The 56,119-nt window shown below is 70.8% G+C and carries 54 protein-coding genes and 1 pseudogene (2 of these 55 running past the window's edge); 24 read left to right on the top strand and 31 right to left on the bottom strand.

Annotated features, from left to right (window positions below):
• From ectB to thpD, 3 genes are all read left to right on the top strand, one after another.
• On the top strand, positions 1-661 hold the 3' portion of the coding sequence (ectB, locus tag SLV14N_RS30350; protein WP_208685253.1) for a diaminobutyrate--2-oxoglutarate transaminase. 608 nt of this gene lie to the left of the window's left edge; only the last 661 of its 1,269 coding nucleotides appear in the window; the start codon falls outside the window, past its left edge; it ends in the stop codon at positions 659-661.
• Between the two features lie 46 nt (positions 662-707).
• A complete protein-coding gene (locus SLV14N_RS30345; RefSeq protein ID WP_018091828.1) occupies positions 708-1,124 on the top strand; it encodes an ectoine synthase in 417 nt (138 codons plus the stop codon).
• Between the two features lie 95 nt (positions 1,125-1,219).
• A complete protein-coding gene (gene thpD / locus SLV14N_RS30340; RefSeq protein WP_018091829.1) occupies positions 1,220-2,119 on the top strand; it encodes an ectoine hydroxylase in 900 nt (299 codons plus the stop codon).
• Between the two features lie 140 nt (positions 2,120-2,259).
• Here thpD and SLV14N_RS30335 read toward each other — a convergent pair whose 3' ends face one another.
• From SLV14N_RS30335 to SLV14N_RS30325, 3 genes are all read right to left on the bottom strand, one after another.
• Positions 2,260-3,321 carry an aminotransferase class V-fold PLP-dependent enzyme gene (locus SLV14N_RS30335; protein WP_263271825.1) on the bottom strand — a complete coding sequence of 354 codons (1,062 nt, stop codon included), beginning with the start codon at positions 3,319-3,321 and terminating at the stop codon, positions 2,260-2,262.
• Between the two features lie 113 nt (positions 3,322-3,434).
• Positions 3,435-4,148, bottom strand: coding sequence for a DsbA family oxidoreductase (locus SLV14N_RS30330; protein WP_208685249.1), 714 nt, complete (start codon positions 4,146-4,148; stop codon positions 3,435-3,437).
• Between the two features lie 222 nt (positions 4,149-4,370).
• Positions 4,371-5,603 (bottom strand): helix-turn-helix transcriptional regulator, encoded by a 1,233-nt coding sequence (locus SLV14N_RS30325; protein WP_263271823.1) that lies wholly within the window; start codon positions 5,601-5,603, stop codon positions 4,371-4,373.
• Positions 5,604-6,570: 967 nt separating this feature from the next.
• Here SLV14N_RS30325 and SLV14N_RS30320 point away from each other — a divergent pair.
• Positions 6,571-7,401, top strand: coding sequence for an aminoglycoside phosphotransferase family protein (locus SLV14N_RS30320; protein ID WP_263271821.1), 831 nt, complete (start codon positions 6,571-6,573; stop codon positions 7,399-7,401).
• 91 nt (positions 7,402-7,492) lie between these two features.
• A complete protein-coding gene (locus SLV14N_RS30315) occupies positions 7,493-8,182 on the top strand; it encodes a bifunctional 2-polyprenyl-6-hydroxyphenol methylase/3-demethylubiquinol 3-O-methyltransferase UbiG (RefSeq protein WP_208685243.1) in 690 nt (229 codons plus the stop codon).
• Here the strand turns inward: SLV14N_RS30315 and SLV14N_RS30310 are convergent.
• Both SLV14N_RS30310 and SLV14N_RS30305 read right to left on the bottom strand, forming a co-directional pair.
• Entirely contained in the window at positions 8,124-8,672 is a 549-nt protein-coding gene (locus SLV14N_RS30310; RefSeq protein ID WP_208685240.1) for a GNAT family N-acetyltransferase, read from the bottom strand. The two genes, SLV14N_RS30315 and SLV14N_RS30310, sit on opposite strands and share 59 nt — an antisense overlap.
• A gap of 5 nt (positions 8,673-8,677) precedes the next feature.
• Positions 8,678-10,228: an aldehyde dehydrogenase (NADP(+)) gene (locus SLV14N_RS30305; RefSeq protein WP_208685238.1), complete on the bottom strand. Its 1,551-nt coding sequence runs from the start codon at positions 10,226-10,228 to the stop codon at positions 8,678-8,680.
• Between the two features lie 138 nt (positions 10,229-10,366).
• Here SLV14N_RS30305 and SLV14N_RS30300 point away from each other — a divergent pair, with 138 nt between their 5' ends.
• The 4 genes from SLV14N_RS30300 to SLV14N_RS30285 all read left to right on the top strand — a co-directional run bounded on the left by SLV14N_RS30300 (position 10,367) and on the right by SLV14N_RS30285 (position 13,439).
• Positions 10,367-11,137, top strand: a complete 771-nt coding sequence (locus tag SLV14N_RS30300; RefSeq protein WP_208685236.1) for an IclR family transcriptional regulator — start codon at positions 10,367-10,369, stop codon at positions 11,135-11,137.
• A gap of 103 nt (positions 11,138-11,240) precedes the next feature.
• Complete coding sequence (locus SLV14N_RS30295) at positions 11,241-11,438, top strand: hypothetical protein (RefSeq protein WP_208685234.1); 198 nt, start codon at positions 11,241-11,243, stop codon at positions 11,436-11,438.
• Positions 11,438-12,682, top strand: coding sequence for a sensor histidine kinase (locus tag SLV14N_RS30290; protein ID WP_208685232.1), 1,245 nt, complete (start codon positions 11,438-11,440; stop codon positions 12,680-12,682). The genes SLV14N_RS30295 and SLV14N_RS30290 overlap by 1 nt, the downstream gene beginning before the upstream one ends.
• A 43-nt stretch (positions 12,683-12,725) precedes the next feature.
• Positions 12,726-13,439 (top strand): response regulator transcription factor, encoded by a 714-nt coding sequence (locus SLV14N_RS30285; protein WP_208685229.1) that lies wholly within the window; start codon positions 12,726-12,728, stop codon positions 13,437-13,439.
• A 59-nt stretch (positions 13,440-13,498) separates the two neighbouring features.
• On the opposite strand, the gene SLV14N_RS30280 is transcribed toward SLV14N_RS30285, so the two are convergent.
• Complete coding sequence (locus tag SLV14N_RS30280) at positions 13,499-14,503, bottom strand: 5-dehydro-4-deoxyglucarate dehydratase (RefSeq protein ID WP_208685227.1); 1,005 nt, start codon at positions 14,501-14,503, stop codon at positions 13,499-13,501.
• 236 nt (positions 14,504-14,739) lie between these two features.
• Here SLV14N_RS30280 and SLV14N_RS30275 point away from each other — a divergent pair, with 236 nt between their 5' ends.
• The 4 genes from SLV14N_RS30275 (at position 14,740) to SLV14N_RS30260 (ending at position 18,455) form a co-directional block, all read left to right on the top strand.
• Positions 14,740-15,549: an NAD(P)-dependent oxidoreductase gene (locus tag SLV14N_RS30275; protein WP_208685225.1), complete on the top strand. Its 810-nt coding sequence runs from the start codon at positions 14,740-14,742 to the stop codon at positions 15,547-15,549.
• A gap of 117 nt (positions 15,550-15,666) precedes the next feature.
• Positions 15,667-15,939, top strand: a complete 273-nt coding sequence (locus SLV14N_RS30270; protein ID WP_208685223.1) for a GlsB/YeaQ/YmgE family stress response membrane protein — start codon at positions 15,667-15,669, stop codon at positions 15,937-15,939.
• A 67-nt stretch (positions 15,940-16,006) separates the two neighbouring features.
• A complete protein-coding gene (locus SLV14N_RS30265; RefSeq protein ID WP_208685221.1) occupies positions 16,007-17,251 on the top strand; it encodes a TerD family protein in 1,245 nt (414 codons plus the stop codon).
• Positions 17,252-17,576: 325 nt separating this feature from the next.
• The gene (locus SLV14N_RS30260; RefSeq protein WP_208685219.1) at positions 17,577-18,455 is read left to right on the top strand and encodes a class I SAM-dependent methyltransferase; all 879 of its coding nucleotides are present in this window, start codon (positions 17,577-17,579) and stop codon (positions 18,453-18,455) included.
• A gap of 33 nt (positions 18,456-18,488) precedes the next feature.
• Here the strand turns inward: SLV14N_RS30260 and SLV14N_RS30255 are convergent, their stop codons facing one another.
• Together SLV14N_RS30255 and SLV14N_RS30250 are read right to left on the bottom strand one after the other, a co-directional pair.
• Positions 18,489-19,940, bottom strand: a complete 1,452-nt coding sequence (locus SLV14N_RS30255) for a PhoX family protein (RefSeq protein WP_263271820.1) — start codon at positions 19,938-19,940, stop codon at positions 18,489-18,491.
• Positions 19,941-20,139: 199 nt separating this feature from the next.
• Positions 20,140-21,654: a hypothetical protein gene (locus SLV14N_RS30250; protein WP_263271819.1), complete on the bottom strand. Its 1,515-nt coding sequence runs from the start codon at positions 21,652-21,654 to the stop codon at positions 20,140-20,142.
• A 256-nt stretch (positions 21,655-21,910) separates the two neighbouring features.
• Between SLV14N_RS30250 and SLV14N_RS30245 the strand changes: the two genes are divergently transcribed.
• From SLV14N_RS30245 to dapA, 3 genes are all read left to right on the top strand, one after another.
• Positions 21,911-23,749, top strand: a complete 1,839-nt coding sequence (locus SLV14N_RS30245) for an endonuclease/exonuclease/phosphatase family protein (protein ID WP_263271818.1) — start codon at positions 21,911-21,913, stop codon at positions 23,747-23,749.
• 125 nt (positions 23,750-23,874) lie between these two features.
• Positions 23,875-24,024, top strand: a complete 150-nt coding sequence (locus tag SLV14N_RS30240) for a hypothetical protein (RefSeq protein ID WP_018091848.1) — start codon at positions 23,875-23,877, stop codon at positions 24,022-24,024.
• Positions 24,025-24,170: 146 nt separating this feature from the next.
• Positions 24,171-25,127, top strand: coding sequence for a 4-hydroxy-tetrahydrodipicolinate synthase (gene dapA, locus SLV14N_RS30235; protein ID WP_263271817.1), 957 nt, complete (start codon positions 24,171-24,173; stop codon positions 25,125-25,127).
• Here the strand turns inward: dapA and SLV14N_RS30230 are convergent.
• From SLV14N_RS30230 to SLV14N_RS30175, 12 genes are all read right to left on the bottom strand, one after another.
• The gene (locus SLV14N_RS30230; RefSeq protein ID WP_263271816.1) at positions 25,039-25,974 is read right to left on the bottom strand and encodes an EI24 domain-containing protein; all 936 of its coding nucleotides are present in this window, start codon (positions 25,972-25,974) and stop codon (positions 25,039-25,041) included. The genes dapA and SLV14N_RS30230 overlap by 89 nt on opposite strands.
• A 99-nt stretch (positions 25,975-26,073) precedes the next feature.
• Positions 26,074-27,072, bottom strand: coding sequence for a 2,3,4,5-tetrahydropyridine-2,6-dicarboxylate N-succinyltransferase (gene dapD / locus SLV14N_RS30225; protein ID WP_263271815.1), 999 nt, complete (start codon positions 27,070-27,072; stop codon positions 26,074-26,076).
• A gap of 118 nt (positions 27,073-27,190) precedes the next feature.
• On the bottom strand, positions 27,191-27,730 hold the full coding sequence (locus tag SLV14N_RS30220) for a TetR/AcrR family transcriptional regulator (RefSeq protein ID WP_263271814.1): 540 nt from the start codon (positions 27,728-27,730) through the stop codon (positions 27,191-27,193).
• Complete coding sequence (locus SLV14N_RS30215) at positions 27,730-28,050, bottom strand: multidrug efflux SMR transporter (protein WP_208685206.1); 321 nt, start codon at positions 28,048-28,050, stop codon at positions 27,730-27,732. The genes SLV14N_RS30220 and SLV14N_RS30215 overlap by 1 nt, the downstream gene beginning before the upstream one ends.
• Positions 28,051-28,208: 158 nt before the next feature.
• Positions 28,209-28,544: a metal-sulfur cluster assembly factor gene (locus SLV14N_RS30210; protein WP_208685204.1), complete on the bottom strand. Its 336-nt coding sequence runs from the start codon at positions 28,542-28,544 to the stop codon at positions 28,209-28,211.
• On the bottom strand, positions 28,541-28,999 hold the full coding sequence (gene sufU / locus SLV14N_RS30205) for a Fe-S cluster assembly sulfur transfer protein SufU (RefSeq protein WP_127150283.1): 459 nt from the start codon (positions 28,997-28,999) through the stop codon (positions 28,541-28,543). Before sufU ends, SLV14N_RS30210 begins: the two co-directional genes overlap by 4 nt.
• A 37-nt stretch (positions 29,000-29,036) precedes the next feature.
• The gene (locus SLV14N_RS30200) at positions 29,037-30,293 is read right to left on the bottom strand and encodes a cysteine desulfurase (protein ID WP_263271813.1); all 1,257 of its coding nucleotides are present in this window, start codon (positions 30,291-30,293) and stop codon (positions 29,037-29,039) included.
• On the bottom strand, positions 30,290-31,054 hold the full coding sequence (gene sufC / locus SLV14N_RS30195; RefSeq protein ID WP_127150285.1) for a Fe-S cluster assembly ATPase SufC: 765 nt from the start codon (positions 31,052-31,054) through the stop codon (positions 30,290-30,292). The genes SLV14N_RS30200 and sufC overlap by 4 nt, the downstream gene beginning before the upstream one ends.
• A 7-nt stretch (positions 31,055-31,061) precedes the next feature.
• Positions 31,062-31,379, bottom strand: a complete 318-nt coding sequence (locus SLV14N_RS30190) for a non-heme iron oxygenase ferredoxin subunit (RefSeq protein ID WP_018091858.1) — start codon at positions 31,377-31,379, stop codon at positions 31,062-31,064.
• Entirely contained in the window at positions 31,376-32,560 is a 1,185-nt protein-coding gene (gene sufD, locus SLV14N_RS30185) for a Fe-S cluster assembly protein SufD (protein WP_018091859.1), read from the bottom strand. Before sufD ends, SLV14N_RS30190 begins: the two co-directional genes overlap by 4 nt.
• A 71-nt stretch (positions 32,561-32,631) precedes the next feature.
• Positions 32,632-34,053, bottom strand: coding sequence for a Fe-S cluster assembly protein SufB (gene sufB, locus SLV14N_RS30180; protein ID WP_018091860.1), 1,422 nt, complete (start codon positions 34,051-34,053; stop codon positions 32,632-32,634).
• Complete coding sequence (locus SLV14N_RS30175; RefSeq protein WP_208685202.1) at positions 34,050-34,907, bottom strand: metalloregulator ArsR/SmtB family transcription factor; 858 nt, start codon at positions 34,905-34,907, stop codon at positions 34,050-34,052. Before SLV14N_RS30175 ends, sufB begins: the two co-directional genes overlap by 4 nt.
• 277 nt (positions 34,908-35,184) lie before the next feature.
• Here SLV14N_RS30175 and SLV14N_RS30170 point away from each other — a divergent pair, with 277 nt between their 5' ends.
• The 3 genes from SLV14N_RS30170 to SLV14N_RS30160 all read left to right on the top strand — a co-directional run bounded on the left by SLV14N_RS30170 (position 35,185) and on the right by SLV14N_RS30160 (position 38,041).
• Positions 35,185-36,147: an ABC transporter ATP-binding protein gene (locus SLV14N_RS30170; protein ID WP_263271811.1), complete on the top strand. Its 963-nt coding sequence runs from the start codon at positions 35,185-35,187 to the stop codon at positions 36,145-36,147.
• Positions 36,144-36,950, top strand: a complete 807-nt coding sequence (locus tag SLV14N_RS30165) for an ABC transporter permease (RefSeq protein ID WP_263271810.1) — start codon at positions 36,144-36,146, stop codon at positions 36,948-36,950. The genes SLV14N_RS30170 and SLV14N_RS30165 overlap by 4 nt, the downstream gene beginning before the upstream one ends.
• 86 nt (positions 36,951-37,036) lie before the next feature.
• Positions 37,037-38,041 (top strand): heme A synthase, encoded by a 1,005-nt coding sequence (locus SLV14N_RS30160; protein ID WP_208685198.1) that lies wholly within the window; start codon positions 37,037-37,039, stop codon positions 38,039-38,041.
• On the opposite strand, the gene SLV14N_RS30155 is transcribed toward SLV14N_RS30160, so the two are convergent.
• From SLV14N_RS30155 to SLV14N_RS30145, 3 genes are all read right to left on the bottom strand, one after another.
• On the bottom strand, positions 38,014-39,060 hold the full coding sequence (locus SLV14N_RS30155; protein WP_263271809.1) for an amidohydrolase: 1,047 nt from the start codon (positions 39,058-39,060) through the stop codon (positions 38,014-38,016). The two genes, SLV14N_RS30160 and SLV14N_RS30155, sit on opposite strands and share 28 nt — an antisense overlap.
• A 136-nt stretch (positions 39,061-39,196) precedes the next feature.
• Positions 39,197-39,577 (bottom strand): hypothetical protein, encoded by a 381-nt coding sequence (locus SLV14N_RS30150; protein WP_208685194.1) that lies wholly within the window; start codon positions 39,575-39,577, stop codon positions 39,197-39,199.
• A gap of 46 nt (positions 39,578-39,623) precedes the next feature.
• Positions 39,624-40,577: a heme o synthase gene (locus tag SLV14N_RS30145; RefSeq protein WP_208685192.1), complete on the bottom strand. Its 954-nt coding sequence runs from the start codon at positions 40,575-40,577 to the stop codon at positions 39,624-39,626.
• Between the two features lie 452 nt (positions 40,578-41,029).
• Here SLV14N_RS30145 and tkt point away from each other — a divergent pair, with 452 nt between their 5' ends.
• The 5 genes from tkt to pgl are packed head-to-tail and all read left to right on the top strand — an operon-like array spanning position 41,030 to position 47,625.
• A complete protein-coding gene (gene tkt / locus SLV14N_RS30140) occupies positions 41,030-43,132 on the top strand; it encodes a transketolase (RefSeq protein WP_208685190.1) in 2,103 nt (700 codons plus the stop codon).
• 34 nt (positions 43,133-43,166) lie between these two features.
• The gene (gene tal / locus SLV14N_RS30135; protein WP_263271807.1) at positions 43,167-44,285 is read left to right on the top strand and encodes a transaldolase; all 1,119 of its coding nucleotides are present in this window, start codon (positions 43,167-43,169) and stop codon (positions 44,283-44,285) included.
• Between the two features lie 6 nt (positions 44,286-44,291).
• A complete protein-coding gene (gene zwf, locus SLV14N_RS30130) occupies positions 44,292-45,824 on the top strand; it encodes a glucose-6-phosphate dehydrogenase (RefSeq protein WP_208685186.1) in 1,533 nt (510 codons plus the stop codon).
• A complete protein-coding gene (gene opcA / locus SLV14N_RS30125) occupies positions 45,821-46,846 on the top strand; it encodes a glucose-6-phosphate dehydrogenase assembly protein OpcA (protein WP_208685184.1) in 1,026 nt (341 codons plus the stop codon). Before zwf ends, opcA begins: the two co-directional genes overlap by 4 nt.
• Positions 46,843-47,625, top strand: coding sequence for a 6-phosphogluconolactonase (gene pgl / locus SLV14N_RS30120; protein WP_263271806.1), 783 nt, complete (start codon positions 46,843-46,845; stop codon positions 47,623-47,625). Before opcA ends, pgl begins: the two co-directional genes overlap by 4 nt.
• 91 nt (positions 47,626-47,716) lie before the next feature.
• Here the strand turns inward: pgl and pgi are convergent, their stop codons facing one another.
• The 8 genes and pseudogenes from pgi to whiA form a co-directional block, all read right to left on the bottom strand.
• Positions 47,717-49,372: a glucose-6-phosphate isomerase gene (gene pgi / locus SLV14N_RS30115; RefSeq protein ID WP_263273326.1), complete on the bottom strand. Its 1,656-nt coding sequence runs from the start codon at positions 49,370-49,372 to the stop codon at positions 47,717-47,719.
• 57 nt (positions 49,373-49,429) lie between these two features.
• A pseudogene (locus SLV14N_RS30110) lies at positions 49,430-50,720 on the bottom strand (MFS transporter).
• 252 nt (positions 50,721-50,972) lie between these two features.
• Complete coding sequence (locus SLV14N_RS30105) at positions 50,973-51,308, bottom strand: RNA polymerase-binding protein RbpA (RefSeq protein WP_006606296.1); 336 nt, start codon at positions 51,306-51,308, stop codon at positions 50,973-50,975.
• 156 nt (positions 51,309-51,464) lie between these two features.
• Positions 51,465-51,701 (bottom strand): preprotein translocase subunit SecG, encoded by a 237-nt coding sequence (gene secG, locus SLV14N_RS30100; RefSeq protein ID WP_086719581.1) that lies wholly within the window; start codon positions 51,699-51,701, stop codon positions 51,465-51,467.
• 141 nt (positions 51,702-51,842) lie between these two features.
• Positions 51,843-52,619, bottom strand: coding sequence for a triose-phosphate isomerase (tpiA, locus tag SLV14N_RS30095; protein ID WP_018091877.1), 777 nt, complete (start codon positions 52,617-52,619; stop codon positions 51,843-51,845).
• A 5-nt stretch (positions 52,620-52,624) separates the two neighbouring features.
• A complete protein-coding gene (gene pgk / locus SLV14N_RS30090; RefSeq protein WP_263271802.1) occupies positions 52,625-53,827 on the bottom strand; it encodes a phosphoglycerate kinase in 1,203 nt (400 codons plus the stop codon).
• Between the two features lie 114 nt (positions 53,828-53,941).
• Positions 53,942-54,946: a type I glyceraldehyde-3-phosphate dehydrogenase gene (gene gap / locus SLV14N_RS30085; RefSeq protein WP_018091879.1), complete on the bottom strand. Its 1,005-nt coding sequence runs from the start codon at positions 54,944-54,946 to the stop codon at positions 53,942-53,944.
• Between the two features lie 312 nt (positions 54,947-55,258).
• Positions 55,259-56,119, bottom strand: partial view of a DNA-binding protein WhiA gene (whiA, locus tag SLV14N_RS30080; protein WP_018091880.1) — the 3' portion only. 129 nt of this gene lie beyond the right edge of the window; the window shows 861 of its 990 coding nt (coding positions 130-990); its start codon lies off the right edge, out of view; its stop codon occupies positions 55,259-55,261.

Raw genomic sequence — 56,119 nt, 5'->3', positions numbered from 1 at the left:
CGCCGCCGTGATCGTCGAGACGGTCCAGGGCGAGGGCGGCATCAACGTCGCCCGTCCCGAGTGGCTGCGTGCCCTCGCCGACCTGTGTGAGCGCTGGGACATGCTGCTCATCGTCGACGACATCCAGATGGGTTGCGGCCGTACGGGTGCCTTCTTCTCCTTCGAGGAGGCGGGCATCGTGCCGGACATCGTCACCGTCTCGAAGTCCATCAGCGGCTACGGCCTGCCGCTCGCGCTCACCCTGTTCAAGCCTGAGCTGGACATCTGGGAGCCGGGCGAGCACAACGGCACCTTCCGCGGCAACAACCCGGCGTTCGTCACCGCCGCCGCGACGCTGGACACCTACTGGGCCGACGGCCAGATGGAGAAGCAGACTCTCGCCCGCGGTGAGATCGTCGAAGCACACCTCAAGGCCATCACCGAGGAGCACCCGGACGCCATCGCCGAGTACCGCGGCCGCGGTCTGGTGTGGGGCATGGAGCTCAACGACAAGCCCACCGCCGACAAGATTGCCAAGCGCGCCTTCGAGCTGGGTCTGCTGATCGAGACCTCCGGCCCGGAGAGCGAGGTCGTCAAGCTGCTGCCCGCCCTGACGACCACCCCCGAGGAGCTGGACGAGGGACTTCGGATCCTCGCCCGCGCGGTCCGCGACTGCGTCTGACCACTCCAGAGCCCCTTACCGTTCCACAGAAAGGCACCGAGTCACCGTGATCGTCCGATCCTTCAAGGACATCGAAGGCACCGACCGCCACGTCAAGGCCAAGTCCGGCACCTGGGAGAGCAAGCGCATCGTGCTCGCCAAGGAGCGCGTCGGTTTCTCGCTGCACGAGACCACCCTGTACGCCGGGACCGAGACGTCGATGTGGTACGCGAACCACATCGAGGCCGTACTCTGCGTAGAGGGTGAGGCCGAGCTCACGAACGACGAGACCGGCGAGAAGTACACCATCACGCCGGGCACGATGTACCTGCTCGACGGGCACGAGAAGCACACCATGCGGATCAAGGAGGACTTCCGCTGCGTGTGTGTCTTCAACCCGCCCGTCACCGGCCGCGAGGACCACGACGAGAACGGGGTCTACCCGCTTCTCACCGAACCGGAGTCTGAGCCCGAGACGGTCTGAGGCGCCATCCGCCTGCCCCGTCCGGCAGCGCTGAGGAAGGCACACGCACGCGCACGTAAGCCAGATTCCGTACGAGAGGAGAGGAAGGCAACACCATGACCACCGCACCCGAGCGCACCGCCGACCTGTACCCGACCCGTGGGACCGCTGAGGTCATCACCCCGCGGAAGGACCCGGTGGTGTGGTCGCAGCCCGGAACGGCCGGCCCCTTCGAGCCGTCCGAGCTGAGCGACTTCGAACGCGACGGCTTTTTCGCCATCGGGGAACTGCTCACGGCGGAAGAAGTCGCGGTGTACCGCGCCGAACTGGACCGTCTCGTCCTCGACCCGACGATGCGCGCCGACCCGCGCTCCATCGTCGAGCCGAAGTCACAGGACGTACGGACCGTGTTCGAGGTGCACAAGATCAGCGAGGTGTTCGCCAAGCTGGTCTCCGACCCGCGCGTGGTCGGCCGTGCCCGTCAGATCCTCGGCTCGGACGTCTATGTCCACCAGTCGCGGATCAATGTGAAGCCGGGCTTCGGTGCCTCCGGCTTCTACTGGCATTCGGACTTCGAGACCTGGCACGCCGAGGACGGTCTGCCGAACATGCGCACCGTGTCGGTCTCGATCGCGCTGACGGAGAATTACGACACCAACGGCGGCTTGATGATCATGCCCGGCTCGCACGAGTACTTCGTGGGCTGTGAGGGTGCGACGCCGAAGGACAACTACAAGCGGTCGCTGCAGATGCAGGACGCGGGCATCCCGTCGGACGAGGTGCTCACGAAGATGGCGGACAAGCACAGCATCCGTCTCTTCACCGGTAAGGCCGGCTCGGCGACGTGGTTCGACTGCAACGCCATGCACGGCTCGGGCGACAACATCACGCCCTACCCGCGCAGCAATGTCTTCATCGTCTTCAACAGCGTGGAGAACGCTGCGGTGGAGCCGTTCGCAGCGCCGGTCCGGCGCCCGGAGTACATCGGGGCCCGCGACTTCACTCCGGTGCGTTAGGGGACACTCGCACCGGTGGCGCGGCCGCCGCACAGCTGGTCTGTGCGGCGGCCGCGCCGTGTTGTACGGCCGGTCCGGGGTGTTGGAGGGGCCGCCGGGCGCCGGCCGGCGGGGCAGGTTGCCGGCCCGTCGGACCGGCCCTACCCCAGCAGGGCCAGCAACCGGTCCACGTCGTCCGTCGAGTTGTAGAGGTGGAAGGCCGCGCGGAGCAGTCCGCCGCGCACCGCGACCCGTACGCCCGCCTCGGCCAGCCGGTGCTCCGCGTCCGCGATCCCGGGGGTGGAGACGATCGCCGAACCGGGCGCGGGCCGGGGCGTCAGACCGCGCTCGGCCAGCCCCGCGCGGTAGTACTCGGCGAGTGCGGTGTCGTGGGCGTGGATGGCGGAGACGCCCAGCTCCCCGAGGAGGCCGAGGGACTGTTCGGCGCCGACGTAGGAGAAGTGGGCGTGCGGTTCGTCGAAGCGCCGGGCGGTGGCGGCCGGCTGGATCAGCCCGTAGTTGGACTCGCCGATGTCCTCACCGGCGACCCAGCCCGCATGGAGTGCGGCCGGCCACTCCTCGCCCCGCCCGTAATCCCCGCCGAACGCCATGAACGTCGCCCCACGCGGGCACAGCAGCCACTTGAAGGCCCCGGCGACCACGAAGTCGAAGTCCGCGGCGCGCAGCGGCAGCCAGCCGGCGGCCTGGGTGATGTCGAGGTAGGTGCGCGCCCCGTGGGCCGCCGCCGCCTCGCGCACCGCCGCCATGTCGGCGATCCGGCCGTCCACCGACTGCACGGCGCTGAAGGCGACCAGCGCGGTCCCGGGGCGCACCGCATCGGCGAGCGCCTCCAGCGGCACGGTGCGCAGCTTGATGCCCGGGTGGGCGGCGAGCGGATTGACCAGGGAGCTGAAGTCGCCCTCGGGGGCGAGTACTTCGGCGCCCGCCGGCAGCGACGCGGCCACGAACGCGGACTGCACCGCGACCGAGCTGCCGACGGCCACCCGCTCGGCCGGGACGTCCATCAGCCGGGCGAAGGCGGCGCGGGAGGCCGTGGTGGCGGCGAAGTAGTCGCGGCCCATGGTGCCGTAGGAGGCGGACTCGTCGATGGCCGCGCGCAGGGCGTCGGCGGCGCGGCGCGGAAGGAGTCCGGACGAGGCGGAGTTCAGATAGGTCGTCTCGGGCGCGAATTCGGCCCCGCCGAGTGGCTCACGTCGATGCATGTCCCCACTCTGCTCGGCACCTCGCGCCGCGTCCATGGCGACTTTGCTCGGCCGGTCCGCATCGGTTCCTTGTCGGCGCAGGTCACACCGGGTGCGGCCGGGACGCCCCCGGCTCACTTCCCGGGCACGGCGCAGCCGTCGTCCCCGCACACCCCGGCCTCGTCGGCCGCTCCGGCCGGCCGGAGCGGTCCGGCGCCGTCGGCGTGCGCACGCTCCAGGGCCTCCCGGAAGACCTCCGCGGGCTGCCCGCCCGAGATGCCGTACCGGCGGTCGATGACGAAGAACGGCACGCCCGTGGCGCCCAGCTCCGCGGCCTCGCGCTCCTCGGCCCGTACCTCCTGCGCATACGCCTCCGGGTCGGCCAGCACCCGGGCAGCCTCCTCGGCGGGCAGCCCCGCGCCGACGGCGATCTCCTGGAGCACGGCGGGGTCGCCGAGCAGCCTGGCCTCGGCGAAGTTGGCGCGGTAGAAGGCATCGAGCAGCGCGTCCTGGACGCCGTGCGCCCTGCCGAGATGCAGCAGCCGGTGCAGGTCAAAGGTGTTCCCGTGGATCCGGTCGGACCGGTAGTCCAGCCCCTCCCCCGCCGCCGCGTCGGCGACCCGCGCCTCCATCGCCTCGGCCTGCGCACGGCTCACGCCGTACTTCGTGGCGAGCATGTCGAGCACCGGGACGTCGGTGGCGGCCGGCGCCTTCGGATCCAGCTCGAACGAGCGGTGCACCACCTCGACGTCCCCACGGTGCGCAAAGGCGGCCAGCCCGGCCTCGAAGCGGGCCTTGCCGATGTAGCACCAGGGGCAGGCGATGTCGGACCAGATTTCGACGCGCATGAGCTGACTTTCCTCGTCGTGGATGTGTTCCGGTGCAACCTCGGGGGGCGGGGGGCTATTCCCGCGCGGTTGCCGGAGCCGTGCGGCAGAGCACAGGCGGCCTCCGCCCCCGTAACCCGGAGATCGCGAGCCATCCGCACCGGAGGGGCAACCGGGCATGACCCCCCAGGGCACACGGCCAGGAATGAGGGCAGGAGCATCGCTACGGACGCCGAGCTTCACCTATTCAGTCTTCTCGTCCTCCCTCGGAAGTTCCTTTAATGTCTGGTAGGCATCGCGGAGGTCGGACGCTTCCGGCAGTTGTCGAGCTTCGACGGCCTTGACCACTTCGAGAGCGCGCCAATGATTGGATGGCACAACTCGGCCCGAAAGTATGGCACGTTGCGCCGCGTCACATGCCTCATCCAGGCGTTTGCCATTGAGTAAGGTCAGCGCCAGATCGATATTGGCCGAGGCAACTCTTCGGGGCCACTTATGAATGTCTTCCGAGGGAGCCAGTCTTGCGATGACTTCCCGTGCAACGCCTTCTGCCGCAGGATCCCCCACCCATGCCAGTGTGGTGGCCGCATAGGCCAGCGATTTACCCGGATCGTACTGATAGTGATGCTCGATGCCCTTGTTCTGCGTGAGGGCCGCAGACATGCCCTGCACCCGGTCTATCGCGGCGTATGTTTCTTTCGCCTCACCGAGACGCGCCCGCGCCCTGCCCTCTTGAGCCGTCGCCTGAATCGCGACCGAGCTTCCCGCCGGAGCAAGCCGCTGCGCAACTACCGACAATTCCAGTGCTCGCATGTACTCGCCGCCGGTAAGAACACGCCAGGCGTCCGTTTCATAACACCACGCCTGAATCTCTGAATGCTCGGCATGCTGCGCAAGAGTCATCGCCGTCCGGAGGCGGGATGTCGCCGCGTTCTCCTGGTTGAGGTCAATATGCAGAGTTGCCCCCAAGAGCTGGAACCACCCCCCCACGACATACAGACGACGCTGTTCGCCGAGGGTCATCCGGGAATCCATCAGATGCGACACGTAGGCCGAGTGTTTCCGCACTCGCTCCAGAAGATTCTGCGGCGGAGATACCGGATACTTCATGGCAAGTTCATCAAAGGCGTTTTCCAGGCGGAGCAGCGTTTCAGCGCCCACGTCACTCGCGGACACCCGGCGCGCCAGCTCGTACGCATCGAATTCATCGTCGCCGGAGGGCTCAGTGACAGCAAGCCGGTTGACGGACGGAGGGTGCGGGACATGGGCATCCGGGAACAGCAGCTCGTCAAGGTCCTTCGCTGTTATGTGCAGAACCCGAGCGATACTGGGCCGCTGCCAAGGCTGTGGGCCGGTCTTGCCGCTTTCCCACCGCTGGACGGTGGAACGGTCAACTCCCACGGCTTCCGCGAAATCCTCCTGGTTGTACCCGCAAGCCTTCCGGTGCTCCGCGAACCTCCGCCGCCTACTCACCATGCTTGCCCGTCCTCTCCCGTCCGGGTGCCTCCGCTCTCAGCAGCGTAGCCAGTGAAAGTGCGTCTGTACTGGTCAGAACGGTCAATGAGGGCAGGATGCGGCAGAACTGCGGCCTTCTTGCCGTGGTGCCGTCCCTTCCGCACTGCTTGCCTGGTCTTCCTGCCCAACGGAGCCGATCAGGAAGGTGGTTGAACGGTGAGCAGCAGCACCCGCAAAGCCCTGGCGCTTCACATCCCGGAGTGACGGCCCGTGCCCGCGGAACACGGTACGGGCCGTACGCCGGGAGAGCCGGAGACGGTGGAGCGAACCGTCGCCGACGACGATCCGGTACACGACCAGGCCGAGGACGACCGGTCGATCAGCCCGACCATGCGGCGCCTTCGGCCGTCGGTCGTTGAGGAGAACCGGCGGGCGTCCGGGAGGCATCCGCGGTGAGCTGTCGTACGTGCGATCACCTGCGAGGCGAACTCGCTGACGCCGAAGCGAGCGGCGACAAGTCGAAGGCCGTTGACTGCCGCGTGTTGCTGCGGCGACATCCGGACCACAACGGCACGCCCGTCGAAGCGCACGGCGGCACGTGAGCGCGGGTGGCCGCCGAGAAGCACAGCCTTGTCCCTTCGCGGGCACGGCGTACGAGAACACCCCCGTTGGATGGTGGACGGAGGGCGGCGGAGCGCTGGACGTGGCATCCGGCGTCGTCCGCTTCCCGCCCGACGCCGATCCCCCGCCGTGCGCAGTTCCCGAATGCGAGCGCTGCGCAGAAAAGAGCCGGGCGGTTCCGTCAATGCAACGAACTCCCGGAGAAAGGTGCCTGGTTATGGAACCATGGATTCTGAGCGAGTGCGATCACGAGTGGGTGCCGTGGAGCGGAAAGCCGCGCTGCCGTAAGTGCGGGGCAACGCAGTAGCCAATGGCTGCGGAGGGGGCCGCTCGATCGGCTCCCTTCTCAGTCGGCAGAGGAGAGCACATGCGCGAGCGTATCAAGTGGGAAGAGCTCCCGTCGGGGCTCCGCGATGCCGTCGAGGCGCGTACCGGCCCGGTGATCGCATCGGCATGCGTGTCCGACGGGTTGAACTGTTCGTTGGCGTTGATCGTTGACACTCGGGACAACGGCCGGATCTTCCTCAAGGGCGTGCGCACGTCTGACGCCGACAGAATGTCAGGGCTGCGCTGCGAGGACCGGATCAATGACACGGTTGCCGGAATCAGTCCCGCCATTCGTCACCGCTTCGAGGCGGGTGGCTGGTTCTGTCTGGCGTTCGTCCATGTTGACGGCCGACACGCGGATCTAGGTCCCGGATCAAAAGACCTCAACGCCGTGGCATCCGCCATGAGAAGAATGCAAGAACTCAGCGTGGAAGATGCGCGACGGCTCGGTAGTCCCGTTTTCACAGCCCCCGAATTCGCAGACCGGTTCGCCGCCTTCCTGGCCCCCGGTGAAGCGGAAGCACTCAGCGGCGCAAGCCTGCTCCACACCGACACCAATCCGCACAACATCATGATCAGCACATACGGCGGACAGGCGTACGTGGTGGACTGGGCCATGTCGGCGTTCGGTCCGCCGTGGGTGGACCCGGCCTGTATGGCCGTGCGGCTGATGGAATGCGGGCAGACACCCGCTGACGCTCGGGGGTGGCTCAGCGGATTTCCCAGCTGGCGGAAAGCCGATCCGAAAGCAGTGGAGATTTTCGTGACCGTGACGTGCCGGCAGTGGACGGCTACCGTTGGCGAGAAGGGCGCAGCGCCAAGCAACGCCCGCTTCCGTCAATTGCTCAGCTTCCGGCATGAGGCGGGCTGAGGGCGCGCGGTGCGGGCCCCGGACGGACCGTCTGTCCACTTCTCCTCACGGCGGAGGGACGGTGTGCCCATTCCGCGGGTACCGTCCCCGCATGACCTCGTCACAGGGATTTCTCGGGTTCTGGGAGACGACCGGGTCCGCCAAGACCTTCACCCATCCGCTCGACCCGGCGCTGCTGGATGCGTATGTGCCGCGGAGCGCGCGGGTGCTGGACTACGGCTGTGGTTACGGGCGGCTGACCGCCGAGCTGGCCGGGCTCGGGTATGGCGCGGTGCGTGGGGTGGATGTCTCGGCGGCGCTGATCGCGCGGGGGCAGCGGGAGCATCCGGAGCTGGAGCTGCTGCGCTGTCCCGGTTTTCCGCTGCCGTTCGGGGACGGTGCGTTCGATGCGGCGCTGCTGTTCGCGGTGCTCACCTGTGTTCCCCGGGACGCGGACCAGACGGCGATCGTCGGGGAGCTGGGGCGGCTGGTGCGGCCGGGTGGGGTGCTGTATCTGAGCGATGTGCCGTTGCAGGGTGATGGGCTCAACCGGGAGCGGTATGCGCGGTTCGCGGAGCGGTACGGGACGTACGGGGTGTTCGAGACGCCGGACGGCGGGGTGTTCCGGCACCATCCGCCGGAGCGGCTGCGGGGGCTGGTGCGGGAGGCGGGCTTCTCGGTGCTGAAGGAGCGGGCGGGGTCGGTGGCCGCGCTGGACGGGCGGATGGCCGAGCGGCTGCAGCTCATCGCCCGGCGGGAGCCGGCGGCGCCTGCGCCGTCGCCAGGTCCAGCGTCAGGGTGAGATGGGCGGCGTCCGGGGCGGGGCGGCGGTCCGGGTCGGGGCGCCATCCGAGGCGGGTGTAGAAGGCGCGGGCGCGGTGGTTGTGCCAGAGGACGTCGAGGGCGGCCCGGGAGATGCCGGCCGCGTGCCAGGCCCGTAAGCAGGCGTGGTGCAGGGCCAGGCCGACGCCGGTGCCCCAGTGGCCGGGGTCGACATGGAGCTGGTGGAGGGTGACGGCCGGTTGGTGACCGGCGCGGTGGCGGTAGGAGGCCGCGCCGACCACCGTGCCGTGCCGGGCGGCGCAGAGCGCGGAGGTGCCGTCCCGGGCCAGGTCGCGGGACCAGGCGTCGTGCCAACGGGCCTGTTCGGCGGGGACGTCGAAGGGCGCGTCCGGGAAGCGGGCGCGGTGGTAGGCGGCGCGGGCCCCGGTGTGCAGGGCGGCGATCGCGGCCAGGTCCGCGGCGGTCGCGGCGCGGACCCGGAGGGCGGCCTCGTCGGGGGCGGGGAGCACGGTCGCTACGCGCCCTCGGCGCGGCCGTCGACCCGGCGCGGCAGACCGAGCGGGTTGTCCTCGCGCAGTTCGGGCGGCAGCAGCGCCGGCGGGGTGTCCTGGTAGGCGACCGGGCGCAGCCAGCGTTCAACGGCACTGCCGCCGACGGAGGTGGAGGTGGAAGTGGTCGCCGGGTAGGGGCCGCCGTGGTGCTGGGCCGGGGCGACCGCGACCCCGGTCGGCCAGCCGTTGACGACCACCCGGCCGGCGAGCGGGGTGACCTCGGCCAGCAGCCGGGCACCGCGGCCCGCCTCATCGGTGCCGGCGCTCTCCGCCTCGCCGAGCTGCAGCGTCGCGGAGAGGTTGCCGGGCAGCCGGGAGAGTACGGCGCCGATCTCGGCCTCGTCGGTGTAGCGGGCGACGACGGTGACCGGGCCGAAGCACTCCTCCAGGAGGAGGTCGTGCGGCCCTTCGGTGGCCAGACGGCCGGCGGGGACGGCGAGGAAGCCGGCGCTGACGGTGTGCTCGCCGCCCGCGCCGGGGGTCACCGGCGCCTCGACGCCGGGGAGCGCGGCGCGGGTGCGGATCCCGTCGAGGAACGCCTCCCGCATCCGGTGGTCGAGCAGCACCCCGGCCTCGGTGTCGCTGACCGCGGCGGTCAGCGACTTCAGCAGCCGGTCGCCCTTCTCCCCGTCGGGCGCCAGGACCAGGCCCGGCTTGACGCAGAACTGGCCGACGCCGAGGGTCATCGCCCCGGCCAGCCCGGCACCGATCCGCTCGGCGCGCTCGGCGGCCGCGGCCTCGGTGATCACGACGGGGTTGAGGCTGCCCAGCTCGCCGTGGAAGGGGATCGGGTGCGGGCGGGACGCGGCCGCGTCGTACAGGGCGCGGCCGCCGCGCACCGAACCGGTGAAGCCGGCCGCGGTGATCAGCGGGTGGCGCACCAGGTCGATACCGGCCTGGAAGCCGTGCACCAGGTTGACCACGCCCTCGGGCAGGCCGACCTCCCTGGCGGCGCGGCGCAGCAGCGCGGCACACAGCTCGGAGGTGGCCGGGTGGTCCGGGTGTGCCTTGACGACGACCGGGCAGCCGGCCGCGAGGGCGCTTGCGGTGTCGCCGCCGGGTACCGAGAAGGCGAGCGGGAAGTTGCTGGCGGAGTAGACCGCGACGGCGCCCAGCGGGATCTTGTAACGGCGCAGGTCGGGCCGGGGCGGGGTGAGTGCGGGGTCGGCGTGGTCGATCAGGACGTCGAGGAACGCGCCGTCCCGCACCAGCTCCGCGAAGGCCCGCAACTGGTAGGTGGTGCGGGCGAGTTCGCCGGTGAGCCGGCCGGGGCCGAGCGCGGTCTCGGCGTCGGCGGCCTCGATGACCGCGTCACCCGCCTCGTCGAGCAGATCGGCGGCGCGGCGCAGCAGGGCGGCGCGTACGGTGCGGTCGGCCAGCGCGCCCCGGGCGGCGTGTGCCGTGCGGACCACGGTGTCCACCTCGTCGGCTGTGGCTTCCACCGCAACCTGCTCCCGCTGCTTCCCGGTTCGGGGGTCGACACTCCAGACTGGTGCTGCTGCTGTCGCTGCCACCGTGCATTCCTCCCGGGCGATGCTGCCGAGTCGTTCCGCGCCTTGCCGCACACCGGATCACGTTCGATATGCTGAACGCTGTCCCAGATGATGAACAACTGGGACTCTATGGCGGTCCGAACAGAGGGGTCAAGGGCGATGTCAGCTGCCGATACCGGTGGAGCGCAGGTCAAATCCGCCGTGCGGACGGTCGAATTGCTCGAGTACTTCGCGGGCCGTCCCGGTATGCACAGTCTGGCCTCCGTCCAGGAAGCGGTCGGCTACCCGAAGTCCAGCCTCTACATGCTGCTGCGCACCCTCGTCGACCTGGGCTGGGTCGAGACCGACGCGACCGGCACCCGCTACGGCATCGGGGTGCGCGCCCTGCTCGTCGGCACCTCGTACATCGACGGCGACGAGGTGGTGGCCGCGGCCCGCCCGACGCTGGACCGGCTCTCCGACGACACCACCGAGACCATCCACCTCGCCCGCCTCGACGGCACCAATGTCGTCTACCTCGCGACCCGTCAGTCGCAGCACTATCTGCGCCCCTTCACCCGCGTCGGCCGGCGGCTGCCCGCGCACTCCACCTCACTGGGCAAAGCGCTGCTCGCCACGTACACCGACGAGCAGGTCCGGGCGATGCTGCCGCCCACCCTCGACCGGCTGACCGAGCACACCCTCACCGACCGCGAGCAGCTGATCGAGGAGCTGCACACGGTGCGCGAACAGGGCTTTGCGGTCGACCGCGAGGAGAACACGCTGGGCCTGCGCTGCTTCGGCGTCGCCATCCCCTACCGCACCCCGGCGCGGGACGCGATCAGCTGCTCGGTGCCGGTGGCCCGGCTGACCCCAGGGCACGAACAGATGATCAAGGACGCCCTGTTCGACGCCCGCGACCGGCTGGCGCTGGCCACCCGGCGGCTGTGAGACGGCCCCGCAGGACCGGTTGAGCGCCCCTCCCCCGTACGGCGGAGGGGGATCGTCATCGGGACCGAGGCGCCGCCGGGCAGCCGCCGGAAGGCTGGTGGCCATGAGCACTCGGACCGGCCGTCCCGCACGGGCCCCGCACTCCGCCGCACCGTCGCCCACCCCGCGCACGGCGGCGCGTACGGTGCTGCCCACACCGCTGATGAGCCTCACTTACGCTGTGCAGATGATCGTCGGGACGATGGTGGCGGTGGCGGGGGCCCACTTCTTCGCCGAACGTGAGGCCGCCCGGTGCGACTGATGGGGCGGCGCTGGGTCCATCTGGTGCTGGGCGGCGCGCTGTTGATGCCCTTCTTCCTGCTGGCCTCGGTGGTCCTGCCGCTGGTCGCGGACGGCGCCGACCCGCTGCGCCAAGTGGGCTGGCAGTTGGCCGCGTTCGGCTGTGCGCTGCCGCCGGCCGCCCTGGCCGCACTGCTCTTCCCGCTGCTGCGGCCGCTGGAGGTGGCCGCCGTACGGTCGCTGTGCGGGGTGCCCGCGGAGCAACTGGCCGAGGGGCCGGCGGTCTCGTGGGCGGCCCGGCGGCGTACCGCACTGTGGTTCGTGGCGCATCTGCTGGCCGGTGGGATCGTCAGCGGGATGACGCTGTCCGCGCCGCCGGCCGCGGTGCTGCTGCTGTTGCTGCCGTTCTCCGCCCCCCTGCGGCACATCGCGCCGGGCTGGCCGGATGTCTTCCATGGCGCGCTGGGCCCGCTCGCGGGGCTGGCGCTGCTGGCCCTGGTGGCCGGCACGTCCTGGGGGGCGGGGGCGCTGCTGGGCCGCGTCGCCCCCGTGCTGCTGGGCCCCACGCCCGCCGACCGGCTGGCGGCCGCCGAGCGCCGGGCCGCCGATCTGGCCTCCCGCAACCGGCTGGCCCGCGAGCTGCACGATGCGGTCGGGCATGCGCTGAGCGCGGTCACCCTCCAGGCGGGCGCGGCCCGCCGGGTCCTGGACACGGACCCGGAGTTCGCCCGCCGGGCGCTGGCCGCCATCGAGGAGACCACCCGTGACGCGGTCGCCGAACTGGACACCGTCCTCGGCCTGTTGCGCGAGGAGGACGGCAGCGATCCGGCCGCGCCCGCACCCACCCTGGACGGCCTGGAGGCGCTGCTCGGCCGGACCCGGGCGGCGGGCGTACCGGTCGAGGCGACGGTGGAGGGGCCGTGTGCGGGGCTGGCGCCGGTGGTCTCCCGGGAGGCCTACCGGATCGTGCAGGAAGGCCTCAGCAATGCGCTGCGGCACGCCGGTCCGGTGCCGGTCCGGCTGCATCTCGGCGTCCGGGAGGGCGAGTTGCGGATACGGGTGGAGAACCCGGTGGCGGGTCCGGCCGCCGGCTCCGCGGGCCCGGCGGCCCGGCCGGGCGGGGGCCGCGGACTGCGCGGGATCGCCGAGCGCGCCCGGCTGCTGGGCGGTGCGGCGGTGGCGGAGGAACGGGACGGCGTATGGCAGCTGACGGCGCGGCTGCCGCTGACGGGGGCGGGGACGGGGACGGGGTCGGAGGAGCGGTGAACGGGGCGGCGTACGGCAGGAAGCCGGGGACGGGGTGGACGGTATGACCACGACGCAGGACGACGACGACCGGCGGGCGGGCGACGGGGACGCCCCCCGCCCCCTCCGTGTCGTGCTCGCCGACGACGAGCAGATGGTGCGGTCGGCGCTGCGCGCGATCCTGGGCGCCGAGGGCGATATGGAGGTCGTCGGCGAGGCGGCGACCGGCGCCGAGGCGGTGCCGCTGATCCGTGCGCTGCGCCCGGACATCGTGCTGATGGACGTCCGGATGCCGGAGATCGACGGGATCCGGGCGACCGAGCAGGTGCTCGCCGGGATGGACCGGCCGCCGCGCATCATCGTGGTGACGACCTTCGAGAACGACGCCTATGTCTATGACGCGCTGCGGGCCGGCGCCAGCGGGTTCCTGCTCAAGCGGTCCGGCGCCGAGGAGCTGGTGCAGGCCGTGCGGCTGGTGGCGCGCAGCGACTCGCTGCTGTTCCCGGCCGCGGTGCGGCGGCTGGCCGCCCGGCACGCCGGGGAGCGGGCCGCGGACGACGCGGTGCGGGCGCTGCGGGCCCGGCTGTCGGAGCGGGAGCGGGCGGTGCTGCGGCTGATGACGGCCGGGATGACCAATGCCGAGATCGCGGAGCGGCTGGGGGTGGGCCCGGCCACGGTCAAGACGCATGTGGCGGGGGTGCTGGCCAAGCTCGGGGTGCGGGACCGGACCCAGGCGGTGATCGCCGCGTACGAGTGCGGGTTCGTCCGGCCGGGGTGAGCGCCGGGGGGCCGGGGCGATCCGGTACGAGAGGCCCGTGAGGAACGCTCCGGTGCGCATCAGGCGCCGGTCCCTGCCGTGTCCGCGACCAGGGCCGGCCCGCGCTCGATCAGCCCGGCCAGCTCCTCCAGATGCGCGGGGGACGGTTCGCTGAGTGGCGGGCGGACCTCGCCGACGTCCGGGCCGCGCATCCGTACGCCCGCCTTGACCAGCGATACGGCGTAGCCGCGGCCCTGGTTGCGGAGTTCGGCCAGCGGCCGGTAGAAGCCGTCCAGCAGCCGGTGCACGGTGTCGTCGTCGCCGGAGTCCAGCGCCCGGTGGAAGGCGAGTGCGATCTCGGGGGCGAAGGCGAAGACGGCGGAGGAGTAGAGGCGGACGCCCAGGCCCCGGTAGGCGGGGCAGGTGAGTTCGGCGGTGGGCAGGCCGTTGAAGTAGAGGAAGTCCTCCTCGGGCGCCTCGGTGCGGACGGCGCTGATGATGCGCTGCAGCAGATCGAGGTCTCCCAGCCCGTCCTTGAGACCGATGATGCCGGGGGTCCGGGCCAGGGCGGCGACGGTGGCCGGGGTGAAGACGGCGTTGTCGCGCTGGTAGACGATGACGGGGAGCGGGGTGGCGGCGGCGAGTTCGGTGTAGTGCGTCAGCAGCCCCTGCTGGCCGGCGACGACGAGATAGGGCGGCAGGGCGAGCAGCCCGTCGGCGCCCGCTTCGTGGGCGAGGTGGGCGAACTGCGCGGCGAGCGCGGTGCCGTAGCCCGTACCGGCGATCACCGGGACCCGGCCCGCGGCCTCGTCGACCGCGGCCGCGATGCAGTCCGCGAACTCCCCGGGGGTGAGCGCATGGAATTCGCCGGTGCCGCAGCAGGCGAACACGGCGGCCGCGCCCGCGTCGATACCGTCGCGCACATGGGCGCGGAAGGCGGCCGGGTCCAGGGCGCCGTCCGGCCCGTACGCGGTCACGGGGAAGAAGAGCGGTCCGTCGAGGCGGTCGGCGAGCTGGGGGTGCCGCCTGGGGGCACCTCCCGGACGAAGTCTGGGGGAGGTTGCTGGGGGAGGGGCTGAGGTCACGGGCTCTCCCTGGCATGCCTGTGCATGTTTATGTTCAGCATCCATATTTCTGAACGGCGCCACGCTAGAGCAGCCGTACCGCACCGGTCAAGGTGCCACAACTGCCGTGCCACAAGCCGATTCACACCACCCGTCAAGCGTCTTGACCGGCCAAGATCCAGCTTTCTACGGTGTCCACGCATCTGAATGACATCCACACATGCAGCCTTGCTGCGCTGCCGGAGGAGTCGCCGCCCATGACCGCACCCCGCACCGTTCTGCTCACCGGCGCCGCCGGCGGGCTCGGCACCCTGATGCGTGAGCTGCTGCCGCCGTACGGCTACCGGCTGCGCCTCTTCGACCAGCGGCCCGTCGAGGGCGCACCGGACGCGATCACCGCCGAGCTGGCCGATACGGAGGCGCTGCGCGAGGCGGTGCACGGGGTCGACGCGATCGTCCATCTCGCCGGTATCTCCCTGGAGGCCCGGTTCGAGAAGATCCTGCGCGCCAACATCGAGGGCACCTACCGCCTGTACGAGGCGGCGCGCGCGGCCGGTGTCCGCCGTGTCGTCTTCGCCTCCTCCAACCACGCGGTCGGCTTCACCCCGCGCCCCGCGGACGGCTCCGGCGCCATCCCCGTCGACACACCCCGCCGCCCCGACACCTACTACGGCCTGTCCAAGGGCTTCGGCGAGGACCTCGCCTCGCTCTACTGGGACCTGCACGGCATCGAGACCGTCTCGGTCCGGATCGGCTCCTGCTTCCCCGAGCCGACGTCGGTTCGGATGCTGTCGATCTGGCTGAGCCCGGCCGACTGCGCACGGCTGCTGGACGCCGCGCTCACCGCGCCCGGCGTGGGCCACACCGTCGTCTACGGCTCCTCCGCCAACACCCGCCTGTGGTGGGACCTGTCGACCGCCCGCGCCCTGGGGTACACACCGCAGGACGACTCCGAGCCGTACGCGGCGGAGCTGCTCGCCGCCCAGGGCCCGCTGGACCCTGAAAACCCCGCCCACGACCGTCTCGGCGGCGCCTTCTGCACCGATCCGCCCCGGTGGCCGCACTGACCGGCGCACCCCGGTGGCGTACGGAACACCACGCGGGACCTGCCACGGAACCCGTGCCGCCCGGCCGGCGTCCTCGTCTACGTACCGAATTCTCCGCGCAGGAACGAGGAACGCATCATGGGCATCGTCAGCTGGCTCGTACTCGGGCTGATCGCGGGCGTCATCGCCAAGGTTCTGCTGCCGGGACGGGACCCGGGCGGGCTCATCGGCACAACCCTGATCGGCATCGTGGGGTCCTTCATCGGCGGCTGGCTCTCCACCAAGTTTCTGCACGAGCCGATCCCGAAGGACTTCGGCGAGCCGAGAATGTGGGTCGCCTCGATCGCCGGGGCCCTGGTCCTGCTGATCGCCTACCGGCTGCTCTTCGGCAACTCCCGCGAACGCCGGTGAAAGGGCCGGGCGGCCATCGGGCCGTAGGTAATGGAACCGCAAAGGTGAGCCGATCGTTGAGCACGGCATGACCGCTATGACTCCTGGCTCGAACCTCCCGCTCAGTGCCGTGCGGGTGGCGGTGGACGTCACCGCCCCCGTGCGGCTGGACGTATCGGGCCTGCTGCTGGCCGCCGACGGCAAGGTGCGCTCCGACGACGACTTCGTGTTCTACAACCAGCCCGCCGGGCCGGGCGTGACGCACTCCGCGGCGGCCGGCGGCGGCGACACCATCACGGTGGACACCGCCGCGGTGCCCGACGGCATCGAGAAGATCGTGGTCACCGCGAGCCTGGACCAGCCCGGCGCGACCTTCGCCGGCACCGAGCCGACCGGCACGGTCCGCAACGCCGACGACGGCAGCGTCCTCGCGTCCTTCACCCCGCCCCAGCTGGGCACCGAGACCGCGCTCGTGGTCGTCGAGATCTACCGCCGCGGCGGCGCCTGGAAGGTCCGCGCGGTCGGCCAGGGCTACGCCAACGGCCTGGCGGGGATCGCCACCGACTTCGGCGTCAGCGTGGAGGAACCGGCCGCACCCGCCGCCGCCCCGCAGGCACCCCCCGCTCCGCCGGCACCCGCGGCGCCCGCGGCCCCGGCCGGCCAGTGGGGACCGCCCGCCGGCACCCCGGCCCCGGTCGCCCCGCCGGCCGCGCCCCCGGCCCCCGCCGCCGCTCCGGCCGCACCGGCCGCCCCGGGCAAGATCAACCTCGACAAGGGCCGTGTCAGCCTCCAGAAGAACCAGACCGTCTCCCTGGTCAAGGGCGGCAGCCCGCTGCTCAGCTCGGTCCGGATGGGCCTCGGCTGGGAGCCCGCCTTCCGCAGCAAGAGCATCGACCTGGACGCCTCCGTCATCGCCTACGGCCCGGACCGCAAGAAGGTCGACAACTGCTTCTTCGGCAAGCTGATGATCCTGGGCGGCGCGATCCAGCACTCCGGCGACAACCTCACCGGTGAGGGCGCCGGCGACGACGAGGCGATCACCGTCCACCTCGGCGGGCTGCCCCCGGAGGTGACGGGCCTGGTCTTCGTCGTGAACTCCTTCTCCGGCCAGAAGTTCTCCGATGTCGCCAAGGCCTACTGCCGCCTGCTGGACGCCCAGAGCGGCGAGGAGCTGGTCCGCTTCGACCTCACCCACTCGGAGCCCCGTACGGGCGTGATGATGGCCAAGCTCATCCGCCAGTTCTCCGGCGAGTGGGAGATGACCGCACTGGGCGAGTACGTCGACGCCCGCACGGTCCGCGGCATGGTCAAACCGGCCGGCAAGGCGCTGTGAACCCGTGACGCCCGCTTTCCTGACGGCCCCGCCGCCGTCAGGGAAGCGGGCCGCTGCGGCTCACCCCGGGCCGCTCCGCGCGCCGCGCCGGATCCGCCGTGTCCCCGTGGCGCCGCCGCAGGCGGACGGTCTTCCCTGGTGCGGGAACGGTCCAGGATCGAGAATTGTGTGGTCCGTACCGTCGAGCTCAGCACCTCTCCCTCCGTCTCCGCACGCCCCCGGGATTCCCCGTCCGCACGCCCCCGGGATTCCCCCGTTCCCCCACACCCCGTCACGGCAGAGCCCGTCACGGGATGTCCCCCACGGCACGCACGAGGAGCGTTCGATGACGCAGCAGCCGCCGCCGGCCGGACCCGCGGAGCCCCCGGACGGCCCAGCGCCCCCGGACCTTCCCGACCGGGTCGCGCGGGTCTACGGCGAGCTCGACCTCAGCACCGTCCCCGCCTTCGCCGGCGGCTTCATCAATTTCGGCTACTGGACGGGCCTGCCCGGACCCGCGGACCGGGGGCTGACCCGGGCCGACCGGGTACGCAGCGAGGAGGACCTCTACCGCCTGGTGCTCGGCACCTTCGACCGGCCGCGGGGCGGCACCGCCCTGGACGTCGGCTGCGGACGTGGGCTGGGCTGTGCGCTGGCGCTGCGGGAGTTCGGCCTGGGGACGGTCATCGGGCTGGACGCCCACCCCGACCAGATCGCCCGTGCCCGGGAGGCCAACGCGGAACTGCTCGCCGCGTCCGCGGACGCCCCCGGCCGGCTGGAGTTCCTCCTGGGCGCCGCCCAGGACATCCCACTCCCCGACGGCTGTGTCGACTGCCTGTTCTCCGTCGAGGCGGCGCAGCACTTCCGCGATCTGCCCGGTTTCGCCCGGGAGGCCGCACGGGTGCTGCGCCCGGGAGGCCGGCTGGCGCTGACCACCTTCTTCGCCCGCACCCGGGCCGCCGCCCGCGCCCTGCCCGCGCTGCTGCCCCCGTACGCCGACGGCCTGGACGTCCCGCACGTGGTCGACGAGGTCGCCGGGACGCTGGCCGCCGCGGGGCTGCGGGAGGTGCGGGTCAGGTCGATCGGCGACGGGGTCTGGGAGCCCTACGACCGCTATATGGCCCAGCAGCCGGAGCTCCGCGACGACGAGTGGCCGCGCCGCTATCTGACCGCGTACGAGACCGGTCTGCTGGACTACTACGTCCTGACGGCGGCGGCCGGCTGAGCCGCCGCCGGCCGTACGGCTACCGCTGTCCGGCTAGCGCTGCCGGCGCTGCCGCTTCCACGGCCCGGTGATGGCCAGCATGATGCCGGGCTCCTGGATGTTGGCGAACAGCGTCTGCCCGTCCTGGGAGAACACCGGCCCGGTGAACTCGCTGAACTCGGGCTCGGCCGCGGTACCGATGTTGAGCTCGTTACGGGCGATCGGGTAGGTCCGGCCGTCGTCGGTGGCCCCGAAGAGGTGCTGAACGCCCTCGCCGTCCTCGGAGATGATCAGCCCGCCGTAGGGCGAGACGGTGATGTTGTCGGGGCCGTCGAGCGCGCCGTCCTTGGACGGGTCGGGGTTGACGCCCAGCAGCACCTTCAGGGTCAGGGTCCGCCGCCGCGGGTCGTAGAACCAGACCTGTCCGTCGTGCTGGACGGGGCTCTCGTCACGGGCGTAGGAGGACACCACGTAGGCGCCGCCGTCCGCCCACCACAGGCCCTCCAGCTTGCGGGCGCGGGTGATCTCACCGTCCTTGAACTGCTTGCGCACCGAGACCTTACGGGCGTCACGGTCGGCGACCTCGACCCAGTCGACGCCGTAGACGGTGCCGGCCTTGGTGGCGCGCGAGAGGTCGTCGACGAACCGGCCGCCGGAGTCGAAGCACTTGAAGGCCTCCAGCACACCCGCGTCACCGGCGAGCGAGCGCAGCTGACCGCGGCCGTGGCGGAAGCCGTGCGGCGGGGTCCAGCGGTAGAAGAGGCCGTTGGGGGTGTCGGCGTCCTCGGTCAGGTAGAGGTGGCCGCGCTTGGGGTCGACGACGACGGCCTCGTGGGCATAACGGCCCAGTGCCTTGAGGGGCTTGGGGTCGCGGCCGGCCCTGCGGTCGTGGGGGTCGACCTCGAAGACATAACCGTGGTCCTTGGTCATGCCGTGCTCGCCGGCCTTGTCCTCGGTCTCCTCGCCGGTGAGCCAGGTGCCCCACGGGGTGGTGCCGCCCGCGCAGTTGGTGGACGTACCGGCGATGCCGACCCACTCGCCGACCGGGGTGCCGTCCTTGGCGACCTCGACGACGGTGCAGCCGCCGGACGCCGCCGGGTCGTAGACCAGTCCTTCGGCCAGCGGCACCGGGTGCGGCCAGTCGGCGCGCGGGCCCTTCAGCTCGTGGTTGTTGACCAGGAGGGTGGTGCCGCGGGGGCCCTCGAAGGTGCCGGTGCCGTCGTGGTTGGACGGGGTGGACTCGCCACTGTCGAGCTTGGTGACCCCGGTCCGGGTGATGATCTTGTACGAGAACCCTGCGGGCAGCGCGAGGATGCCGTCCGGGTCCGCGATCAGCGGGCCGTAGCCGATACCGTCCCCGTCCGCCGCGCCGTCCGCGCCTCCGTCCGGTGTCTCCGCGCCGATGGCCCCGGGCGCGGTCGCCAGTACGCCGACGCTGCCGGCCAGTGCGACTCCCGCACCGGTGAGGGCGGAACGCTTGGCGAAATCTCTGCGGGTGAGCGGCATTGTCATCTCCTGGATGGCCGGTTTCTTCTCCCCTGTCCCTACGGGCACACGCTCTCGTGTGCCATCGAACTCCAGTTGAACGCGGCGCGACATCCAGGAAGCAGTTGGGGCCCGTCCGGCGACCGGACCATTGCGGTCCTGGTCGCCGGACCGGCCCCTGGGCGTGGGTGACACCGCCCGGCCCGGCCCCGCTGGGGCTTCAGCCCGACTGGCGCGAGCGTGCCTTGAACGCGGCCTTGCGGGCCTCCTTGGCGGCCTTCTTGTCCGGGTGCAGCCGGCCCATGGCCTCCAGGACGTCGGCGGTGGCCGGGTGGTCCACCCGCCAGGCGGTGTCGAAGAATCCGCTGTGCTGCTCGGTCAGGCCCCGCACCAGGTCACGCAGCTCGGTCGTGGCCTCCTCGTCGGCGCTGTCCAGCTGCGCCGCGATGGTGTCCACCGTCAGCCAGAAGATCATCTCCTGGGACGGCTCGGGGATGCCGGGCAGCGCGCGCTCGGCGAGCCAGACCCGGGCCAGGCCGCCGAGCTGCCGGTCGTCGAGCACCTCGCGCAGCGCGGCCTCGGCGTCCGGCGAGACCAGCGAGAGGGTCTGCTGGGCGGCGAGCCGGCGGCGCGGGGCACGCTCGTCGTCGCCGCGGGCGGCCGCGAGCAGGTCCCGGGCGGCGTCGAGGGGCGTACGGGCGGTGAGCCAGAGCTCGGACTCGGCCTGGGCGAGCGCCTCGGGGTAGTCGGGCAGCGCGTCCAGGAGGGCATCGGCGCCCTTGTCGGTGAGGTCACCGACCGCGGGGGCGTGCACGCCCGCGTCCAGCATCCGGGCGCGGACGGCGTAGACACCGAGCGGGGTGAGGCGGACCAGGCCGTAGCGGGAGACGTCCTCGTCGGTCAGCGGCTCGGCGGCGGAGGTTCCCCCCGGCCCCTGGGGGAGGACCGTCTCGCCGTCCTCGTCGAGCTCCTCGATGAGCGCCTCGTCGACGGGCTGGTAGGCGACCAGACCGATCGGCTCCAGCACCCGGAACTGGTCGTCCAGGCGCATCATCGCCTCGGAGACCTCTTCGAGGACATCGTCCGTGGGCTCGTCCATATCGTCCGGGACGATCATGGAGGCGGCCAGCGCGGGCAGCGGAACCTCCTGGTCAGGGCGCTCGTTCAGGGCCGTCAGCAGATAGAGATTGCCGAGGATGCCGTCCAGCAGCTCGGCCTCCTCCTCCGGGTTCCAGTCGAGCGCGTCCAGGTCCAGTTCGCCGCCCTCGGTGAGCTGGTCGGCGAGGTCGGCGAGGTCGGGTGCGGCCGCGTCGGCGAGCACGGTCTCCATGCCGCCGAGCCAGATGTCGAGGATGTCCTGCGGGCTGCCGGAGGTGAGCAGGCCGAGCTCCTCGCCGGGGGTGGCGATACCGGCCGCGGCGTCGTCGGGGAGGTCGGCGCCGTCCTCGCTCTCCTCGGTCTCCGTGATCTCCACGAGCCCGGTGTCCACCGCGAGCTGCCAGGCCTCGGCGGTGTAGGCGGGACCGTCCTCGTCGCCGGTCAGGCCGAGGTGCTCGGTGGCGGCGGCCAGCGGCTCCTCCAGGATCTGGCCGCCGACGCCGACCGGGACGCCGCGCTCGGCCCAGCGGGCGAGTTTCGCGGCGCGGGCCATCAGGGGCGCGCTCAGCGCGTCCCGGGCCAGTTCCGCTTCGGAGTGCAGCCGCACCGGCGGCAGGGTGGGGCGGTCTGCGGACATCGGCTGCTCAGCTCCTCGGACGGACTGCGGCTGGGGGTACCTCCCAGCGGTAGCTGGGAGTGCGCCGCCCAAGCGTAGACGGAATTCTCCGTATCTCGGACGGTTCACCCCCGGGCCCCCTCCCGGTTACCCGGAGAAGCTTGACAACTCCCTTACGTGCACAAGAGATTGACGCAGATCGACGCGCGTAGCGCGCGCCGGTCCCGCACCGTACCCACGGTGTCCCAGCCACCCCCCATACCTCTCGGAGGCATGCATGCCGTCCCGTCGCTCGCTCCGCAGACCGGCCGCCGTCAGCGCGGTGGTCTGCGCCGCCCTGGCCGGCGGACTGCTGACCGCCACGCAGTCGGCCTCCGCGGCCGGCGCCCGGATCCACGACATCCAGGGCAGCACCCGAATATCCCCGCTGGCCGGACAGCAGGTCAGCGAGGTGCCCGGTACGGTCACCGCGATCCGCTCGTTCGGCTCGGCGCGCGGCTTCTGGGTGCAGGACCCGCACCCGGACAAGAACCCGGCCACCAGCGAGGCGGTCTTCGTCTTCACCGGCAAGGAGACGCCGAAGGTCGCGGTCGGCGACGCGATCACCTTCTCCGGCACGGTCAGCGAGTACTACCCCGGCGGCAAGGACGCCGGTCTGCAGTCGGTCACCGAGATCACCGACGCGACCTGGAAGACCGGCTCCGCGGACGCCCCGCTGCCGGCCGCCTTCAAGCTCAACGCGGCCTCGGTGCCGAACCGTTACGCCCCCGACGCGGACGGCAAGAGCATCGAGCCGCTGAAGCTGCGCCCCGCCTCGTACGCCCTGGACCGGTACGAGTCGCTGGAGGGCATGCGCGTCGCGGTGTCGAACGCGCCGGTCGTCGGGGCGACCAGCACCCACCACGAGCTGTGGGTGACCGCCGAGCCGAAGCGCCACCGCACGGCCCGCGGCGGCACGCTCTACGGCTCGTACACGGACCCCAACGGCGGCCGGGTCAAGGTGGCGTCCCTGATCCCCTTCGCGCAGCAGCCGTTCCCGGTGGCCGATGTCGGCGACGAGCTGACCGGCTCCACCGCCGGACCGCTGGACTACGACAGCTTCGGCGGCTACTCGCTGCAGGCCACCGAGCTGGGCAAGCCGACCGACCACGGCCCGGAGCCGGAGAAGACCCGCAAGCAGAAGTCCGACGAGCTGGCGGTGGCCACCTACAACGTCGAGAACCTCTCCCCCAGCACCCCGCAGGCCAAGTTCGACCGGCTGGCGAAGGGACTGGTGGACCACCTCGCCACGCCGGACGTGGTCGCGCTGGAGGAGGTCCAGGACGACAACGGCGCCACCGACAACGGCGTGGTCACCGCCGGGGCGACCCTCAAGAAGCTCACCGACGCCGTCAAGGCGGCCGGCGGCCCGGCGTACGAGTGGCGGCAGATCGACCCGGTCAACGGCCAGGACGGCGGCCAGCCCGGCGGCAACATCCGGGTGGCGTTCCTGTTCAACCCCGAGCGGGTCTCGTTCACGGACATCAAGGGCGGCGACGCCACCACCCCGGTGAAGGTGGTCGGCGACCACGGCAAGGCCACCCTGTCCGCGTCGCCGGGCCGGATCGCGCCGGCCGATCCGGCGTGGAAGGCCAGCCGCAAGCCCCTTGTCGGCCAGTTCTCGCTCAAGAGCCGCCCGGGGAGCCGGGTGTTCGTGATCGCCAACCACTTCAACTCCAAGGGCGGCGACCAGGGCCTGGACAGCCGTTTCCAGCCACCGGCCCGGAGCTCGGAGACCCAGCGCACCGCACAGGCCGGGCTGGTCAACCAGTTCGTCAAGGAGCTGCTGGCCAAGGACCCGAAGGCCGGTGTGGTGGTGGCCGGTGACCTCAACGACTACCAGTTCTCGCCGGCCCTGAAGCAGCTCACCGCCGGCGGTGTGCTCACCGACCAGGTCGGCCGGCTCCCGCGGGCCGAGCGCTACGGCTATGTCTTCAACGGCAATTCGCAGGTGCTGGACCACATGCTCACCAGCCGCCCGCTGGCCCGGGCCGACTACGACATCGTGCACCTCAACGCCGAGTACGCCGACCAGGCCAGCGACCACGATCCGCAGGTCCTGCGGATCCGGCCGTAGCACCGCGGGACGTCACTTCGTGTGACTCCCCCGTCACCCGACCGGCCCACGTCCGGGGGCCAACTGCCGCGGGGGGTGCGGTACTGGGCAGGTAAGAAGCATTCGGCGAGACATAGGGAGTCATCATGCCGAAGTCCCAGAACCGTAAGTCGGGCAACAAGGACCGTGCCGCCGAGCGGCGCACCGACCAGCGGAAGCCGAAGTCGTCGGAGGAGTCCGCCGCCGAGCGGACCCAGGACCTGAAGCGTTCGCGGAATGGCCTGACTGGCGCGTGATGGGCCTGTGATGCCCGAGCGGCCGTCGCACCGAAGGGTGCGGCGGCCGCTTCACGTTTCCGGTCCTACTGGCGTAGCGCTGCTTAATAAATCACCCAAGCACAACTAAGTGGACGTGAAATATGAGGCGCCCTCACACTTCTGACATGAACGCAATGACCACCCTCTGCGCCCCCGCAGCGCCCTTCGGGCGTCTCGCGGCTGCCATGATCACCCCGTTCACCGCCGACGGCTCGCTCGACACGGACGGCGCGCAGCGGCTCGCCACCCACCTCGTCGACGACGGCGGCTGCGACGCACTGGTGCTGAGCGGCACCACCGGGGAGTCCCCGACCACCTCGGACGCCGAGAAGGAGACCCTGCTGCGGGCCGTGGCCGAGGCCGTCGGCAACCGGGCGCGCATCGTCGCGGGGGTCGGCACCAGCGACACCCGGCACACCGTCTCGTTGGCCCGCGGTGCCGAACGGGCGGGCGCACACGGCCTGTTGGTGGTCACGCCGTACTACTCGCGGCCCACCCAGGAGGCCGTCAGCCACCATCTGCGGACGGTCGCGGACGCCACCGGACTGCCGGTGATGCTCTACGACATCCCGGGCCGCACCGGCACCGCGCTGACCGCCAGGACCTTGCTGCGGCTCGCCGCCCACCCGCGGATCGCGGCGGTCAAGGACTGCGCCTACGACCCGCTGAAGTCCGCGAAGGTGCTGGCCGCGACGGACCTGGCCTACTACGCGGGCTGCGACGAACAGATCCTGCCGCTACGGGCGCTCGGCGGCAGCGGCTGCGTCAGCACCGCCGCCAATGCCGCACCCCGGGCGGTACGCGCCCTCCTGGACGCCTACGACGCCGGCGACACGGCCGGAGCGGCCCGCCGGCAGCTCGCCCTGGTCCCGCTCATCGAGGCGGTGACCGGCGGGGAGAACCCCGGCACGGTCACCGTGAAGGCGCTGCTCAACCACCTGGGGCTGCCGGCGGGGCCGGTGCGCGGTCCGCTGCTGGCGGCGGACGCCGAGCTCACCAGCCGGCTGGCGGACGCGCTGCAGACGACCCTGGACCGGACTGCGGACGCGGCGACGGCGGTGCCTGCGGCGGTCCCTGGTTAGGCGGGAAGGACGCGGGCGGCGGCCCGTAGGCGCCCGGCGCACCCGGCTGCCCGTACGGAGCCGCGGCGCCTCCCTGCCCGGCGGCCTGCTCCGGTGCCGACGGCTCCTGCTCGTCCGGCACCAGGTCCCGGACGAGCAGCGTCGCACCGGCGACCGCGCCCGGCATCAGCACCACCGCGATGAACGGGATCAGGAACAGCAGCACGATGGGGGTGCCGAAGCCGACCGCGAGCGCCTTGCGGCCGCGCAGCAGCCGGAGCCGCTCGCGCACCGGGATGTCCCGGCGCTGCATGGCCACCGAGGTCAGCTCGACGGCGAGGAAGAAGCCGGAGACACAGAAGCCGATGGCGGGGATCACGGTCTGCCCGATGAACGGCACGAACCCGAGGACGAACAGCAGGACCCCGAAGCCGGCGGCCCGCAGCAGCACATGGACGCTGTCCCGCAGCGCGATCCAGATCTCCTGCCACACCGGCCGGTCCGGGGACGGCGGACAGTTCCCCTCGGACTCCTCGACCTTCTCCGAGAGCGACTCGTAGAAGGGGTCGCCGATCAGCAGGGTGACCGCGGTGAATGTCAGCACCATCAGCATGAGCCCGCCGGCGAACAGCAGCCCCACGAACACCCCGCGCAGCAGCCCCTGCCAGGGCGAGCCCCAGTCGTCGGCGAACGGCGTCGCCCAGGCCGCGATGTCCCCGGACCAGAGGGCGAGCACGGTGAGCACCGCGACGTACAGCACCAGGGCGATCAGGGCCGGAATCAGCCCGAATCCCCACCACCGGCCGTGCTGGGCGACCCAGCGCTGCCCCTTGCCCAGATACCGCATCCCCGCTACAAGATCACGCATGGGCGCAAGCCTATCGGCGTCCGGCCGGCCCCGGGACCCGGGTGGCGACATCAACGGCCCGGCGGGATGCCCGCCGGGCCGTGGTGCGACCGTGTCCGCTCAGTTGTGGCTGTGCAGAACCTCGTTGAGACCGCCCCAGTCCGCCTTGTTCGGGCGGGCCTCGACGGTGCCGGTGGTGGAGTTGCGGCGGAAGAGGATGTTGTCCGCGCCGGAGAGCTCCAGGGCCTTGACGATCTGGCCGTCGGGCAGCGTGACCCGGGTGCCGGCCGTGACGTACAGACCGGCCTCGACGACGCACTCGTTGCCCAGCGCGATACCGATACCCGACTCGGCGCCGAGCAGGCAGCGCTCACCGATCGAGATGATCTGCTTGCCACCGCCGGACAGGGTGCCCATGGTGGAGGCGCCGCCGCCGATGTCGGAGCCGTCGCCGATGACCACACCCGCGCTGATCCGGCCCTCGACCATGGAGGTGCCCAGCGTCCCGGCGTTGAAGTTGACGAAGCCCTCGTGCATGACGGTGGTGCCGGCCGCGAGGTGCGCGCCCAGGCGCACCCGGTCGGCGTCCGCGATCCGCACCCCGGCGGGCGCGACATAGTCCGTCATCCGCGGGAACTTGTCGATGCCGGTGACCATCAGGTGCAGCCCCTCGGCGCGGGCGTTCAGCCGCACCGTCTCCACCTGGTCGACGGCCACCGGGCCCAGCGAGGTCCAGGCGACGTTGGCCAGCAGGCCGAAGACGCCCTCCAGGTTCTGCCCGTGCGGCTTGACCAGCCGGTGGCTGAGCAGGTGGAGGCGCAGATACGCGTCATGGGCGTCCAGCGGCTTGTCGTCGAGGGAGGCGATGACCGTCCGGACGGCGACGACCTCGACCTCGCGGACCGGGTCGGGACCGATCGCCTTGAGCACGGCGGCGCCCAGCAGTTCGGTGGCGCGCTCGTCGTCGAGGCGCTCGGTGCCGGCGGGGCCGAGGTCGGCGGTCGCCGCGGCCAGCTCGGGCGACGGGAACCAGGTGTCGAGAACGGTGCCGTCGGAGGTGACGGTGGCGAGCCCGGCGGCGACGGCGCCGGTCGTACGGGAGGTAGCAGCTTCGGTCATGTTCGAAACCTAACCGGAGGGCGCCCGCCGAGGCGAACCGGTCTCAGCGATCGGGCCGGGTCACGGGGGCGCACCACCCCGCCCGCAGGGCCTGGAAGACGGCCCGCCGCCGGGCGGCTCAGGCCAGCACCCCGGCCAGCCCGGCCCGCACCGCCTCGGGGTCGAAGGGCTGCCCGGTCAGCAGATGCTGCAACACCAGCCCGTCGGTGAGGGCCACCACCGTCCGCGCCGTGCGCAGATCGCCGATCCGCTGTCCGAGCAGCCGCACCATCTCGTCCAGGCATTCGGCGGCGATCGGCCGCACCGCCTCGTGCCGCAGCGCCGCCAGATACAGCTCGTACTCCAGCTCCATCCGTCTGCGGTCACCGGTCAGCGTGTCCTCGACCAGCCTCGCGACCTCCTCGGCGAGCGGTGCCGCCGGGTCGATGCCGTCGACCCAGCGCGCGAAGTCGTCCAGGCACACGACGTTGGACTGCCGCAGCGCGGCGACCAGCAGCTCGTCCAGGGTCGCGAAGTGGTAGGTGGTCGAGCCGAGCGGAACGTCCGCCGCGGCGGCCACGGACCGGTGGCTGAGCCCGGCGATGCCGCGCTCGCCGACCACGGTGATCGCCGCGTCGATGATCCGCTGCCGCCGGTCCGGGTCGTAGCGCCGGGCCATCAGTGCGCCCCGTCCAGGTTCAGCACCACGACGCCGGCGATGACCAGCAGCACGCCGAGGACCTTCAGCGCGGTGGCGCTCTCTCCCAGGAACACCATCCCGATCGCGGCGATCACCGCCGTCCCGGCGCCGGACCAGATGGCGTACGCGGTCCCGACGCTCATCGACTTGAGCGTCTGGGCGAGCAGCGCGAAGGCGAGCAGATAGCCCAGCGCCGTCCCCACCGACGGCCACAGCCTGCTGAAGCCGTCGGTGTACTTCATGGCGGTGGTCGCGAGCACCTCGGAGAGGATCGCGGCAGCGAGTGTCAGATAGGGCATGCGTACGAGCGTACACAACGTTGCGTACGGACGTACACAGCGCTTTCCGGCCACGCTTGGCGGACCGGCCGCACGCGCCCCGGGACAGCGAAACGGCCGTGCCCGCCGCATTCTGCGGGGGCACGGCCGTATCGGCTCGATCCTTGGGTGCCGGCGTCTCAGACGTTGAAGCCCAGCGCGCGGAGCTGCTCGCGGCCGTCGTCGGTGATCTTGTCCGGGCCCCACGGGGGCATCCAGACCCAGTTGATCTTCAGCTCGTTGACGATGCCGTCCGTGGCGGACTTCGCCTGGTCCTCGATGACGTCGGTCAGCGGACAGGCCGCCGAGGTCAGCGTCATGTCGATGGTGGCGATATTGGCGTCGTCGATGTGAACGCCGTAGATCAGCCCCAGGTTGACGACATCGATGCCCAGCTCGGGGTCCACGACGTCGTACAGCGCCTCGCGGACCTCCTCCTCGGAGGCAGGCTTCGTGGTGGTCGGAGTGTCGGTCATGCGGTCTTCGCCTCCTCGGAGAGGGCCTTGGCCGTGGCGTCCTTCCAGGCCATCCAACTGAGCAGCGCGCACTTCACACGCGCCGGGTACTTGGAGACACCGGCGAACGCCACCGCGTCCTCCAGGATCTCCTCCATCGCGTCATCCGGCTCCACCTGGCCCTTGGACTGCATCAGCTCCAGGAACGTCTCCTGGATCTTCTGTGCGTCGCCGAGCTGCTTGCCCACCAGGAGCTCGTTGAGCACCGACGCGCTGGCCTGGCTGATGGAGCAGCCCTGGCCCTCGTAGGAGACATCCTCAATCGTCGCGCCGTCGAGCCGCACGCGCAGCGTGATCTCGTCACCGCACGTGGGGTTGACATGGTGCACCTCGGCGTCGCCGTCCCGAAGACCGCGCCCATGGGGGTGCTTGTAGTGGTCCAGGATGACGTCCTGGTACATGGAATCCAGCTTCACGGCTCAGTCAGTCCTCGTCCTCATCCGCTGTGCTTGGTTATCCGAAAAAGTTGCGGACGTGCTCCAGGCCCTCGACCAAGGCGTCGACCTCGGCGGGCGTGGAGTACAGATAGAACGACGCTCGCGTGGTCGCCGGAATTCCGAAGCGCAGGCAGACCGGCCGGGCGCAGTGGTGACCCACCCGGACCGCGATGCCCTGCTCGTCCAGCACCTGGCCTACGTCGTGGGGATGGATGTCGCCGAGCGTGAAGGAGAGCGTCGCCCCGCGGTCCTCGGCCGTGCTCGGGCCGATGATGCGCAGGTCGGGGACCTCCAGCAGCCGCTTGACGGCGTACTCGGTGATCGTGTGCTCATGCGCGGCGATGTTGTCCATGCCGATCGAGGTGAGGTAGTCCACGGCCGCGCCGAGGCCGACGGCCTGGGCGATCGGGGGCGTACCGGCCTCGAACTTGTGCGGGGCGGGCGCATAGGTCGAGGAGTGCATCGAGACGGTCTCGATCATCTCGCCGCCACCGAGGAACGGCGGGAGGTCCTCCAGCAGCTCCTGGCGGCCCCAGAGGACGCCGATACCGGTCGGGCCGCACATCTTGTGGCCGGTGAAGGCCACGAAGTCGGCCTGCAGCGCCTGCACGTCCAGCACCATGTGCGGGGCGGCCTGCGAGGCGTCGATGCAGACCAGCGCGCCGACCTCCTGGGCGCGGCGGATGATCGTCTCGACCGGGTTGATCGTGCCCATGATGTTGGAGACCAGCGTGAAGGAGACGATCTTCGTCTTCTCGGTGATGATCTCGTCGATGTTGGACAGGTCGAGGCGGCCGTCATCGGTGATGCCGAACCACTTCAGCTTCGCGCCGGTGCGCTGTGAGAGCAGCTGCCACGGGACGATGTTGGAGTGGTGCTCCATCTCCGTGATGACGATCTCGGTCTCACGGTCCACGCGGTAGGGCTCATCGGCCCAGCCGAGCATGTTGGCCACGAGGTTGAGCGACTCGGAGGCGTTCTTGGTGAAGATCACCTCGTCGCGGCTCGGGGCGTTGATGAAGGCGGCCACCTTGTCGCGGGCGCCTTCGTACAGCGCCGTGGCCTCCTCGGCGAGCACATGCACGCCGCGGTGGACGTTGGCGTTGTGGCGTTCGTAGTAGGCGTTCAGGGCGTCGAGGACCTGACGCGGCTTCTGCGAGGTCGCCGCGTTGTCCAGGTACACGACCCTCTTCCCGTCGTGGACCTGGCGGTCCAGAAGGGGGAAGTCCTTACGGATCGCCTCTGTGTCGAGGAGGCCCGGCAGCTGTGTCACGCGGTTGCGCCACCCTTCGTGTATGCCTCGTAGCCCTCGGCCTCCAGCTTGTCCGCAAGCTCGGCACCGCCGGACTCGGCGATCCGGCCGTTGGCGAACACATGCACCTGGTCGGGCTTGATGTAGCGCAGGATGCGCGTGTAGTGGGTGATCAGCAGGGTGCCGACCTCGCCGGTCTCGCGGACGCGGTTGACGCCCTCGGAGACGGTGCGCAGCGCGTCGACGTCCAGGCCGGAGTCGGTCTCGTCGAGGATCGCGATGGCCGGCTTGAGCAGCTCCAGCTGGAGGATCTCGTGGCGCTTCTTCTCACCGCCGGAGAAGCCCTCGTTGACGTTGCGCTCGGCGAAGGCGGGGTCCATCTGGAGGCGCTCCATGGCCTCCTTGACCTCCTTGACCCACAGCCGCAGCTTGGGGGCCTCACCGCGGATCGCGGTCGCGGAGGTCCGCAGGAAGTTGGAGACCGAGACGCCGGGGACCTCGACCGGGTACTGCATGGCGAGGAAGACGCCGGCCCGTGCGCGCTCGTCGACGGACATCTCCAGGACGTCCTCGCCGTCGAGGGTGACGGTGCCGCCGGTGATCGTGTACTTGGGGTGACCCGCGAGGGAGTAGGCGAGGGTGGACTTGCCGGAGCCGTTGGGGCCCATGATGGCGTGCGTCTCGCCCTGCTTCACGGTCAGGTCGACGCCCTTCAGGATCTCGCGCGGGCCGTTCTCGGCCTCGACGGAGACGTGCAGGTCGTGGATCTCAAGCGTTGCCATGGGGAACTCAGGACTCCTGGGTGACGGAGACGAGCACGTCGTCCCCTTCGATCTTTACGGGGTATACGGGGACGGGGCGCGTCGCGGGAAGGCCGTTCGGCTTGCCGGTGCGCAGGTCGAAGCTCGAACCGTGCAGCCAGCACTCGATCGAGCAGTCCTCGACCTCGCCTTCCGAGAGCGAGACATTCGCATGCGAGCAGATGTCGTTGATCGCGAAGACTTCTCCCTCGGTGCGGACCAGGGAGACGGGCGTGCCGTCGAGTTCCACCCGCTTGGGGGTGTCCTCCTCCAGCTCGCTGAGCGCCGCTGCGCGTACGTACGTCATGCCGCGGACGCTTCCAGCTCGGCCTCGATCTTGCTCATCAGACGCTCTTCGACGTCCGGGAGACCGATCTGCTGAACCAGCTCGGCGAAGAAGCCGCGGACGACCAGTCGGCGGGCCTCGTCGGCCGGGATACCGCGGGCCATCAGGTAGAACAGCTGCTCGTCGTCGAAGCGGCCGGTCGCCGAGGCGTGGCCGGCGCCGACGATCTCGCCGGTCTCGATCTCCAGGTTGGGCACCGAGTCGACCCGCGCGCCGTCGGTGAGGACGAGGTTGCGGTTGAGCTCGTAGGTGTCCGTGCCGGTGGCCGCCGCCTGGATGAGGACATCGCCGATCCAGACCGCGTGGGCGTCCTGGCCCTGCAGCGCGCCCTTGTAGACGACGTTCGAGCGGCAGTTGGTCGCCTCGTGGTCGACGAAGAGACGGTGCTCCTGGTGCTGGCCCTGCTCGGTGAAGTACAGACCGTAGAGCTCGGCCTCGCCGCCGGGGCCCGCGTAGGTGACGCGGGGGTGCAGCCGGACGAGGTCGCCGCCGAAGGTGACCACCACGGACTTGAAGGTGGCGTCCCGGCCGACGAGGGCGTTGTGCTGCCCGACGTGGACGGCGTGGTCGTCCCAGTCCTGGACGGAGACGACGGTCAGCTTGGCGCCGTCACCGAGGAGGTAGTCGACATTGGCGGCGAGCACCGCGTCACCGGTGTGGTCGATGACGACGACCGCCTCGGCGAACGCGCCGAGCTCGATGACCTGGTGGCCGAAGGCGGTGCCGCCCTCGCCGTGCACGGTGATCCGGATGGGCTCGGCGAGCACGGTCTCCTTGGGGACCGAGACCACCGAGGCCTTCTCGAACGAGCTGTACGCCTGGGCGGCGACCCGGTCCACGGGCTTGCCGGCCTTGCCGACCCGCGGGTCGGTGCGGTCGACCAGCTCGTGGGTGACGCCCTCGGGAGCGGTGATGTCGATCTTCAGGTCCGGGCCGCCGGCCGCGGCACTGCCGTCGTGCAGGCCCTTCAGGCGCGCGAGGGGCGTGAAGCGCCACTCCTCCTCGCGGCCGTGCGGCACCGGGAAGTCCGCCACGTCGTAGGACGGCGGGGCGCTCATCCGGGTGGCGACGGTGGACTCCGCGGCCACCGCAAGGGAGCCGGTGGTCGTGGAACCCGCCGGGATGTTCTGAGCCTCAGCCATGGCTGTCGTCTAGCTCGCTTTCTTGAAGAGGACGCTGCCTCGTGAATCCGTTGCTGCCTGGGGGCCGGGTGTCAGCCGACCGCGCCTTCCATCTGCAGCTCGATCAGCCGGTTCAGCTCCAGCGCGTACTCCATCGGCAGCTCACGGGCGATCGGCTCGACGAAGCCGCGCACGATCATCGCCATGGCCTCGAACTCCGTCAGGCCGCGGGCCATCAGGTAGAAGAGCTGGTCCTCGCTGACCTTGGAGACGGTCGCCTCGTGGCCCATCGACACGTCGTCCTCGCGGACGTCGACGTAGGGGTAGGTGTCCGAACGGGAGATGGTGTCCACCAGCAGGGCGTCACACAGCACGTTGGACTTGGAGCCCGCGGCGCCCTCGCCGATCTCGACCAGACCGCGGTAGGAGGTCCGGCCGCCGCCTCGCGCCACCGACTTGGAGACGATGTTGGAGGAGGTGTTCGGCGCCATGTGGACCATCTTGGAGCCGGCGTCCTGGTGCTGGCCCTCGCCCGCGAAGGCGATGGACAGGGTCTCGCCCTTGGCGTGCTCGCCCATGAGGTAGACCGCCGGGTACTTCATGGTCACCTTGGAGCCGAGGTTGCCGTCGACCCACTCCATGGTCGCGCCCTCGTAGGCGACGGCGCGCTTGGTGACCAGGTTGTAGACGTTGTTCGACCAGTTCTGGATGGTCGTGTAGCGGCAGCGGCCGCCCTTCTTCACGATGATCTCGACCACCGCGGAGTGCAGCGAGTCCGACTTGTAGATCGGCGCCGTGCAGCCCTCGACGTAGTGGACGTAGGCGTCCTCGTCGACGATGATCAGCGTCCGCTCGAACTGGCCCATGTTCTCGGTGTTGATCCGGAAGTAGGCCTGCAGCGGGATGTCGACGTGGACACCCTTGGGCACGTAGATGAACGAGCCGCCGGACCACACCGCGCTGTTCAGCGACGCGAACTTGTTGTCGCCGACCGGGATGACCGTGCCGAAGTACTCCTGGAAGAGCTCCGGGTGCTCCTTGAGCGCGGTGTCGGTGTCCAGGAAGATGACGCCCTGCTCCTCCAGGTCCTCACGGATCTGGTGGTAGACGACCTCGGACTCGTACTGCGCGGCGACACCGGCGACCAGGCGCTGCTTCTCCGCCTCGGGGATGCCGAGCTTGTCGTAGGTGTTCTTGATGTCCTCGGGCAGGTCCTCCCAGGAGGCGGCCTGCTGCTCGGTGGAGCGGACGAAGTACTTGATGTTGTCGAAGTCGATGCCCGACAGGTCCGAGCCCCAGTTCGGCATGGGCTTCTTGTCGAACAGCTTCAGACCCTTGAGGCGGAGCTTGAGCATCCACTCCGGCTCGTTCTTCTTCGCCGAGATGTCGCGGACGACGGCCTCGGAAAGGCCGCGCTTGGCGGAAGCGCCGGCCACGTCGGAGTCGGCCCAGCCGTATTCGTACTTGCCCAGACCCTCGAGCTCAGGGTGAGCAGTCTCCGTAGGGAGCGTCATGCGGGGTTCCTCCCGGCCGTGCTTGCAGATGCTGTGGTGGTCTTGGTGGTGCGTGCGGTGCTGTGAGCGGCCTTGCCGGCACCGGCCTTCGGGACGAAGGTCGTGCACACCCCGTCGCCATGGGCGATGGTGGCAAGACGCTGTACATGGGTCCCGAGCAATCGGGAGAAGACCTCGGTCTCCGCCTCACACAGCTGCGGGTACTGCTCGGCGACATGCGCGACCGGGCAGTGGTGCTGGCAGAGCTGTTCACCGAGCTGGGGATTGGGGGCGCTGCGCGCCGTAGCAGCGTACCCGTCCGCGGTCAACGCCTTCGCAAGGGCCTCGGTACGGGCCTCCGGCTCGGCGGCCTCGACCGCCTCGCGGTAGCCCTCGGCCTGCGCGGCGAGGCGCGCACGGGCGAACGCGGCGACGGCCGCCTCGCCCTGCTCGCCGCCGCCCGCGCTCTGCGCGATCCAGCGCAGCGCGTCGGTGGCGAGCTGGTCGTAGGCCTGGTCGAAGGCGTCCCGTCCGCAGTCGGTGAGGGCGAAGGCCCTGGCCGGGCGGCCACGGCCACGGGTGCCGTAGACGCGCTTCTCGCGGGGCTCGACGACGCCCTCCGCGGCCAGCGCGTCCAGATGCCGCCGGACGGCCGCCTGGGTCAGCTCCAGGCGAAGGGCGAGCTCGGCCGCGGTGGACGGACCGTGGTCGAGGATGGAGCGGGCGACCCTGTTGCGGGTGCCCTGCTGTTCGTCGTGCGGCGCCGCGGCGTGCGGGGCGGGCCCGCGCCGCTCGGTCTGCTCGGGCGCGGAGGCGGCCGGCCCTTCGGTCTGCTCGACCGCGGGCCCTTCCTGTTCCTCGCTCGCGTATTTCACAACGCCATTGTTGCGTAATTCGTCAAAGCGATACAAGCCTCGTCCGGATCACGGATGGGTGGCCTCTATCACTTAGGGTTACCTAAATCAAGTACCTGCCGGGGCGGCGGAAGCGGTGCCGACCTGCGAAGGTCCGCCCCGGCCCGGCAACGGCGCACCACGGCTCACGGGCGTGGAAACCCGTGCGGTCACACACCGCCAGACCGGGGAACGGGCGCCGGTGAGGGCCCACGCCCCCATTGGAGGCCGGCCTGCCACTCTCCGTAGACTGCCCGGCATGCCCAGCACCTCCCCGGGGGGCGCCCCCCGGCCCCCCGGCCGAGAGCCTGCCGTCGAGATCACCGGCCTGGTCAAGCGATACGGGACCAAGACCGCCGTGGACGGGCTCGATCTGACCGTCGCCCGCGGCGCGGTGACCGCCGTGCTCGGCCCGAACGGCGCCGGCAAGACCACCACCGTCGAGACCTGCGAGGGCTACCGCCGCCCGGACGCCGGCCGGGTGCGGGTCCTGGGCCTGGACCCGGTCGCCGACGCCGCGGCACTGCGGCCGCGGATCGGCGTGATGCTGCAGTCCGGCGGCGTCTACGCGGGCGCCAAGGCGGAGGAGATGCTGCGGCACACCGCCACCCTGCACGCCCACCCCCTCGACGTCGGCACGCTCATCGACCGGCTCGGCCTCGGCAGCTGCGGCCGGACCCCCTACCGGCGGCTGTCCGGCGGCCAGCAACAACGGCTGGCGCTGGCGATGGCCGTGGTCGGCCGCCCCGAGCTGGTCTTCCTGGACGAGCCGACGGCCGGACTCGACCCGCAGGCCCGCCACGCCACCTGGGACCTCGTACGGGAACTACGCGCCGACGGCGTCAGCACCGTACTGACCACGCACTTCATGGACGAGGCCGAGCAGCTCGCCGACGATGTCGCGATCATCGACGGCGGCCGGGTGATCGCCCAGGGCAGCCCGGACGAGCTGTGCCGCGGCGGCGCGGAGAACAGCCTGCGCTTCACCGGCCGCCCCGGACTCGACCTCGCCTCGCTCCTCAAGGCGCTGCCCGCGGACAGCGCCGCCGCGGAGCCCGCCTCCGGCGTCTACCGCGTCCACGGCAAGGTCAACCCGCAGCTGCTGGCCACCGTCGCCTCCTGGTGCGCCCAGAACGGCGTGATGCCCGACGCGATAGCCGTCGAGCGGCACACCCTGGAGGACGTCTTTTTGGAGCTCACGGGCAAGGAGCTGCGCGCATGACCACCACCGAGGCCGGCGGCGTCACCGGCACGTTCAGCCCGCGGCCCGGTGCGGCTCCGCTGCCCCGGATGATCCGCGCGCAGGCGGCCCTGGAGACCAGGATGCTGCTGCGCAACGGTGAGCAGCTACTGCTGACCGTGATCATCCCGACGCTGCTGCTGGTGCTGTTCTCCGCCGTCGACATCATCGCGGTGCCCACCGGCACGGCCGGCGGCGCGGGCCGGTCCGTCGACTTCCTCGCGCCCGGTGTCCTGGCGCTCGCCGTGCTGTCGACCGCCTTCACCGGCCAGGCCATCGCGACCGGCTTCGAGCGGCGCTACGGCGTGCTCAAGCGGCTGGCCGTCTCGCCGCTGCCGCGCTGGGGGCTGATGACCGCCAAGACCTGTGCGGTACTGGTCACCGAGGTCCTGCAGATCGCGCTGCTGACCGCGGTCGCGCTCGCGCTGGGCTGGTCCCCGCAGGGCAGTCCGCTCACGGTGGCTCTGCTGCTCCTCCTGGGCACCGCCGCCTTCTCCGGTCTGGGCCTGCTGATGGCCGGCACGCTCAAGGCGGAGGCCACCCTCGCGGCGGCCAACCTGGTGTTCCTGCTGCTGCTGGTCGGCGGCGGCGTGATCGTCCCGCTGGACAAGTTCCCGGAGGCCGCCCAGGGCGTGCTCGGGCTGCTGCCGATCACGGCACTGTCCGACGGGCTGCGCGAGGTGCTCCAGCACGGCGCCGGCGTCCCGTGGCCTGACCTCGGCATCCTCGCGGTGTGGGCGGCGCTGGGGCTGGGGGCCGCGGCGCGGTTCTTCCGCTGGGAGTGAGCGGCCGAGGCGGCTCGGACGGTTGGTTCCGTCGCGAACGCACCCCTCGTGAAAGTTTGCACAAGGGGCCGCCTACGATGGCTCCCGTGCCGAACACGCTGAATCCCCTTGAGCTGATCGCCCGCCGCTGGCAGCCGTCCGCGGCCTTCGTACGACGGGCCGCGCTGGCCACCGTCGTGATGGCCGTGATCATCGTCGTCACGGGTGGCGCGGTCCGGCTCTCGCAGTCCGGGCTGGGCTGCTCGACCTGGCCCAAGTGCACGCCGGACAGCCTGACTCCGACCGCCGCGATGGGCATCAACGGCCTCATCGAGTTCGGCAACCGCATGCTGACGTATGTGCTGTGCGTGGTCGTCGGGCTGTTCATCATCGCCGCCCGCGCCCGTCACCCCCGGCGCCGCTCGCTCACCCGGCTCGGCTGGGTGCAGTTCTGGCTCGTCATGAGCAATGCCGTCGTCGGCGGTATCACGGTCCTGACCGGCCTGAACCCGTACATCGTCAGCTCGCACTTCCTTGCGGCCACGGCGCTTCTCACGGTCGCCGTGCTGAGCTGGAAGCGGGCGGGCGAGGGCGACGAGGAGCCGCGCGACCTGGTCGCCCGTCCGGCGCGGCAGCTGGCCTGGCTGCTGGTGGCCGCGACCGGCGCGCTCACGGTCATCGGCACGGTCGTCACCGGCACGGGCCCGCACGCGGGCGACGCCAAGAAGGTCCACCGCATCCCGCTGGACTGGCAGGAGATCACCCAGCTCCACGTCGACTTCGTCTACATCGTCGTCGGCCTGTCCGTCGCCCTGTGGTTCACCCTGCGCGCCGTCAAGGCACCGGCCGCCCCGCGCCGGATGCTCCTGGGGCTGTTCGCCTGTATCGCCGCGCAGGGCGTCATCGGCTACGTCCAGTACTTCACGGGCCTGCCCGAGATCGTCATCGGGCTCCACATGCTGGGCTCGGCCCTGGTGTGGATCTGGGTGCTGCGGGTCTGTCTTTCCCTGCGCGACCGCGGTCCGCTTCTGGAGGAGGACCCCGGCGAGCCCGCCCCCTCCGGCGAGCACGAGGCACCGGAGCCTCAGGCGGCCCCCGCGCTCAGCCGGTAGACCCGCCGCGCCGTCCCGAACCCGATCGTCTCGGTGATCCGCCGCCCGTCCCCGGGCCCGCACAGGCCCTCGTCGGTCCACTCCCGTACGAGGCGCGCCATGGCCCGCAGGAAACACCGGGCGCCGGTCACATAGAGCTCGGGCAGCCCCCGGGCGCCCGAGGAGAACAGCAGCTTGCCGAACGGTGCCTGGCCCAGCGTCTCCTCGGGACAGGGCCCGGCATCCGCGTACACATGGGCGTGCACCGCGGCGAGCTGCGCCGCCCGCCGGTGGTGCGGCGCCTCCGGCAGCAGGACGAGATCCGAGCCGATGCCGGTAGTAGCGCGCAGGAAGGCCGCCAGCGGCTGCGGATCGGGGCAGTGCAGCTGCACCGGCAGACCGGTCGCCACCGCGCTCCACAGCAGATGCCGTACGAGCGCGGGCTCCCCGAGCCGTTCCCCGGGCCGGCGGCCGCGCAGCCAGCGGTCCGCGGCCCGCCGCACCTCACCGGCCTCCGGGGCGTGCCCCTCGCAGTAGGTGGCGCCGGAGGCGAAGGCGGTGGCGTGCTGGGCCGCGGCGTAGAGGGCCTCGGCGGTGTAGCCGATGAAGGAATCGACGCTGCCGGAGGTGTCGGCGACCTGCTCGGCGAGCGGTTCGAGCCGTACGACCTCGTGGGTGCGGCCCGCGGCGGCGGTGGCGAGTTCGGTGGCCGAGGTCAGATTGCTGGGGGTCCCGGCCTCCAGCAGGAAGGTGCCGATTCCGGAGCCGCGCAGCAGCATGCGTCCGGCCCGGAAGGCGCCGACCTCGCGTCTGCGGGCCAGGTAGCGGGCGGGCGGGCAGTGCGGTTCCAGGCCGAGCAGCGGGGGGCACCAGCGGCGTATCGCGAGGCCGGTGAAGCTGTCGAAGTAGCTGGTGCCTGCGGGGGCCGGGCCGTAGGCGCCGGCCGCGGCGGCGAGGTGGGTCTCGAAGGAGCCGAGGCCGAGCTCGTCGTGCACCGCGCCGAGGCTGTACTGGTCGATGAGCGGTGGAAGTCCGTCCATCCGCTTCCCCTCGCCGAGTGCCCGCCGGACGCGGCCGGAGCGCCGCGCCTGGTGGGCTTAACGGACGAGGTAGTGGTGAGGTAGCGGGCTCCGCTTCCGGCGTACGCTCCGGCGCACGGCGCCCGGGTGCCGCCCGTCAGGCGTTGGCCGGGCCGCCGACCTGGATGCCCGCCATCCGGGACCACTCGTAGCGGCCGGTGCGGACCCTGGCGGCGAGGTCACCGTCGAAGTCGTCCTGGAGGGTGAGGCCGGCCGCGGCGGCGGCGTCCTTGGCGGAGCCGAAGGAGTCCGCGACGAGGTTGCCCCACTCGCCGTTGGCCCCGACGAGGGCGATCCGGATGCGGCCGCGGCCGATGTGCGCGAGCTGGCCCTCGGCGCTGCCGCCGTGGGTGTCGGCAAAGGCGCGGATCTGCTTGGTGAGCTTGGCCGTGCGCCGGCCGGCCCGCTTGTCGGCCGCCGTGCCGGCCGCCGCCTCCACCTGCTCTTCCGCCTGCTGGGTGTCTGCCATGGACAGCATGCTACCCGCGAGTACGGCCAATTGTGAGGGTGATCCCCCACACCTCTCAGCGCAGGAAGGGGTCCACCGCGACGGCGACGAACAGCAGCGACACATAGGTGATGGACCAGTGGAACAGCCGCATCTCCTTGAGCTTGGCGCCCGTGATGCCGGCCTTCGCGCGGGCCTGGAGGCCGTGCGCCTCCTTGAGCCAGAAGGCTCCGCAGACGAGCGCGACCGCGGTGTAGAACCAGCCGGTGTAGCCCAGCGGCTGCAGCAGCAGCGACACCGCCACCATCACCCAGCTGTAGGCGACGATCTGCCGGGCGACCACCTTGTTGCCCGCGACGGCCGGCAGCATCGGCACACCGACCCGCTCGTAGTCGTCCTTGACCTTCATCGACAGCGGCCAGTAATGCGGCGGCGTCCAGAAGAAGATGACCAGGAAGAGGATGAACGAGGCCCAGGAGACGGAGTTCGTCACCGACGACCAGCCGATGAAGACCGGCATGCAGCCGGCGATACCGCCCCAGACGATGTTCTGCGAGGTGCGCCGCTTGAGGATCATCGTGTAGACGACGACATAGAAAAGCAGCGCAGCGAGTGACAGCATCGCCGACAGCGGGTTGACGAGGTACCAGAACCAGGCGGTGGAGCCGACCGCGAGGACGGTCGCGAAGACCAGGCATTCACGGGGGCTCACCATGCCGGTGATCAGCGGACGCTGGGACGTGCGGTCCATCAGCGCGTCGATGTCGCGGTCGAGGTACATGTTGAAGGCCGCGGCGCCGCCGGCGGAGAGGTAGCCGCCGATGCAGGTCGCCAGGACCAGCCACAGATCGGGCACTCCCTTGGCGGCCAGGAACATCACCGGCACGGTGGTCATCAGCAGCAGCTCGATGACCCGTGGCTTGGTCAGTGCCACGAACCCTTTGACGCGGGCCCCGAACGGCCGCTCACCGGGATTCCCGGGGACCTGAGCAAGCCCCGCAGGACGGGATTCGACGGCCGTCACGCACACCCCTGGAAGTAACGTCAGCGGCCTCTGCCGCGGAAGAGAAAAGGCATGCAAGCCCGTCCGGCGGTGAAGACGCGGTGTAGGGCTTGCGCGTACCACGCCACTTTAGACGTTGGCCATACAGCGATCTTCGCGGGGGTGGGGTCGTGTTGGGCGGCGGGCGGCGGTGCGGCGGCGGCACCTCTCCCCGGGTGCCCGCCCGGCGTTCAGGAGGCGAACCGGACCACCGCCCGGCAGTCTGGTCGTAGGGCCCGCACATCTGGGACCGGAATGCCAGAAGTCCTGATTTGGTTGCCCGAAGCGACGGGCCGCCGCGACAGCAGCACACCGACTGAGCGCCGAAAACACCGACTGAGCGTCGAAAAGACGCACGCACTGGCGGGGGTAGGCTCGACACCGCCTGGCGGACATACCGTCCGCGGCATTCGACATGTGGAGAGGAGCCCTGACTCAGGGTGAGCACCAAGCCGACCACCACAGATCTCGAGTGGACCGAACTGGATCAGCGGGCAGTGGATACCGTCCGTGTCCTGGCCATGGATTCCGTGCAGAAGGTCGGTAACGGCCATCCCGGTACGGCCATGAGCCTGGCGCCGGCCGCCTACCTGCTCTTCCAGAAGCTGATGCGGCACGACCCGGCGGACGCGAACTGGACCGGCCGCGACCGGTTCGTCCTCTCCGCGGGCCACTCCAGCCTGACCCTCTACATCCAGCTCTACCTCGCCGGTTACGGCCTGGAGCTGGACGACCTGAAGGCGTTCCGCACCTGGGGCTCGAAGACCCCGGGCCACCCCGAGTACGGCCACACCACTGGCGTGGAGACCACCACGGGTCCGCTGGGCCAGGGTGTCGCCAACGCGGTCGGCATGGCGATGGCGTCGCGCTACGAGCGCGGCCTGTTCGACCCCGAGGCGGCCCAGGGCACCTCGCCCTTCGACCACACCATCTTCTGCATCGCCGGTGACGGCTGCCTCCAGGAGGGCATCTCCGCCGAGGCGTCCTCCCTGGCGGGCCACCAGAAGCTCGGCAACCTCGTCCTGCTGTGGGACGACAACCACATCTCCATCGAGGGCGACACCGAGACCGCGGTCTCCGAGGACACCCTCAAGCGCTACGAGGCCTACGGCTGGCACGTCCAGCGCGTGGCGCAGCTGCCCAACGGCGACCTGGACCCGGCCGGCCTGGCCAGGGCCATCGAGGCCGCCAAGGCCGAGACCGAGCGCCCGTCGTTCATCGCGATGCGCTCGATCATCGCCTGGCCCGCCCCCAACGCCCAGAACACCGAGGCCGCGCACGGCTCGGCGCTGGGTGACGAGGAGGTCGCGGCCACCAAGCGCGTCCTGGGCTTCGACCCGGAGAAGTCCTTCGACGTCTCCGACGAGGTGCTCGCGCACACCCGCGCCGCCCTCGACCGCGGCCGCGACGCCAAGAAGGAGTGGGAGAAGTCCTTCGCCGACTGGCGCGCCGCCAACACGGAGCGTGCCGCGGAGTTCGACCGGATCGCGGCGGGCGAGCTGCCCGAGGGCTGGGAGGAGCACCTCCCCGCGTTCGAGACCGGCAAGGCCGTGGCCACCCGCGCCGCGTCCGGCAAGGTGCTGCACGCCCTCGGCGCGGTGATTCCGGAGCTGTGGGGCGGCTCGGCCGACCTCGCGGGCTCCAACAACACCACGATCGACAAGGCCTCCTCGTTCCTCCCGGCGGACAACCCGCTGCCGGGTGCCGACCCTTACGGCCGCACGATCCACTTCGGCATCCGCGAGCACTCCATGGCCGCGGAGATGAACGGCATCGCGCTGCACGGCAACACCCGCATCTACGGCGGCACCTTCCTGGTGTTCTCCGACTACATGCGCAACGCCGTCCGGCTGTCCGCGCTGATGCACCTGCCGGTGACGTACGTGTGGACGCACGACTCCATCGGTCTGGGCGAGGACGGCCCGACCCACCAGCCCATCGAGCACCTCGCCTCGCTGCGCGCCATCCCGGGCCTCAACATCGTGCGCCCGGCCGACGCCAACGAGACCGCGATCGCCTGGCGCGAGATCCTGCGGCGCTACACGAAGGAGTACGGCGTGGGGGCCCCGCACGGCCTCGCGCTGACCCGTCAGGGCGTGCCGACGTACCCCGCCAACGAGGCCACCGCCAAGGGTGGTTACGTCCTCTTCGACGCCACCGGCCCCGAGGGGCAGGACGCCGAGCCGCAGGTGGTGCTGATCGGTACCGGTTCCGAGGTGCAGCTCGCCGTCGAGGCGCGGGAGCAGCTGCAGGCCGAGGGCATTCCCACCCGCGTGGTGTCGATGCCGTCGGTCGAGTGGTTCGACCAGCAGGACCAGGCCTACCGCGACAGTGTGCTGCCCCCGTCCGTCCGGGCCCGGGTCGCCGTCGAAGCCGGCATCGGTCTGACCTGGCACCGTTTCGTCGGTGACGCCGGGCGCATCGTCTCCCTGGAGCACTTCGGTGCCTCGGCCGACGGCAAGGTCCTCTTCCGCGAGTTCGGCTTCACCGCCGACGCGGTGGCGGGCGCGGCCCGGGAATCGCTCGAAGCCGCCGCGCGCTGACGCCCGTACACGACAAGTAGGAGATGCAGAACCCATGACAGACGCACTCAAGCGCCTCTCCGACGAAGGCGTCGCGATCTGGCTGGACGACCTGTCGCGCCAGCGCATCACGTCCGGCAACCTCGCCGAGCTGATCGACCAGCAGCATGTCGTCGGCGTCACGACCAACCCGTCGATCTTCCAGAAGGCGATCTCGGACGGCCACGGCTACGACCAGCAGGTCGCCGATCTCGCCGCCCGTAAGGTCACCGTCGAGGAAGCCATCCGCATGATCACGACGGCGGACGTCCGGGACGCCGCCGACATCCTGCGGCCGGTCTTCGACGCCACCGGCGGCCAGGACGGCCGGGTCTCCATCGAGGTCGACCCGCGCCTGGCGCACCACACCACCCCGACCATCGCCGAGGCCAAGCAGCTGGCGTGGCTGGTGGACCGCCCGAACACGCTGATCAAGATCCCGGCCACCAAGGCGGGTCTGCCGGCGATCACCGAGGTCATCGGCCTGGGCATCAGCGTCAACGTCACGCTGATCTTCTCGCTGGAGCGCTACCGCGAGGTCATGGACGCCTACCTGGCGGGCCTGGAGAAGGCCAAGGCCGCGGGCCTGGACCTGTCCCTGATCCGTTCGGTGGCGTCGTTCTTCGTGTCCCGTGTGGACACCGAGATCGACAAGCGCCTGGAGAAGCTCGGCACGGACGAGGCCAAGGCCCTCAAGGGCAAGGCCGCGCTGGCGAACGCCCGGCTCGCCTACGAGGCGTACGAGGAGGTCTTCTCCTCGGAGCGCTGGGCCGCCCTCGACAAGGCCGGCGCCAACAAGCAGCGTCCGCTGTGGGCCTCGACCGGCGTCAAGGACCCCGCGTACAAGGACACCCTGTACGTGGACGAGCTGGTTGCCCCGGGCACGGTCAACACCATGCCGGAGGCCACCCTGGAGGCCACCGGCGCCCACGGTGACATCACCGGTGACACCGTGCGCGGCACGTACGCGCAGGCCAAGGCCGACCTGGCCGCGATCGCCGAGCTCGGGATCGCGTACGACGACGTCGTGCAGCTCCTGGAAGATGAGGGCGTGGAGAAGTTCGCGGTGTCCTGGAACGACCTGCTCAAGTCCACGGAGGCGGAGCTCAAGCGCCTCGCTCCCTCGGAGGGCTGATCTCCCTTGACTGACTCACACGGAGCCAACCCGCTCCGTGACGCCCTGGACCGACGGCTCCCGCGTATCGCGGGGCCGTCGGGCCTGGTCATTTTTGGCGTCACGGGCGATTTGTCCCGTAAAAAGCTGATGCCCGCCGTCTACGACCTCGCCAACCGGGGGCTGCTCCCACCGGGCTTCTCCCTCGTCGGGTTCGCCCGTCGCGAGTGGGAGCACGAGGACTTCGCGCAGGAGGTGTACGCGGCGGTCAAGGAACACTCCCGTACACCGTTCCGCGAGGAGGTCTGGCAGCAGCTGGTCCAGGGCTGCCGCTTCGTCCAGGGCAACTTCGACGACGACGAGGCCTTCGAGACGCTCAAGGAGACGATAAACGAGCTCGACAAGGCGCAGGGCACCGGCGGCAACTTCGCCTTCTACCTGTCCGTGCCCCCGAAGTTCTTCCCCAAGGTCGTCCAGCAGCTGAAGAAGCACGGGCTGGCCGACCAGAAGGAGGACTCCTGGCGCCGCGCGGTCATCGAGAAGCCTTTCGGGCACAACCTGGAGAGCGCACAGGAGCTCAACCGGATCGTGCACGAGGTCTTCCCGCCGCACGAGGTCTTCCGGATCGACCACTACCTGGGCAAGGAGACGGTCCAGAACATCCTGGCGCTGCGGTTCGCCAACACGATGTTCGAGCCGCTGTGGAACCGCAGCTATGTCGACCATGTCCAGATCACGATGGCCGAGGACATCGGCATCGGCGGCCGGGCCGGCTACTACGACGGCATCGGCGCCGCCCGTGACGTCATCCAGAACCACCTCCTCCAACTGCTCGCGCTGACCGCGATGGAGGAGCCCGCCTCCTTCGAGGCGGACGCGCTGGTCGCGGAGAAGACCAAGGTGCTGGGCGCCGTCCGGCTGCCCAAGGACCTCGGCAAGGAGACCGTCCGCGCGCAGTACGCGGCGGGCTGGCAGGGCGGCGAGAAGGCCGTCGGCTACCTCCAGGAAGACGGTATCGACCCCAAGTCGAAGACCGACACCTACGCCGCGGTCAAGCTGTCGATCGACAACCGCCGCTGGGCGGGCGTCCCCTTCTACCTGCGCACCGGCAAGCGCCTGGGCCGCCGGGTCACCGAGATCGCGGTGGTCTTCCAGCGCGCTCCGCACTCCCCCTTCGACCACACCGCCACCGAGGAACTGGGGCAGAACGCCCTGGTCATCCGGGTGCAGCCGGACGAGGGCGTGACCGTGAGGTTCGGCTCCAAGGTGCCGGGCACCTCGATGGAGGTGCGGGATGTGTCGATGGACTTCGCGTACGGCGAGTCCTTCACGGAGTCCAGCCCGGAGGCCTATGAACGGCTGATCCTCGATGTGCTGCTCGGCGACGCCAACCTCTTCCCGCGTCTGGAGGAGGTGGAGCGGTCCTGGCGGATCCTCGACCCGATCGAGGAGTACTGGGACAAGCACGGCAAGCCCGCGCAGTACCCGGCGGGCACCTGGGGCCCCACCGAGGCGGACGAAATGCTCGCACGAGACGGACGGAGCTGGCGTCGCCCATGAAGATCGATCTGACGGAAACCACGTCCAGCAAGATCAACAAGGCGTTGGTCCAGGGCCGTCGCGCCGTGGGCACCCCTGCCATCGGCATGGTGCTCACCCTCGTCATCGTCACCGACGAGGAGAACGCCTATGACGCGCTGAAGGCGGCCAACGACGCGTCCCGTGAGCACCCCTCGCGCACCCTCGTGGTCATCAAGCGGGTCAGCCGCTCACCGCGCGACCGCGCCAAGGCCCGCCTAGACGCCGAGGTGCGGGTCGGCACGGACGCCGGCACCGGCGAGACGGTCATATTGCGGCTGTACGGCGACGTCATCGACCACGCCCAGTCCGTTGTGCTGCCGCTGCTGCTGCCGGATGCCCCGGTCGTGGTCTGGTGGGCGGTGAACGCCCCGGCGGCCCCCGCCCAGGATCCGCTCGGTGCGCTGGCCCAGCGCCGGGTCACCGATGCCTACGCCGCCGAGCAGCCCATCCATGAGCTGTCCACCCGCGCGGAGACGTACACGCCGGGCGACACGGACCTGTCCTGGACCCGGATCACCCCGTGGCGCTCGATGCTGGCGGCGGCGCTCGACCAGGCCCCGTGCACGGTCACCTCGGCCGAGGTGGAGGGCGAGGAGTTCAACCCCAGCTGCGAGCTGCTCGCCATGTGGCTGGCCGACCGGCTCAACGTCCCGGTCACCCGCAAGGTGTCCGGCGGGCCCGGTCTGACGGCCGTACGGATGGAGTCCAGCATCGGCGCGATCGTCCTGGACCGCCCGGACGGCTCGCTGGCCACGCTCTGCATGCGCGGTCAGCCCGACCGTGCGGTGGCGCTCAAGCGGCGGGACACCTCCGAGCTGCTCGCCGAGGAGCTGCGCCGGCTCGACCCGGACGAGATCTACGCCCGCGCGCTGAAGTTCGGCGTGGACCGGCTCGGTCACGGCAACGGAGAGCAGCCGGCCGCCGAGGAGAAAGCGGCGGACGGGAGCGGTCCGGCCAAGCCCGCGGCGAAGAAGGCCGCGAAGAAGGCGGCCGCCAAGTGAGTGCTCCGCAGGTTGTCGTCCACCGCGACAAGGAGCTGATGGCCAAGGCCGCGGCGGCCCGGCTGATCACGAAGATCGTGGACGCCCAGACCGCCCGTGGCTCCGCCTCCGTGGTCCTGACCGGCGGGCGCAACGGCAACGGGCTGCTCGCGGCCCTCGCCGAGGCGCCCGCCCGGGACGCGGTGGACTGGTCCCGGCTCGATCTGTGGTGGGGCGACGAGCGGTTCGCACCGGACGGCGATCCGGTGCGCAACCACACCCAGGCCCGGGAGGTGCTGCTGGACAGCGTTCCGCTGAACCCGGCCCGGGTGCACCCCATGCCTCCGGCGGACGGCCCGTACGGCCATGACGCCGACGCCGCCGCCGAGGCGTACGCGATCGAACTCGCCGCCGCCGCGGGCCCCGAGGACCACGGCCCGGTGCCGTCCTTCGACGTCCTGCTGCTGGGCGTCGGCCCGGACACCCATGTGGCCTCGCTCTTCCCGGAACTGCCGGCCGTCTACGAGAAGGAGCGGACGGTGGTCGGGGTGCACGGCGCACCGAAGCCGCCGCCGACCCGTATCTCGCTGACCCTGCCCGCGATTCGAGCGGCACGGGAGGTCTGGCTGCTGGCGGCAGGCGAGGACAAGGCCAATGCCGCGGCCATCGCCCTCTCCGGTGCCGGTGAGGTGCAGGCCCCGGCGGCCGGCGCACGGGGCCGCAGCCGGACCCTGTGGCTGCTGGACGAGGCGGCGGCGTCCCAACTGCCGCGCGGCCTCTACCCGCCGGCTTCGGCCTGAGCCCGTCACCGCAGCAGTGCCGTAGGCCCCGCGCCCTGGAGGGTGCGGGGCCTACGGCGTCAGCGGGACGGTCCTGCGGCCATCGCGGGGATCAACGCCCGCGCAGCTCCCGGTACCTGGCGACCAGACCGGCGGTGGAGGCGTCGAGGCCCGGCACCTCGGCACCCTCGGTCAGGGCCGGTTCGACGCGCTTGGCGAGGACCTTGCCCAGCTCCACGCCCCACTGGTCGAAGGAGTCGATGTCCCACACCGCGCCCTGGACGAACACCTTGTGCTCGTAGAGCGCGATCAACTGGCCCAGCACGGACGGGCTGAGCTCGCCGGCCAGGATCGTGGTGGTGGGGCGGTTGCCCGGGAACGTCTTGTGGGGCACCAGTTCCTCGGCCACGCCCTCGGCGCGCACCTCGTCCGGCGTCTTGCCGAAGGCCAGCGCCTGGCCCTGGGCGAAGAGATTGGCCATCAGCAGGTCGTGCTGGGCGACCAGACCCGGCCGCAGATCGGCGACCGGCTCGGCGAAGCCGATGAGATCGGCGGGGATCATCTTCGTGCCCTGGTGCAGGAGCTGGTAGTAGGCGTGCTGGCCGTTCGTCCCGGGCGTGCCCCAGACGACCGGCCCCGTCTGCCAGCCGACCCGGTTGCCCTGGCGGTCCACGGACTTGCCGTTGGACTCCATGTCCAGCTGCTGAAGATAGGCGGTGAACTTGGAGAGGTAGTGGCTGTAGGGCAGTACGGCATGCGACTGGGCGTCCCAGAAGTTGCCGTACCAGATACCGAGCAGCCCCAGCAGCAGCGGGGCGTTCTCCTCCGGCGGGGCGGTGCGGAAGTGGTCGTCGACGAGGTGGAAGCCGGCGAGCATCTCGCGGAAGCGCTCCGGGCCGATCGCGACCATCAGCGACAGGCCGATCGCGGAGTCGAAGGAGTACCGGCCGCCGACCCAGTCCCAGAACTCGAACATGTTGTCCGTGTCGATGCCGAACTCCGCCACCTTCTCGGCATTGGTCGACAGCGCCACGAAGTGCTTGGCGACGGCCTCTCCCCCATCGGCGCCCAGACCGGTCAGCAGCCACTCACGGGCCGAGGTGGCATTGGTGATCGTCTCGATGGTGGTGAAGGTCTTCGAGGCGATGATGAACAGCGTCTCGGCCGGGTCCAGATCGCGGACCGCCTCGTGCAGATCGGCGCCGTCCACGTTGGAGACGAAGCGGAACTGCATGTCCCGGTGGGTGTAGGCGCGCAGCGCCTCGTACGCCATCGCCGGGCCCAGGTCCGAGCCGCCGATCCCGATGTTGACGACGGTCTTGATGCGCTTGCCGGTGTGGCCCTTCCAGTCGCCGGAGCGGACCCGATCGCTGAAGGTGCCCATCCTCGTCAGGACGTGCTGCACACCGGGGACGACGTTCTCACCGTCGCTCATGACAACCGCCGAGCCGGGCGCGCGCAGCGCGGTGTGCAGCACGGAGCGCCGCTCGGTGATGTTGATCTTCTCGCCGCGGAACATCGCGTCCCGCAGCTCGGCCACACCGGTCGCCGCGGCCAGCTCGCGCAGCAGCCCCAGCGTCTCGTCGGTGACCAGGTGCTTGGAGTAGTCCAGGTGCAGATCGCCGACCTGGAGGGTGTAGCGCTCGGCGCGCGCGGGATCCCGCTCGAACAGCTCGCGCAGATGCACCTCCGCCAACTGCTCCCGGTGCTTGCCCAGCGCGGTCCACTCAGGCATCTGATCGAGCCTGCTGCGGCCTTCTGCGTTCATCTCGGACATCAGCCTTCTTCATCTCGTACCGGCCCCGCCATCTCCCAACCTAATTGATCAGCGCGCGGTATGAGGTATCTGTCCGCCGTCGGACGAGGCGCCGTCGGCGGTCTGAAGAACAGGTATCAACGCGGCGGCGCCCAGCGCCGGCAGGGCGGCGGCCAGCAGCGCGGGGGCGTTGGGGCCGTATGCCGTGGCGGCCGCGCCGCCGCACAGCGCGCCGAGCGGTGTCCCGGCGACCGAGACCGTACGGAAGGCGGAGCTGATCCTGCCGAGCATCCCGGCCGGGCTGCGCTGCTGCACGACCGTGGTCTCCACAACGTTCCACACCATGCCGGCGAAGCCGAACAGGCCCAGGAGCACGGCCGCGAGCCAGACCGTGCGCAACGTCCCGAAGCCCACCAGGGTCACTGTCTGGAGCACTCCGGCGACCAGCAGGGTGCGGCCCTTGCCGCCGGCCACGGCGATCGTCCGGTCCGCGAGGAGCCCGCCCACCACCATGCCGATGCCGTAGCCGGTGGTCACCACGGCATACCCGAAGTCCCCGGCGCCCAGCCAGCCCTTGACGACCACCACCAGGGTCGCGATCAGCGCCCCGATGCCGACATTGCCCAGTGCCACCGACACACAGAAGGCGCGCAGCACCCGGTCCCGCCACAACTGCCGTATTCCCTCGGCGACTTCGCGCCGGACGGTGTGCCCGGCGGTGGCCGGCCGGCTGGCCGCGGGGCCGGTGCGCAAGGAGGCGACGAGGGCGGCCGCGACGAAGTAAGTGGCCGCGTCGGCCAGGAACGGGAGTGCGGCGCCGAGCCCGATGAGCACCGGGGCCAGCGGGCCGCCGACGAACCGGCCGGCCAGCTCCTGACCGGTCATCAGCCGGGCGTTGGCGGCAGCCAGCGCCTCCTTGGGCACCACCGCGGGCAACAGGGCCGTAGCAGCGTTGTCGAACAGTGTCTGGAGAGTGGTGAGCGCGAAGGCCAGCGCGAGCAGCAGCCCGATGCCCACCCGGTCGAGCGCCACGGCCAGCGCGAAGCCCGCCATCAGCACCCCGCGCAGCACATCGACCGCCCACATCGCCCGCCGCTGGTCCACCCTCCCCCAAGCTCTCGGCTTCGCTCGAGCAGGGAGGTGCCCCCATGGCGACCGCGCCACCCAACAGCCCGAAGAACAGCCAGGGCACGAAGCCACAGGCGGTGACGAGCGAGATCAGCAGCGGTGAATCGGTCAGGGCGTAGGCGAGCAGCGGGAGCGCCGTGCCGCGCAGGGCGTCACCGAAGCGGGAGACGGCGGCGGCGCCCCACAGCCGGCCGAAGCCGCCGCGCCGGACGAGCGCGCCCGCAGCTGCCACGCGGCCCGCTTCCGCGCTCGTACCGCTGCCCGCCATGCCGCCCCCGTCCGCATCGTCCGCATCGTTCGCGTACGGAAAACGGTACGGGCGACCACTGACAGTGGCCCTCGGGCGACTTCCCCATCCGCTACCTCAGATGCGGCCCACGGCCGGCCCGGAGCGCGCACGGCCCGCGAGGGCACCCACACGCGGCCGGCCCGGCCGGAGGGGTGTGTCCCTCCGGCCGGGCCGGCCGAGAAATGTGCTGGTCCGTCAGATCTCGCCGCGGAGCTTGGCGAGCGCCTCCGCGAGGATCGCCTCACCGTCGGCGTCACTGCGACGCTCTCGGACGTAGGCGAGGTGGGTCTTGTACGGCTCGGTGCGCGGCGGGTCCGGCGGGCTGTCCCGGTCCTTGCCTGCCGGGAAACCACAGCGCGGGCAGTCCCAGGTGTCCGGAACCTGCGCATCGCCGGCGAAGCTGGGCTGCGTCTCGTGCCCGTTGGAGCACCAGAAGGAGATGCGGGTGCGCGGCGCGGACTCGCCGCGCTCGGCCTCCCCCATCGGCCCCGCCCCGACCCGACTTCCTCGGATCGCGTTGCCACTTGCCACGGTCGTAACTCCCTGCGTAATGGTGCTGCACAGCCTCTCGCAGCAGCTGCGCTGCGGAACGCCCCAGTCTACGTAAGGCCCAACGCGCGTCCAGTGGCTGGAGTTACCCGTCCGAGGACGCCACCCTCATGATAGGCCGCCCTTTCCGACGCCTCGTCAGTTGCTGAGCTTCATCAGGATGCCGAGCACCACAATGCAGGCGAACCACAGCAGACCCACCACGATGGTGATGCGGTCGAGGTTGCGCTCGGCGACCGAGGAGCCTCCGACCGAGGACTGCATGCCGCCACCGAACATGTCGGACAGGCCGCCGCCCTTTCCCTTGTGCATGAGCACCAGCATCATCAGCAGCAGGCTGAAGACGATGAGGGCGATCGAGAACCCGATGACCACGGCTGGACCAACTCTCTAGGACTGACGGACGGACGTATGGAGCACGATATACGGAACAAATGGTGCGGGGCCGGGGGCGGTGCTGCTGCACCGGTCCCGGCCCCGACAGGGTACGACGAGGGCTCCCCCTCGTCATAGCTGCTACTGGTCGCGGAAACGGACGATCTTCACAAACTCGTCCGCGTCCAGCGCCGCGCCGCCGATCAGCGCGCCGTCGACGTCGGGCTGCGCCATGATCGCCGCGACATTGCCGGACTTGACCGAGCCGCCGTACTGGATGCGGACCTTGTCGGCCAGCTCCTGGCTGTAGAGCTCGGCGAGGCGGCCGCGGATCGCACCGCAGACCTCCTGCGCGTCCTCGGGGGTGGCGACCTCGCCGGTGCCGATGGCCCACACCGGCTCGTAGGCGATCACGATGGTCTCGGCCTGCTCGGCCGGGACGTCGGCCAGACCGCCGTCGACCTGGGCGAGGGTGTGCGCGACCTGGTTGCCGGCCTTACGGACGTCCAGGCCCTCACCGACGCACAGGATCGGGGTGATGCCGTGCTTGAAGGCGGCCTTGACCTTGGCGTTGCAGATCTCTTCGTTCTCACCGTGGTACTGGCGGCGCTCACTGTGGCCGATGGCCACGTACGCGCACTTGAGCTTGGCGAGCATCGCGCCGGAGATCTCACCGGTGTAGGCACCGGAGTCGTGCGCGGAGAGATCCTGGGCGCCGTACTTGATCTTGAGCTTGTCGCCGTCGACCAGCGTCTGCACCGACCGCAGATCGGTGAAGGGCGGCAGGACCGCGACCTCTACGGCGTCGAAGTCCTTGTCGGCAAGGGCGAAGGCGAGCTTCTGGACGTGGGCGATGGCCTCGAGGTGGTTGAGGTTCATCTTCCAGTTGCCCGCCATCAGCGGGGTACGGTCAGTCACGTTGTTCAGTCCTCCAGAGCGGCGAGGCCGGGGAGCGTCTTGCCTTCGAGGTATTCGAGGCTGGCGCCACCGCCGGTCGAAATGTGGCCGAATGCAGTCTCGTCGAAGCCCAGCAGACGCACGGCGGCGGCCGAGTCACCGCCACCGACGACGGTGAAGGCGGGCGAGTCCAGCAGCGCCTGGGCGACGGCCTTGGTGCCGTCGGCGTAGTCGGGGTGCTCGAAGACACCCATCGGGCCGTTCCAGAAAACGGTGCCCGCGTCGGCGACCTTCGCGGCGTAGAGCTCGCGGGTCTTCGGGCCGATGTCCAGGCCCTCCTTGTCGGCCGGGATGGCGTCCGCGGCGACGGTCCCGGGGTTCGCCGGGGCCTTGGTCTTCAGGTCCGGGAATTCGGCGGAGACCAGAACGTCGACGGGGAGCACGAACTCCACGCCGCGCTTCTCGGCCCGCGCCAGGTACTCCAGGCAGGCCGGGACCTGGTCCTCCTGGAGCAGCGAGATGCCCACCTCGTGGCCCTTGGCCTTGAGGAAGGTGTACGCCATCCCGCCGCCGACCAGGATGCGGTCGGCCTTCTCGATCAGCTGGTCGATGACGGCCAGCTTGTCGGAGACCTTGGCGCCGCCCAGCGCGACGACGTAGGGGCGCTTGACGTCCTCGGTGAGCTTCTTCAGGACGGCGACCTCGGCGGCGATCAGGTCACCGGCGGCGTGCGGAAGACGCCGGGGCAGATCGAAGACGGAGGCGTGCTTGCGGTGCACCGCGCCGAAGCCGTCGCCCACGTACAGGTCCGCGAGTGCGGCGAGCTGGTCGGCGAAGGCGCCGCGCTCGGCATCGTCCTTGCTGGTCTCGCCCGCGTTGAAGCGGAGGTTCTCCAGCACGGCCACCTGGCCGTCGGCCAGGCCCGCGACCACGGACCGGGCGGACTCGCCGACCGTGTCGGTGGCGAACGCCACGTCCTGCCCGAGGATGTCACCCAGCCGCGCGGCCGCCGGGGCCAGCGAGAAGGCCGGGTCCGGCGCGCCCTTGGGACGGCCCAGGTGCGAGGCGACGATCACCTTAGCGCCGCGCTCGACGAGCTTGGCGATCGTCGGGGCGACGGCACGGATCCGGCCGTCGTCGGTGATGGTGGTGCCGTCCAGCGGCACATTCAGGTCGGCGCGGACAAAGACACGCTGTCCGGCGACCTGGAGGTCGTCGATCGTCTTCATGAGGAGTGACTCCGTGTTTGCGTAGATCGGCCACGGGACGGGGCCCGTACGACGCTTCTTCGCGTCATACGAGCCCCGACCTCACATCTCGGTGCCTCGGCTGTCAACCAGCGATCAGAGCTGGCCGCCGACGAAGGTGGTCAGATCCACCAGGCGGTTGGAGTAGCCCCACTCATTGTCGTACCAGCCGACGACCTTGACCTGCTTGCCCTGCGACATCGTCAGGGAGGAGTCAAAGGTGCAGGAGGCCGGGAAGTTCACGATGTCCGAGGAGACGATCGGGTCCTCGGTGTACTCCAGGATGCCCTTGAGCTGGCCCTCGGCGGCCTTCTGGAAGGCGGCGTTGATCTCGTCCTTGCTGACCTCGCGGTCGAGCTCCAGGACCAGGTCGGTGACCGAGCCGGTGGGGACCGGGACGCGCATGGCGATGCCGTCCAGCTTGCCCTTGAGCTGCGGGAGGACCAGGGCGGTGGCCTTGGCGGCACCGGTCGAGGTCGGGATGATGTTCTCCGCGGCGGCGCGGGCGCGGCGCAGGTCGCTGTGCGGGAAGTCCAGGATGCGCTGGTCGTTGGTGTACGCGTGGACCGTGGTCATCAGGCCCTTGACGATGCCGAAGTTCTCGTCGAGAACCTTCGCCATCGGCGCCACACAGTTGGTGGTGCAGGAGGCGTTGGAGATGACGTGGTGCTTGGCCGCGTCGTACTTGTCGTTGTTGACGCCCATCACGATCGTGATGTCCTCGTCCTTGGCGGGCGCGGAGATCAGGACCTTCTTGGCACCGGCCTGGATGTGCTTCTCGGCGTCGGCCTTCTTGGTGAAGATGCCGGTCGACTCGATGACGATGTCGGCACCGAGCTCGCCCCAGGGGAGGTTCGCCGGGTCGCGCTCGGCCATCGTCTTGAAGGTCTGGTTGCCGACCGTGATGGTGTCGTCGGTGTGGCTGACGTCCTGCTTGAGGCGACCCAGAATGGTGTCGTACTTCAGCAGGTGAACCAGGGTGGCGTTGTCGGTCAGGTCGTTGACACCGACGATCTCGATGTCCGCACCCTGCTCCAGGAGCGCGCGGAAGTAGTTGCGACCAATGCGGCCGAATCCGTTGATGCCTACGCGGATCGTCACGAACCGATCTCCTCGTTAGGTACGCCGATGGGTTACCGGCGAGCTGTATGGGCTGTCCCCGACCGCCTCCGACCCTACCCCCAATAAGAGACGTACGTGACATTGACAAACGGGCCTTCGCACCCTCAAACGAGCAGCCACAGAAGGGCTCCTGGCCCCTCAAACGAGCGAGCCCAGAAGCGCTCGCGCCCCCTCAAACGAGCGGTTTGAACTGCCCTCGTGCGCGCCTGCCCGCGCCTCCCCCGACGGCACCGTTTCGGAGGTGAGCCGGGGGCGCGAGGGGACGCCTGGCGGGGTGCGAGGCACCGGTCGTCAGCCGACCATGCCCTCGGCGAGTTCCTCGGTGAGGTTGGACTCGGTGCCGGGAATGCCCAGGTCCTGGGCGCGCTTGTCGGCCATCGCCAGCAGCCGGCGGATCCGGCCGGCGACCGCGTCCTTGGTGAGCGGCGGGTCGGCGAGGGCACCCAGCTCCTCCAGCGAGGCCTGCTTGTGCTCCATCCGCAGCCGGCCGGCCGCCGCGAGGTGCTCGGGGACCTCCTCGCCCAGGATCTCCAGGGCCCGCTGGACCCGGGCGCCCGCGGCGACCGCGGCGCGCGCCGAGCGGCGGAGGTTGGCGTCGTCGAAGTTGGCGAGACGGTTGGCGGTGGCGCGGACCTCGCGGCGCATCCGCCGCTCCTCCCACGCGAGCACCGACTCATGGGCGCCGAGCCGCGTCAGCAGGGCACCGATCGCGTCACCGTCACGGACCACGACACGGTCCACGCCGCGCACCTCACGGGCCTTGGCGCCGATACCGAGCCGGCGGGCGGCGCCGACCAGTGCGAGCGCCGCCTCGGGCCCGGGGCAGGTGACCTCCAGGGACGAGGAGCGGCCCGGTTCGGTCAGTGAGCCGTGGGCCAGGAAGGCGCCGCGCCAGGCCGCCTCGGCGTCGCAGGTCGCGCCGGAGACCACCTGTGGGGGAAGCCCGCGGATGGGGCGTCCGCGGCCGTCCACCAGGCCGGTCTGGCGCGCCAGCTGATCGCCGCCGGCCACGACCCGTACGACATAGCGGCTGCCGCGGCGCAGGCCGCCGGGGGCCATCACCACCAGGTCGGAGCTGTGCCCGAAGATCTCCAGGATGTCCTTGCGCAGCCGGCGGGCGGCAATGCCCGTGTCCAGCTCCGCCTCGATCAC

Source organism: Streptomyces sp. Je 1-4 4N24, from assembly GCF_026239515.1.
Taxonomy (GTDB): domain Bacteria; phylum Actinomycetota; class Actinomycetes; order Streptomycetales; family Streptomycetaceae; genus Streptomyces; species Streptomyces nigrescens.
This window is presented reverse-complemented; position numbering and strand designations above follow the sequence as displayed.

Excerpts from the sequence above, each read along its gene's own strand:
- thpD (WP_018091829.1), top strand. The coding sequence starts at position 1,220 with ATGACCACCGCACCCGAGCGCACCGCCGACCTGTACCCGACCCGTGGG.
- SLV14N_RS30335 (WP_263271825.1), bottom strand. The coding sequence starts at position 3,321 with ATGCATCGACGTGAGCCACTCGGCGGGGCCGAATTCGCGCCCGAGACG.
- SLV14N_RS30330 (WP_208685249.1), bottom strand. The coding sequence starts at position 4,148 with ATGCGCGTCGAAATCTGGTCCGACATCGCCTGCCCCTGGTGCTACATC.
- SLV14N_RS30325 (WP_263271823.1), bottom strand. The coding sequence starts at position 5,603 with ATGGTGAGTAGGCGGCGGAGGTTCGCGGAGCACCGGAAGGCTTGCGGG.
- SLV14N_RS30320 (WP_263271821.1), top strand. The coding sequence starts at position 6,571 with ATGCGCGAGCGTATCAAGTGGGAAGAGCTCCCGTCGGGGCTCCGCGAT.
- SLV14N_RS30315 (WP_208685243.1), top strand. The coding sequence starts at position 7,493 with ATGACCTCGTCACAGGGATTTCTCGGGTTCTGGGAGACGACCGGGTCC.
- SLV14N_RS30300 (WP_208685236.1), top strand. The coding sequence starts at position 10,367 with ATGTCAGCTGCCGATACCGGTGGAGCGCAGGTCAAATCCGCCGTGCGG.
- SLV14N_RS30295 (WP_208685234.1), top strand. The coding sequence starts at position 11,241 with ATGAGCACTCGGACCGGCCGTCCCGCACGGGCCCCGCACTCCGCCGCA.
- SLV14N_RS30290 (WP_208685232.1), top strand. The coding sequence starts at position 11,438 with ATGGGGCGGCGCTGGGTCCATCTGGTGCTGGGCGGCGCGCTGTTGATG.
- SLV14N_RS30285 (WP_208685229.1), top strand. The coding sequence starts at position 12,726 with ATGACCACGACGCAGGACGACGACGACCGGCGGGCGGGCGACGGGGAC.
- SLV14N_RS30275 (WP_208685225.1), top strand. The coding sequence starts at position 14,740 with ATGACCGCACCCCGCACCGTTCTGCTCACCGGCGCCGCCGGCGGGCTC.
- SLV14N_RS30270 (WP_208685223.1), top strand. The coding sequence starts at position 15,667 with ATGGGCATCGTCAGCTGGCTCGTACTCGGGCTGATCGCGGGCGTCATC.
- SLV14N_RS30265 (WP_208685221.1), top strand. The coding sequence starts at position 16,007 with ATGACCGCTATGACTCCTGGCTCGAACCTCCCGCTCAGTGCCGTGCGG.
- SLV14N_RS30260 (WP_208685219.1), top strand. The coding sequence starts at position 17,577 with ATGACGCAGCAGCCGCCGCCGGCCGGACCCGCGGAGCCCCCGGACGGC.
- SLV14N_RS30255 (WP_263271820.1), bottom strand. The coding sequence starts at position 19,940 with ATGCCGCTCACCCGCAGAGATTTCGCCAAGCGTTCCGCCCTCACCGGT.
- SLV14N_RS30250 (WP_263271819.1), bottom strand. The coding sequence starts at position 21,654 with ATGTCCGCAGACCGCCCCACCCTGCCGCCGGTGCGGCTGCACTCCGAA.
- SLV14N_RS30245 (WP_263271818.1), top strand. The coding sequence starts at position 21,911 with ATGCCGTCCCGTCGCTCGCTCCGCAGACCGGCCGCCGTCAGCGCGGTG.
- SLV14N_RS30240 (WP_018091848.1), top strand. The coding sequence starts at position 23,875 with ATGCCGAAGTCCCAGAACCGTAAGTCGGGCAACAAGGACCGTGCCGCC.
- dapA (WP_263271817.1), top strand. The coding sequence starts at position 24,171 with ATGAACGCAATGACCACCCTCTGCGCCCCCGCAGCGCCCTTCGGGCGT.
- SLV14N_RS30230 (WP_263271816.1), bottom strand. The coding sequence starts at position 25,974 with ATGCGTGATCTTGTAGCGGGGATGCGGTATCTGGGCAAGGGGCAGCGC.
- dapD (WP_263271815.1), bottom strand. The coding sequence starts at position 27,072 with ATGACCGAAGCTGCTACCTCCCGTACGACCGGCGCCGTCGCCGCCGGG.
- SLV14N_RS30220 (WP_263271814.1), bottom strand. The coding sequence starts at position 27,730 with ATGGCCCGGCGCTACGACCCGGACCGGCGGCAGCGGATCATCGACGCG.
- SLV14N_RS30215 (WP_208685206.1), bottom strand. The coding sequence starts at position 28,050 with ATGCCCTATCTGACACTCGCTGCCGCGATCCTCTCCGAGGTGCTCGCG.
- SLV14N_RS30210 (WP_208685204.1), bottom strand. The coding sequence starts at position 28,544 with ATGACCGACACTCCGACCACCACGAAGCCTGCCTCCGAGGAGGAGGTC.
- sufC (WP_127150285.1), bottom strand. The coding sequence starts at position 31,054 with ATGGCAACGCTTGAGATCCACGACCTGCACGTCTCCGTCGAGGCCGAG.
- SLV14N_RS30190 (WP_018091858.1), bottom strand. The coding sequence starts at position 31,379 with ATGACGTACGTACGCGCAGCGGCGCTCAGCGAGCTGGAGGAGGACACC.
- sufD (WP_018091859.1), bottom strand. The coding sequence starts at position 32,560 with ATGGCTGAGGCTCAGAACATCCCGGCGGGTTCCACGACCACCGGCTCC.
- sufB (WP_018091860.1), bottom strand. The coding sequence starts at position 34,053 with ATGACGCTCCCTACGGAGACTGCTCACCCTGAGCTCGAGGGTCTGGGC.
- SLV14N_RS30170 (WP_263271811.1), top strand. The coding sequence starts at position 35,185 with ATGCCCAGCACCTCCCCGGGGGGCGCCCCCCGGCCCCCCGGCCGAGAG.
- SLV14N_RS30165 (WP_263271810.1), top strand. The coding sequence starts at position 36,144 with ATGACCACCACCGAGGCCGGCGGCGTCACCGGCACGTTCAGCCCGCGG.
- SLV14N_RS30155 (WP_263271809.1), bottom strand. The coding sequence starts at position 39,060 with ATGGACGGACTTCCACCGCTCATCGACCAGTACAGCCTCGGCGCGGTG.
- SLV14N_RS30150 (WP_208685194.1), bottom strand. The coding sequence starts at position 39,577 with ATGCTGTCCATGGCAGACACCCAGCAGGCGGAAGAGCAGGTGGAGGCG.
- tal (WP_263271807.1), top strand. The coding sequence starts at position 43,167 with ATGACAGACGCACTCAAGCGCCTCTCCGACGAAGGCGTCGCGATCTGG.
- opcA (WP_208685184.1), top strand. The coding sequence starts at position 45,821 with ATGAAGATCGATCTGACGGAAACCACGTCCAGCAAGATCAACAAGGCG.
- pgi (WP_263273326.1), bottom strand. The coding sequence starts at position 49,372 with ATGAACGCAGAAGGCCGCAGCAGGCTCGATCAGATGCCTGAGTGGACC.
- pgk (WP_263271802.1), bottom strand. The coding sequence starts at position 53,827 with ATGAAGACGATCGACGACCTCCAGGTCGCCGGACAGCGTGTCTTTGTC.